Raw genomic sequence first — 55,139 nt, forward strand, 5'->3', positions numbered from 1 at the left:
CGAGTGGTGGGGCAAGAGCGTTTTGCTTACTTTTGCGCTGTTCAAAAGTGAGCCGCTGTAAGAGCGGAACCAATAGCGGCCGTTACCTAAATAACGGATATACACACCCACCCGGCTCCGCATCTTTGATAGGTGTATGTCAGGCGTGTACCCGGACCCAAACGCTGACCAAAATCGTAGCCGCCATCAACCACGCCACCGCCGCCACCGCCAGCGAAGCCTCCAGACGCATCCGGTCAACCATCACATACAACGTCGCCAGGTACACAAAGTACGGAATGATCGACCACATCCCGAACACGATGGTGGTCTTCAAATCCTCCACCGACCGACCCTTGCCGACAATGTAATGCGCAATCAACGCGAACGTCGGAAACAGCGGCACCAACCCTGCAATGTAGTAGTTCTTGGTCTTGGCCAGCGCCGCCAGAATCAACACCACCCCCGCACCCAATGCCGCCTTCAACAATAAATCCACAATGCGCTCCTAGTGGCTCAGCCCGTACTTCTTGACCTTATCGAACAACGTGGTCTTGGCCATCCCCAGTTCCTGGCTGGCCTGGGTCAGGTTGCCGCCGCTGCGTTGCAAGGCATCGTTGAGCAGGTTGCGCTCGAACGCCTCCACCGCTTCGGTAAAGGCCAGCCCATGGTTGCCGCTGCTGGCGCCGCTCTTCTTGAACGCCGGCAAACCGAGGGCAAACCGCTCGGCCACGTTGCGCAGTTCACGCACGTTGCCCGGCCAGTCATGGCTCATCAGGCTGGACAGGGTCTGGTTGTCGAGGTCCGGCGCGGTGCGGTCGAAACGCAGCGACGACTGCTGCAGGAAGTGTTCGAACAACTGCAGGATGTCTTCGCGGCGTTCACGCAGCGGCGGCAGTTCCAGGGTCACCACGTTGAGGCGGTAGTACAGGTCGCTGCGAAACTGGTTGGCGCGGCTCAGGTCGTCGAGGTCGGACTTGGTCGCGGCGATCACCCGGCAATCCACCGCCACGCTCTGGTTCGAGCCCAGGCGTTCCAGGGTGCGTTCCTGCAACACCCGCAGCAGCTTGATCTGCAGGTTCATCGGCATGCTTTCCACTTCGTCGAGGAACAGCGTGCCTTCGTGGGCGTGTTCGATCTTGCCGATGCGGCGCTTGCCGGCACCGGTGAACGCGTTGGCTTCGTGGCCGAAGATTTCGCTTTCGAACAGGTTCTCCGGCAGGCCGCCGCAGTTCAAGGCGACGAACTGGTGGGAGTGGCGCCGGCTGAAATCGTGCAGGCAGCGCGCGACCAATTCCTTGCCGGTGCCGGTCTCGCCCTCGATCAACACGTTGGCCGAGGTGTCGGCGACGTTGGCGATCAATTCCCGCAGGTTCTGCATGGCCGGGGAGCGACCGATGATCCGGCCTTCCAGCGAATCGCGCTCGGCCAGTTGCCGGCGCAGCGACCAGACTTCCCGGGCCAAACCGCGTTGTTCCAGGGCGCGGCGGGCTACGTCCACCAGGCGCTCGGGAGAGAAGGGTTTCTCCATGAAGTCATAGGCGCCGTTGCGCATCGCGCCCACGGCCATGGAGATATCGCCGTGGCCGGTGATCAGCACCACCGGCAGGCTTTTATCCAGGGCCTTGAGCCGGGTCAGCAACTCCAGGCCGTCGATGCCCGGCAGGCGAATATCGCTGATGACGATGCCGGCGAAGTTTTCACCGACGAGGGTCAAGGCTTCTTCGGCACTGCCCACGCCCACGCTGGGAATGTCTTCCAGGGCCAGGGCTTGCTGGCAGCCGAGCAATACATGGGGGTCGTCTTCGACGATCAGGACGGTCAGGTCGGTGGTTTTTTCTGCGTTCATTTCGACTCGACTTGTTGAGGGCTCGCCAGCGGCAAACTCAGGACAAAGGCAGTACCACCGCTGGCCGGATGCTCGACGGCGAGGTTGCCGCCGGTCGCCGCCGCGAGGCTGGCCGACAGCGTCAGGCCGAGGCCCAGGCCTTGTTCGCCGGGTTTGGTGGTAAAGAACGGTTCGAACAAATGCTTGCGGGTCTCGGGATCAATCCCGTGGCCGTTATCGCGCACCCGCAGGCGATATTTGCCGTCGGCGATGTCGCCTTCCAGCCACAGTTCGGGGGCCGGTTGCGCCTGCATCGCATCCAGGGCGTTGCCCATCAGGTTGACCAGGATCTGCTCCAGGCGTGTCTGGTCGATCTGCAACTGCGCGCTGCTGAAGTGGCGGTGCACCGTCAGCGGCAGGGTCTCCAGGCGACTGCCGAGGATCTGGAACGTAGCGTCCACCGCCTTGCCCAGATTGGCTTCGCCCTGGTCATCGCCACGCCGGGCAAAGGAGCGCAGGCTGGCGGTGATGCGACCCATGCGGTCGATCAGTTCGTTGATGGTCTTGAGGTTGGCACTGGCGGTGTCCAGCGCCCCACGCTCAAGGAAGCGCACGGTGTTGCCCGACAGGGTACGCAGGGCGGCCAGTGGCTGGTTCAATTCATGGGCGATGCTGGTGGACATCTGGCCGATGGCCGCGAGTTTGCCGGCCTGCACCAGTTCGTCCTGGGCCCGGCGCAAGGTTTCCTCGGCCTGGCGCCGCTCGCGAATCTGGCTCTTGAGCCGCTCGTTGCTGGCCCGCAGGTCGGTGGTGCGTTCGGCAATCCGTCGCTCCAGCTGGTTATTGGCTTCCTGCAGGGCTTCCCGGGCGGCGAGGCGGGTGGCAATCACCTTTCGGCGCTCGTTCCAGGCAATCAGCAGGAATGCCACCAGCGCAAAGGCTACGGCCACCAGTATGCCCTGGTTGATGGCGGCCCGGCGCAGGTCGTTCAGCGGGGTGAGCAGGGTGAAATTCCAGGGGGTGTCGTTCAGCGGGCGGGTCTGGGCCAGGTAGCTGACCTCATGCTCGTCGGCCACCACTTCGCTGTTGGCCGGGAAGGTCAACTTCTCGGTGCCTTCGTTGAGGCGCTCGCGGGCCAGTGGTTCCAGCTCGTTGAGCGTCGCCCAGTAGTATTGCAGGCTGTGGGCAAGGCGGTCCTTGGTGTCATCGCTCAATGGCCGCACGGACTTGAGGCGACGGGCCGGGTCGCTGGAGAGAATGATGATGCCATTCTCGTCACTGACGAAGGCCTCCAGGCGCGCCCGCTGCCAGCGCTCTTCCAGCGCTTCCAGACGTACCTTGACCACGGCGACGCCGATGATCTTGCCGTGCTCTTCCAGACCATGGGCCAGGTAATAGCCGGGTTCGCCGTTGGTGCTGCCGATGCCGTAGAACCGGCCGGGCTGGCCGCGCACGGCATTCTGGAAATAGGCACGGAAGGACAGGTCTTCACCCTGGTAACTGTCGGCATCGCGCCAGTTGCTGGTCGCCAGCACACGGCCGGTGGTGTCCATCACGTAGATCGCCCGGCTGCGACTGCGCCGGTTCAGGCCTTCGAGGTAGTCGTTGACGGTTTTGCGGGTTTCTTGATTCGGGTCGGCCAACAGCCTGGAGACGCTGGATTCCAGCTCCAGGAGACTGGGCAGGTAGGTGTATTTGCTGAGTTCGCTCTCGACGGTGCGGGCGTGCAATTCCAGTTGGCGTTCGCCGGTATCGCTGAGGGTGCGGATCCCATAGAACTCGCTGATCCAGAAGCCGACGTAACCCAGTCCGATCATCAGGGCGATGATCAGCGGCGGCAGGAACAATTGGCGAATCAGACGAGGCTTCACGGCAAGTGATGGCGGCGCGGCGCGAAAGAGGTTGGGGTCGCATTTCATCACAGATGCCTTGGGTCAACCAGAGCTGCCAGCTTGCGCGGTCACGTGTGGGAGCTGGCTTGCCTGCGATTGCATCACCTCGGTGTAACTGACACATCGAGGCGCCTGCATCGCGGGCAAGCCCGGCTCCCACACAAGCCAGCTCCCACACAAGCCCGGTTTTCACTGGGGAGCAGTGGTGCTTTTAGTGCTGCAGGATTTTCTCGAGGAAGTGCTGCGCACGCTCGGAGCGGGCGCTGATGTCGCCGAAGAATTCCTCTTTCGGGCAGTCTTCGATGATCTTGCCGGCGTCCATGAAGATCACCCGGTCGGCTACCTTGCGGGCGAAACCCATTTCGTGGGTCACGCACATCATGGTCATGCCTTCCTGGGCCAACTGCACCATCACGTCGAGCACTTCGTTGACCATTTCCGGGTCGAGGGCCGAGGTCGGTTCGTCGAACAGCATGACGATCGGGTCCATCGCCAGCGCACGGGCAATCGCCACACGCTGTTGCTGGCCGCCGGAAAGCTGGCCCGGGTGCTTGTGGGCGTGAGCCGACAGGCCGACGCGCTCCAGCAGTTGCAGGCCCTTCTTGGTGGCTTCTTCCTTGCTGCGGCCCAATACCTTGATCTGCGCGATGGTCAGGTTTTCGGTGATGGTCAGGTGCGGAAACAGCTCGAAGTGCTGGAACACCATGCCAACGCGCGAGCGCAGTTTCGGCAGGTTGGTCTTCGGGTCGGCAATGGAGGTGCCATCGACCACCACGTCGCCTTTCTGGAACGGTTCCAGGGCGTTGACGCACTTGATCAGGGTCGATTTGCCCGAGCCGGACGGCCCGCACACCACGATCACTTCGCCTTTTTTAACCTCGGTGCTGCAATCGGTCAGCACCTGGAAGTCGCCATACCACTTGTTGATATTCTTGATAGAGATCATACGGCAAACCTTTTTTGCAGACGCTTGACCAGCAGCGAGGCGGAAAAGCTGATGATGAAGTAGACGACACCGGCGAAGATCAGGAACTCATTGGAGCGGCCGATGATGTCGCCGTTGGAGCGGGCGGAGTTGAGGAAATCCACCAGGCCCACGGTGTAGACCAGCGAGGTGTCCTGGAACAGGATGATCGACTGTTGCAGCAGCAACGGGGTCATCTTGCGGAACGCCTGGGGCAGGATGATCAGGCGCATGGTCTGGCCGTAGGTCATGCCCATCGCTTGCGCCGCGGCCATCTGGCCCTTGGGGATCGACTGCACGCCGGCCCGCACGATTTCGCAGAAGTACGCCGCCTCGAACATCATGAAGGCCACGACGCAGGAGGTGAACGCACCGATCGGGGTGTCTTCGCCGGTGATCCAGCGCAGCACGAACGGCACCGCCAGGTAGAACCAGGTGATCACCAGCAGCAGCGGGATCGAGCGGAAGTAGTTCACGTAGGCGCCGGCCAGGCGCGACAGCAGTTTGCTGGACGACAGGCGCATCAGCGCGAGGATCGTACCCAGGATGATGCCGCCGACCACGCCCATGACCATCAACTGCAAGGTCATGACCATGCCGTTCCACAGGCCCGGGATGGCGGGGATGATGCCGCTGAAATCGAAGTCCATTATTTACCCCCCACGGAGATCAGGCCGGGCACGGCGACTTTCTTCTCGACCACGCGCATCAGCAGCATCAGGCTCATGTTCAGGGTGAAATAGATCAGCGTGGCCAGGGTGAAGGCCTCGAACAGGTTGGCCGAGAACTCGGCGGTCTGTTTGGTTTGCGCCAGCAGTTCCATCAAGCCGATCAGGGACGCCACGGAGGAGTTCTTGAAGACGTTGAGGAATTCCGAGGTAAGCGGCGGAATGATGATTCGGTAGGCCTGGGGCAGCAGCACGTTCCAGTAGATCTGCGGCAGCTTGAAGCCCATGGCGCGTGCGGCGGATTCCTGGCCCCGTGGCAGCGCCTGGATGCCGGTACGCACTTGTTCGCACACACGGGCGGCGGTGAACAGGCCCAGGCACACCACAACGCTCAGGTAGGCCGAGGTGGTCGGGTTGAGGTCTTGTTTGTACCAGTCCTGCAGGTTCTGCGGCAGCAGGTCGGGTATCAGGAAATACCAGATGAACAGCTGAACCAGCAGCGGTACGTTGCGAAACAGTTCCACGTAGCAGGTCGCGATGCCCGATACGATGCGGTTTGGCACGGTGCGCATGACGCCCAGAATGGACCCCAGCAGCAAGGCGATGATCCATGCCACGACGGCGATGGCAATGGTCCAGCCCAAGCCGGCGATGTACCAGTCGAGATAAGTCTCGCTGCCCACGCCGGTGGACTTGAAGAACACGCCCCAGTCCCAGTTGTAATTCATTAGGGTCTCCCCTCGAGATCGATCGATGTACAAGCACCCGCTTGGGGAAGATCCTTTCCCGCCCGACGGTGAACGCCAGGCACACGCGATCGGCTCGAAAACCGCCAGGTCGAGTGTTCCAAAATTAAAGCCAGCAGGTAGCAACAGACGCCTGAGGGAGGGTTGGCTCCCTCAGGACATAAGCTTAGTCAGGTATCAGATTTTTACGTCAGGCGCTGGCTTGTCGCTTGGGTTGGCGATCAGATCCTTGACCTTGTCGCTCATCGGGAAGTTGAGGTTCAGGCCTTTTGGTGGAATCGGGCTCTCGAACCACTTGCTGTAGATCTTGTTGATCTCGCCGGACTTGTACAGGCCGACGATCGCATCATCCACGGCCTTCTTGAAGGCTGGGTCGTCTTTGCGAACCATGCAGGCGTAGGCTTCGAAGGACTGTGGAGTACCGGTGATGACCCAGTCGTCCGGCTTCTTGGCCTTGGCTTCTTCACCGGCCAGCAGGGCGTCGTCCATCATGAAGGCAACGGCGCGGCCGCTTTCCAGCATCTGGAAGGATTCGCCGTGGTCCTTGGCGGAGATGACGTTCATGCCCATCTGCTTGTCGGCGTTCATCGCCTTGATGATGCGCTCGGACGTGGTGCCGGCGGTGGTCACGACGTTCTTGCCTTTCAGGTCGGCGAAATCGCTGTAGGACGGCTTGCCTTCCTTGTCTTTCTTGACCAGCAGGCGGGTGCCGATTTCGAAGATATTGACGGTGAAGTCAACCTGCTGGGCGCGTTCGGCGTTGTTGGTGGTGGAGCCGCACTCGATATCCGCGGTGCCGTTCTGGATCAGCGGGATACGGGTTTGCGAGGTGACCAGGTTGTACTTGGTCTTCAGGTCGGGTTTGTTCAGGTCTTTTTTCAGGGCTTCAACGATAGCCAGCTGAATGTCGTGGGAGTAGCCCACGGGTTTGCCCGAACCATCCGCGATATAGGAAAACGGAATGGAGCTGTCGCGGTGAGCGAGAGTGATCGTGCCGGAGTCGTTGATTTTCTTCAGTGTGCCGGTGAGTTCGGCGGCGAAAACTGGAGTGCTGATCAGAGCAGCAGCGATAGCTGCGCCCAGGATATGGGGAACGATGCGCATCAATACTTCCTCGACATTTGTTTTTTTTATGAGACCGGTTGGGACGGCCACGTTTTTATATAAACAGTACTGCGAAAGCCTATGACGGCTCCTGAGGCGCCTCAGGCAATCGCCTACGAGTGTAGAGCATGAGTCGTGCCAGACCAGAAATAAAAGGTTAACCATATGATTTATATAGAGATTAACTTTGTATTACGGGTTTTTTCTCCTGTTTGGGTCCGGCAAACCGAATAGGTTGAGCTATGGCGTTCGGAAAACCGAATGGCGGCGTGGGCCTGTATCGCCCATGAAAAAGCCCCGGGAGTGTGGCTCCCGGGGCTTTTGGGTGTGGCTCTGTCAGAACGTGTAGTCGGCCGACACCACTGCCGCGCGGCCATCGCCGGGCACTGCCCAACCGTTGTTGCGGATACGGGTGAGGTACTCCTTGTCGAACAGGTTGTTGATGTTCAGCTGCAGGTTCAACTGTTTGTTGACCTTGTAACCGAGCATCGCACGCTGCACCGCATAGCCGGGCGAAGTCGGCGAGTTGGCGGCGCTGACCAGGTACTGCTTGGTTTGCGCCGTAATGCCGTAGCCCACCTGGAAGTCGTAGGGCAGGTCGTACACCGTCCAGATGCTGGCTGCATGTTTGGGGGTGAAGGTCAGCGGCTCGCCTTTCTGCACGTCGATGCCGGTGGTCGCCAGGGTGTAATCGCTGGCGCTGCGCAGCACACGAGTGTTCAGGTAGGTGTAGTTGGCGAAGACCTTCCAGCGGTCAGTCAGCTGACCGCTCAGGCCCAGCGCCACACCGTCTGCACGTGCCTTGCCGTCGAGGGTCTGGGTGCCGCTCAGGTTGCTCGGGTCATTGTCGGCGACTTTATAGTTGGTGCGGTCATTGCGGAAGATCGCGCCCGTCAGCGAGAGGGCATTGTCGAGCAGGTCCCATTTGGTGCCGATCTCATAGCTGACGGCGGTTTCCGGGGAAACATCGCAGTTGTTGGTGGCGATGCTTGAGCTTTTGGCCGGGGTGTAGCAACCCCCATTGACGCTGGCCTGGGACGGCGTCTTGCTGTTGCCGTAGGCGATATAGAAGCTGCCGTTTTCCACCGGTTTGTAGACCAGCGCCAGGCGGTAGGAGGTCAGGTCATCCGCCTGGCCGTAGCGAGTGCCGGGCGTTTCCACGCCAGTGCTGGAATAGGCATTGGTCACCGAGCTGCCGGCGTTGTGCTCGTAACGCAGGCCGCCGTTGATTTCCCACTGTGGGTTGAGCTTGAGCGTGTCGAAGGCATAGGCGGCGCGGTTGTTCAGCGCGCCGTCAATGTGGGCGGCCCGGGTGAAGTTGACGGGGCCGGACCATTCGGAGTTCGGGTCGCTGTAGCTGACCGGTGGTGGGACGATGGTGCTGCCGTTGGCGTTGGTCAGCCATTTACCGGTATCCGCCTCGTATTCCTCGCGGCTGATGGCGATGCCGGTCACCAGCGTGTGGTCGATGAACCCGGTGCTGAAGTGGCTGGTGACGTCGGTCTGGTTGGTGAACATCTTGTTCTGGGTGTTGCGCTCGTTACCCAGTGAGCCGCCGCTTGGCTGGAAGTAGCCTGGCTGCAGGCCTGCGGCGCAAGGGGCGCCGGTGATCTGGGTGCCGCTGGCCAGGCAGCCGGTCAATGCACCTTCGGGGCCGGAAGCGCGCAGGTCCTGGCGAACGCGCTCGACGCGGGTGAAGTTGCGCACCGAGACGGCGTCGTTGAAGTCGTGTTCGAGCTTCAGGCTGAACGAGTCCGAGGTGATTTGCTGGTCATTGATGTTGTGGTAGCCGTAGTAGTCACTCCAACCCACGCCCGGCATGGGCTTGCCGTTGTAGATCGGGATGCCGTACTGCGGCGTGTTGTTGTCTTTCTGGTGCTCGTAACTGACGGTGACGCGTGTCGGCGTGCCCAGGCCAAACGCGATGGAGGGCGCGATGCCCCAGCGTTCGTAATCTTCATAATCGCGGCCAGGCACGTCGTTACCATGGGCCATCAGGTTCAGGCGGAACGCGGTGGTGTCGTTCAGCGTCTGGTTGGTGTCCAGGGTTGTGCGCTTGTAGTTATCGGTGCCGATGCCCGCACTGATGGTGGTTTTATCGCGTAATTCCGGCTGTTTGCTCACCAGGTTGATGGTGCCACCGACCGCGCCGGAGCCGGAATACACCGAACTTGCGCCGCTGACGACTTCGACCTGCTCCAGGTTGAACGGGTCGGTGCGGCTGTACTGCGCGCTGTCGCGCACGCCGTCCACGTAGATGTCGCCGCTGGCGGAGAAGCCGCGCAGGTTGATGCTGTCGCCATACCCGCTGCCGCCTTCGCCGGCCCCGAAGGTGATCCCCGGCACGGTGCTGAGCACGTCGCGCAGGGTCAGCAGGTTCTGGTCATGAATGACTTCCTTGGGCACCACCGTGATGGTCTGCGGCGTGTCGCGCAGGGCCTCGGTGTACTTGGGGGAAGAAGGCGCCGCAGGGTTGTAGACGCTCTGGCTCGGGGCCTGGCCTTCGATGCTGGTCGCGCCGAGTTGGATGACCCCTGTGTTGTCTTCTGGTGCGGGCTCCGCCGCGTAACTGAATCCTCCTTGCGCAGCCACTGCCAGGCCCACTGCCGACGCGAGCAAATGCCGCGATGAGAGGGGGGCAGAACTGATGCCGGTAGCCATTGAGTAATCTCTTGTTGGTGTTAGTGAGATGCGATCGTAATTGATAAGCGATCTCAAATGTAATACTTTGTAACCAAATAAATCATGAAACTTTTTGCGGTCCTTGATCGCTACTCGGGGCAGGAATGCAGAGCGCACAGCCAGGCAGCGAGCCCTCGGATATCGGTGATAACCCGCGTGCCTATGTGCGCTGGGTGATGCATGCGGCACAGCTGGGAGATGCCGACGCACAGGCGACCCTGGCCCAGCTGCTGCTCGACGGTCGTGGCGTGCAGAAGGATGAGGCGCTGGGGTTGAGCTGGTTTCGCATCGCTGCGCGGCAGCGTCACCCCATGGCGATCAACATGATCGGGCGCTGCCTGGAGAATGGCTGGGGCTGCGAGGTCGACTTGGAAGACAGTGCGCGGCATTACCGCAAGGCCGCCGATCTGGGGCTGGATTGGGGTTTGTATAACTACGGCCAGTTGCTGACGCGTGGCCGTGGTGTGGAGCGTGACCTTGTCGCGGCATATGAACTGTTCCGCCAGGCTGCGGCCAAGGGGCACGCCAAGTCGATGAACCTGTTGGGTCGGTTCCACCATGAAGGCGTGGTGGTGCCCAAGGATGTTCAACTGGCGCGCCAGTGGTATCAGCGCTCAGCCGAGGCCGGGGATTTCCGCGGGCAATACAACCATGCTGCGGAGCTGGCTCACGACGGCGACGAAGTGCAGGCCTGCCTATGGTTGGAGCGGGCCCTCGCGACGGCCACACCGGGCTTTTTGCAGGCGGCTTATCCCGTGTTGCTGGGCTCAGCCTTCAGCGGGATTCGTGAAATGGGCCTGCACTATCAGCGTCATCTGCAGGCATGAAAAAGCCCCTGGACCTTTCGGTGCAGGGGCTTTTTTACGTCGGGCTGATCAGGCCGCTTCGATCTTGCCGCGGTTGTGTTCAACCTTGGACAGGTAACGCTGCACGTTCTCCTGCTCCTGCGGCGTGGTGAACAGGCCCAGCTTGCTGCGGCGCCACAGGATGTCCTGGGGCTGAGTGGCCCATTCTTCAGCGCACAGGTAATCGACTTCGCGGGTGTACAGGCCGCCACCGAGGTGGTCACCCATGTCCGCCAGCGATTGCACGCCTTCCAGCAGGCGCCAGGTGCGGCTGCCGTAAGTGGTGGACCAGCGACGGGCAATCTCGCTCGGCACCCAGTCGTATTTGCTACGGATTGCATCGGCCAGGGCTTCTGGCGTGCTCATGTTTTCGCCGCCGGGCAGGGTGGCTGTAGCCGTCCAGCTTGGGCGCATCTGCGTGAAGTAAGGCGCCAGTTGTGCCATCGCCGATTCGGCCAGCTTGCGGTAGGTGGTCAGCTTGCCGCCGAACACCGACAGCAACGGCGCCTCGCCCGAGGTGCCGGACAGCGCCAGGGTGTAGTCGCGGGTCACGGCCGACGGGTTGTCGGACTCGTCGTTGCACAGCGGGCGCACGCCGGAATAGGTGTGCACGATGTCATCGCGGCTCAGCTGCTTCTTGAAGTGCGCGTTGACCACGTTGAGCATGTAGTCGGTTTCACCTTCGGTAATCGCCACTTTCGCCGGGTCGCCGGTGTATTCGCGGTCGGTGGTGCCGATGATGGTCAGGTGGTTCAGGTACGGAATGGTGAAGACGATACGCTGGTCTTCGTTCTGCAGGATGTGCGCGTGGGCGCCTTCATACAGCTTCGGTACGATCAGGTGGCTGCCCTGGATCAGACGGATGCCGTAGGGCGAATCCAGCTTCAAGTCATCCTTGATGAACTTGGCCACCCACGGGCCGGCGGCGTTCACCAGCGCTCGGGCGCGGATCGAGAACAGGCTGCCGTCGGCACGTTCCATGTTCATTTCCCACAGGCCTTTGCTGCGGTGTGCGCTGACGCAACGGGTCTGGGTGTGGATGTGCGCACCCTTTTCCCGCGCAGCCATGGCGTTGAGTACTACAAGGCGGGCGTCGTCGACCCAGCAATCGGAGTATTCGAAGCCTTTGGTGATTTCGCTTTTCAGCGGGCTGTCGGGGCCGAACTTGAGGCTCTTGGAGCCTTCGAGTTTTTCCCGCTTGCCCAGATGGTCATACAGGAACAGGCCGGCGCGAATCATCCATGCCGGACGCAGGTGCGGGCGGTGAGGCAATACAAAGCGCATCTGCTTGACGATGTGCGGGGCCTTGGCCAACAGCACCTCACGTTCAGCCAGGGCCTCGCGCACCAGGCGGAATTCGTAATGCTCCAGGTAACGCAGGCCACCGTGGATCAGCTTGCTGCTCGCGGAGGAAGTGTGGCTGGCCAGGTCGTCCTTTTCGCAAAGGAATACCGACAAACCGCGACCGGCTGCGTCTGCTGCAATCCCGACGCCATTGATCCCGCCACCGATAACGGCGACGTCATAGACTTCGGCAAGCGGTGGGGCAGGCAAGGTAGAAGGGTTCATCGGCTGGCCTCGCAATCTTTTTCGTATTGGAATTCGAACATAAATGTTCATTTGCGAAAATGGTAGCTTATAAACGCAGGTACAGCCAGCCCGCTTCGATTGAAAATACTGATCGAAGGGCGAACAAAGGAAAATTTGTGAACATCAGGGGGCAGGACACCCCCTGTATAGGCTTACACCACTTCCAGTCGAATCTTGTGCTGATTCAACAGTTGCACCAGTGCCGGGACCGGCTGCTGATCGGTGACTAAACAATCAATCAAACTGATGGGTCCCAGGCGAATCATGGCGTTGCGCCCGAATTTGCTGGAGTCCGCCGCCAGGATCACCTTGCGCGCATTGGCAATGATCGCCTGGGAAACCCGTACTTCCTGATAATCGAAGTCCAGAAGGCTGCCGTCTTCATCGATACCGCTGATGCCCACCAAGGCGAAATCGACCTTGAACTGGTTGATGAAATCAACGCTGGCCTGGCCTACCACACCGCCATCCCGGCGCACGTTGCCGCCGGTCAGGAGTACGTCGAAGTCGTCTTTGGCACTCAGCATCATGGCGACGTTGAGGTTATTGGTGATGATTTTCAGGTGGCTGTGGTTAAGCAGCGCACGCGCGATCGATTCGGTGGTGGTACCGATGTTGATAAACAGCGAGGCGTGATCGGGGATTTGCGCGGCGATGGCTTCGCCGATGCGCTGTTTTTCGTCGCGCATCTGGTCGGCACGCATGGCGTACGCGGTGTTTTCAACGCTGGAATCATAGGCTGCGCCGCCATGGTAGCGGCGCAACAGATTGGCTTCCGCCAGTTGATTGATATCGCGGCGGATGGTTTGCGGGGTGACAACGAAGAGCTGCGCCATTTCCTCGATACTCACATAGCCGCGTTCGCGAACCAGTTCGAGGATTTGTTGCTGGCGGGGAGGCAGATTCATGGTGCGTCCTTTGGGCTGCCGTAAAAAGTGGCCCATGATGACGCAGGAATCTGCTCCCTGCCAGTTACAACCCTATGCGCGTCCGGCGCTTGGCTTATTCAGCGCCTTCGTGGGGTTCCCAGTCGCGGGTGCGGCTGACTGCTTTCTGCCAGCCGGCGTAGAGTTTTTCCTTCGCTGCTTCTTCCAACTGAGGTTCGAATTGACGCTCGATTACCGCCTTGCCACGCAGTTCGTCCAGGCTGCCCCAGAAACCGCACGCCAGGCCGGCCAGGTAGGCGGCGCCCAACGCGGTGGTTTCGCGCATTTGTGGGCGTTCAACCTGGGTACCGAGGATGTCGGCCTGGAACTGCATCAGGAAGTTGTTGGCGACCGCGCCACCGTCTACCCGCAGGGATTTGAGGCGTTCGCCGGAATCCTGCTGCATGGCATCGAGTACGTCACGGGTCTGGTAGGCAATCGACTCCAGGGCTGCACGGATGATGTGATCCACGCGTACGCCACGGGTCAGTCCGAACAGCGCGCCACGGGCATACGGGTCCCAGTACGGAGCGCCCAGGCCGGTGAAGGCTGGCACCAGGTACACGCCGTTGCTGTCCTTGACCTTGCCGGCGAAGTATTCGGTGTCGGTGGCATCGGCGATGATCTTCAACTCATCACGCAGCCATTGCACGGTGGAACCGCCGTTGAACACGGCGCCTTCCAGGGCGTAGGCCACTTCGCCACGCGGGCCGCAGGCGATGGTGGTGAGCATGCCGTGCTTGGATTTCACCGCCTTGTCGCCGGTGTTCATCAGCAGGAAGCAGCCGGTGCCGTAGGTGTTTTTCGCCTGGCCCGGTTCTACGCACATTTGGCCAAACAGCGCCGCCTGCTGGTCACCGGCGATACCGCCGATGGCGATACCGCTTTTGGTGCGACCATAGATTTCCGAGGAAGACTTCACTTCCGGCAGCATTTCGCGCGGCACGTCGAGAATCTCCAGCATCTTGGCATCCCACTCCAGCGTGTGGATGTTGAAGAGCATGGTGCGCGAGGCGTTGGTGTAGTCGGTGACGTGGGTCTTGCCGCCGGTAAATTTCCAGATCAGCCAGCTGTCGATGGTGCCGAACAGCAGCTCGCCGTTACGCGCACGTTCGCGACTGCCTTCGACGTTGTCGAGGATCCACTTGAGCTTGGTGCCGGAGAAGTACGGATCGGTGACCAGGCCGGTGGTGTCGTTGATGTATTGTTCGTGGCCGTCGCGCTTGAGCTGCTGGCAGATCTCGGTGCTGCGGCGGCATTGCCAGACGATCGCGTTGTAGATCGGGCGGCCGGTGATTTTGTCCCAGACCACGGTGGTTTCACGCTGGTTGGTGATACCGATGGCCGCGACCTGGTCATGGTGCAGGCCGGCTTGTGCCAGGGCCTCGACCATCACCGCGCTCTGGGTAGCGAAAATCTCCATCGGGTCATGTTCGACCCAGCCGGCTTGCGGGTAATGCTGAGTGAATTCACGCTGGGCGGTGCAGACCACGTTGGCGTCACGATCGAAGATGATCGCCCGGGAACTGGTGGTGCCCTGATCGAGGGCAATGATGTAGTTCTTATTCTGAATGTCGGTCATGTCGATTGCCTTGGACGGAGAATAGGGAAGTCAGTAAACAGCCTGGGCCGCAAAAGGGCAGTACGGCCCAGGCTATCGCATCAGGAAGTACGGGTTTTGGCGGTGGCAGCCGCTTCGGTTGCATCAGTTGTAGCAGGTGCGGCGCTGGGCAGGTGACGGGCAATCAGCCCGCGATAGGCGGCAGCACCGAGGCAGGCGCCGACAATCGGCGCAAAGATCGGAATCAGGAAGTAAGGAATGTCGCGCCCGCCAGTGAAAGCCATTTCACCCCAACCGGCGAAAAAGGTCATCAGCTTGGGGCCGAAGTCACGGGCCGGGTTCATCGCGAAGCCGGTCAGCGGGCCCATGGCACTGCCGATCACGGCAATCAGCAAACCAATCAGCAGCGGCGCCAACGGGCCGCGGGGCAGGCCGTTGTTGTCATCGGTCAGGGCCATGATCACGCCCATCAGGATCGCGGTGATGACCATTTCCACCAGGAACGCCTGGGCCGTGCCCAGCAGCGGATGCGGGTAGGTGGAGAACACCGACGCCAGTTCCAGGCTGGCCTGGGTGCCGCGAATCATGTGGTGGGTTTGTTCGTAATCGAAAAACAGGTTGCTGTAGAGCGTGTAAACCAACGCGGCCGAACAGAAGGCCCCGGCGACCTGGGCGATGATGTAGAACGGCAGTTTGCGCTTGTCGAAATCGGCAAAGATACACAGCGCGATACTGACCGCCGGATTGAGGTGAGCCCCGGAAATACCGGCGCTCAGGTAGATCGCCATGCTGACGCCGATCCCCCAGATGATACTGATTTCCCACAACCCAAAGCTGGCACCCGCGACCTTGAGCGCAGCAACACATCCGGTACCGAAGAAGATCAGCAACGCAGTGCCCAGGAATTCGGCCATGCATTGACTTGAAAGTGAAGGCTGTTGAAGAGCAGTTGTCATGGAAAACCTCTGTTTTTGTTGTTGTCTGGCGTTTTGCCGCAACGGGCAATCGGCGATTTTCACCGTGGCGAGGATCCCCATCCTGTTCGCGGCTTACTGCTGTGAATCCGTAGGTGCATTCCTACAGTATTCGTAAACGAAAAAATATAGACAAGAATGACGGCTGTCAAAGGTCGAAAGTGAACGATCGGTCATTTTGTAATTATTGGTGTGATGAATGATCGTGCCGTGGGCGCGGGAAGCGGCAGGGAAGGTGCGCGTGAGGGCGTGGCAGAGGGCTTCGGACTAGAGCCTTTTGCTTGTTGTTGGCCTAGAATTGGCTGTCTGTTTTTTCACCTGTTTGCCAAGCCTGGAGCCCACATGACGCCCGCATTGGACCTGTTGAAAAAAGTTCGCGCCGAACATCGAATTCACAGTTACGAACATGACCCAAAGGCAGCGTCCTATGGTCTGGAGGCCGCGGAAAAATTGGGCCTGGACCCGGCGCAGGTGTTCAAGACCCTGCTGGCCAGCAGTGAAAAAGCCGAGCTGCTGGTGGCGGTTGTGCCGGTCGTCGGAAGTTTGGATTTAAAGGCGTTGGCGCAGGCGGCGGGGGTAAAAAAGGTCGAGATGGCAGACCCGGCAGCGGCGCAACGGGCCACCGGTTACTTACTAGGCGGCATCAGCCCGCTGGGGCAGAAGAAACGCCTGCGCACCTTCATCGATGTGACGGCGCAGTCGTTTCCGACAATTTTTATCAGTGCGGGGAGAAGGGGGCTTGAGGTTGAGTTGGCAGCGACAGTGCTGGCCGAACACACCCAGGCCAAGTTCGCGGAAATTGGCCGGGCGTGATGCGTTGACGTCAGGAGGCGGTGTTGTAGCGTCGAACGCCTGACTCAACCTGAGGGATTTGTGCTGCGGTGCTGCCTGAGGCCTGGAACAACACCAGGTGCTCGGCTGCCACGCGAATGCCCACGTCGGCACCGACCAAGTGATCGGCGTGGCTGGGAAAGATCGACTCCAGCTGAGCGCCTGTCGGCAGCTGCAAGCGATACAGGGTCGACGCGCCGAGGAACGTCTTGCCGACAATCCGCGCCTTCAAGGCGCTGTCCGGTGCATAAACGATGTCGTCCGGGCGCAGCAACACATCCACCGCGCCGCCGGTTGGCCAGGTGTAGGCACGATTGCCGCGCAACTCCCCCAGTTCGGTGGTAACCGATTCCGGCGTGTTCAACTGCCCGCGAATGAAGTAACCCTGGCCAATGAAGCTGGCGACAAAGGGTGTCAGCGGTTCGTGATAGAGGTTGTAGGGCGTATCCCACTGCTCCAGGCGACCCTCCTTGAACACGCCGACATGGTCACTCACTGCGAAGGCTTCTTCCTGGTCGTGGGTCACCAGAATCGCACTGGTGCCCCGCGCCTTGAGGATATCGCGTACTTCGTGGCTGAGTTTGCGCCGCAGTTCGCCGTCGAGGTTGGAGAAGGGTTCGTCCAGCAGCAACAATTGCGGTTCCGGCGCCAGGGCGCGAGCCAGGGCGACGCGTTGCTGCTGGCCGCCCGAGAGTTCGTGGGGGAAGCGCTTGCCGAGGTTTTTCAGGTTCACCAGTTCCAGCAATTCAGCGACCACACGCTCTTTTTGCGGGTGCTTGCGAATGCCGAAGGCGATGTTGTCAGCCACGCTGAGGTGTGGAAACAGCGCGTAGTCCTGGAACACCATGCCGATCCGACGTTTCTCCGGGGCCAGTGTGAAACCGGCGCTGGAAATGACTTCGCCTGCCAGGCTGATCTCGCCTTCATGCACCGGCTCAAACCCGGCAATCGCTCGCAGGGTGGTGGTCTTGCCGCAGCCCGAGGAGCCCAGCAGGCAACCGATGTCGCCGGCGTTGAGGTGCAGATTGAGGTTCTGCACCACCCGTTGGTCTTGATAGCCGCATGCCAGATTGCGCAGGTTCAGCAGTAGTGGCTGGCTCATGCAGGACGGTACGCCGGCGCAACCAGAAACTCGAGCAGGGCTTTTTGTGCGTGCAGGCGGTTTTCCGCCTGGGCCCAGGCTACTGAACGTTGATCGTCCAGCAGGTCGAGACTGATTTCTTCGCCACGGTGGGCGGGCAGGCAGTGCATGAACAGCACGTCCGGCGCGGCCAGGTCGAGCAGGGCGCGGGTGACCTGGAACGGGGCGAAGAGCTTGAGGCGCTTGGCGGTTTCCTCTTCCTGGCCCATGGAGGTCCACACGTCGGTGCTCACCAGGTGTGCGCCGATGACCGCCTCACGCGGGTCGCGGACGATGGTCACGCGGTCGCCGGCCTGGGCCAGGAAACGTGCATCCGGCTCGTAGCCTTCAGGGCAGGCAACGCGCAATTTGAAGTCGAACTGGATCGCCGCTTCTATATAGCTGTTGCACATGTTGTTGCCGTCGCCGATCCAGGCCACGGTCTTGCCCTGGATCGAGCCGCGCTGTTCGAGGAAGGTTTGCATGTCGGCCAGCAACTGGCAGGGGTGCAGGTCATCGGACAGGCCGTTGATCACGGGCACTCGGGAGTTGGCGGCAAATTCGGTCAGGGTGCTGTGGGCGAAGGTACGGATCATCACCGCATCCAGCATGCTCGACATCACGATCGCGCAATCGCTGATCGGCTCGCCACGGCCCAGTTGGGTATCGCGAGGTGACAGGAAGATAGCCTGGCCGCCGAGCTGAATCATGCCGGCTTCGAAAGACACGCGGGTGCGGGTGGACGACTTCTCGAAAATCATCCCGAGCACGCGGTTTTTCAAAGGCTCGAACAATACGCCGCGGTTACGCAGGTCTTTAAGCTCAATGCCTCGACGGAGCACGCTGACCAGCTCTTCGGGCGTGCAATCCATCAGGGAGAGAAAGTGCCTTGCGCTCATCATTAACTACCTTTTTGCAACAGACCGCAGATACTCAAAGCCTGGTTTATTTTGAAAACGGGCGAGACCTGCGGCGAAAGCCGCACGGGGCGACGAAATAGGGGAAGGCGCGATCTTATAATTAAATGTCGCGTCTTACCAATAGGGCTACAGTTTTTAGGGGAGTTCAAGGACGCGGGGAGGGCGCTTTTGAAGCCTGTTTCCTGACAGCAGCGGGTCATTTGTACACTGGCGCTGCGCCACATTGCAATGCGTGAGGGCGGGCTGAGGCCGGGCTGCGTCGGTTTCAGCGGGCTGCCCAAGGCTTCTGAAACATTTCCTGATGTTTCCTCATGGCCTGGCCTGATGCCCCTGGATTCACACGACGAACGTTGCTGGCGCTGCTGCCCCGGGCGGGCCATAGTTTTCGTCCGAAGCGCCTAGCCCACAATAAAAGAGACTGGCCATGACCAAGACTCTCCACCACCGTGCCTGCCATCTGTGCGAAGCCATCTGCGGCCTCACACTGGAAACTACCCAGGGCGAAGACGGAAGCCTGGCGATCACCTCGATCAAGGGCGACCCCCTGGATACGTTCAGCCGTGGCCATATCTGCCCCAAGGCCGTGGCCCTGCAAGACATCCAGAATGACCCGGACCGCCTGCACCAGCCCATGTTGCGGGTGGGCAGCGAATGGCAGCCGATCCCGTGGGAAGACGCCTTTGTACTTGTAGCCGAGCGCCTGGCCGCGATTCAGGCGCGTCACGGGCAGAACGCGGTGGCGGTGTACCAGGGCAATCCGAGCGTGCACAACTATGGGCTGATGACCCACAGCAACTACTTCCTTGGCCAGCTGAAGACCCGCAATCGTTTTTCCGCCACCTCGGTGGACCAGTTACCCCACCACCTCACCAGCCACCTGATGTACGGCCACGGCCTGTTGCTGCCGATCCCGGACATCGACCATACCGATTTCATGCTGATCCTCGGCGGCAACCCGTTGGCGTCCAACGGCAGCATCATGACCGTGCCGGATGTGGAGAAACGCCTGAAGGCCATCCAGGCTCGCGGCGGCAAAGTCGTGGTGGTTGATCCGCGCCGCAGCGAGACGGCGGCGATGGCCGACCAGCATCTGTTCGTGCGCCCGGGCGGTGATGCGGCGTTGTTGTTCGGATTGCTCAATACACTGTTTGCCGAGAACCTGACCCGTGACAGCCACCTGCCGGTGGACGGCCTGGATGACGTGCGCCACGCCGTGGCCGGATTCACCGCCGAGGCCATGAGCCGTCAATGTGCGGTGCCCGCCGAGCAGATCCGCCAGTTGGCCCGGGACTTCGCTGCGGCCGACACAGCGGTGTGTTATGGCCGCATGGGCGTTTCGACCCAGGCGTTCGGCACGCTGTGCCATTGGCTGGTGCAGTTGATCAACCTGGTGACCGGTAATCTGGATCGAGTCGGCGGGGCCTTGTGCACTACGCCGGCCGTCGACCTGGTGGCCTCGACTTCCGGCGGGCATTTCAATCGCTGGCAAAGCCGGGTTTCCGGGCGACCCGAGTACGGGGGCGAGCTGCCGGTATCGGCACTGGCTGAAGAAATGCTCACTGAGGGTGAAGGGCAAATCCGTGCGCTGGTGACGGTGGCGGGCAATCCGGTGCTCTCCACGCCCAACGGCCGGCAACTGGAGCAGGCGCTGGATGGCCTGGAGTTCATGGTCAGCATCGACCTGTATATCAACGAGACCACGCGTTACGCCGACCTGATCCTGCCGTCCACCTCGGCCCTGGAAAACGATCACTACGACACCACCTTCAATATGTTCGCGGTGCGCAACGTCACCCGTTTCAATCGCGCCATCCTGCCGAAGCCCGAGGGTGCGTTGCATGATTGGGAAATCTTCGTCGGCCTGGCCCGGGCGTTTGCCGAGAAGACGGGTAATACACTCAAACCGACGATGCCGCCTGCGCAGATGATCGACTTCGGGCTGCGGGCCGGGCCTTATGGTGACAGGTTGTCCATTGCCGCGCTGGCCGATCACCCTCATGGCCTGGACCTCGGGCCGCTGAAACCCAACCTCGCAGGCCGCCTGAAAACCGCCAATGGCCATCTGCAGGCCGCACCATCGGTAATCCTCGCCGACCTGGCGCGCTTTGCCGCGCAGCCGGTGCCCGAGGTGAATGAGTTGCTGCTGATCGGCCGCCGGCATGTGCGCAGCAACAACTCCTGGATGCATAACTACCACCGGCTGGTGAAGGGCAAGCCTCGCCATCAACTGCTGATGCATCCGGATGACCTTGCCCATCGCCAGTTGACTGACGGGCAGCGGGTACGGGTCAGCTCGCGGATCGGCATGATCGAGGTGGAAGTGTTGGCCAGTCTCGACATGATGCCCGGCGTGGTCAGCCTGCCTCACGGTTGGGGCCACGGCCGCCCTGGCGTGCAGATGACCATCGCCAGCGGGCAGCCGGGGGCGAGCGCGAATGACCTGACGGATGAGCGGCAACTGGATGAGCTGTCGGGCAACGCAGCGTTGAACGGCGTGCCGGTGCAGGTGGCGGCGGCGTAAGGATTGTCTGTCGGGGAGTCCGAGCGTCACGCTGGGGTTTGCGTTACAATGCGCCACCGTGCCGACCCATGAGTCGGAAAGTTCCAGCCGAGGTGTTCCATGGATATCATCGAAACGATCAAAGAGCAGATTGCCAACAACACTATTCTGCTTTACATGAAGGGCGCCCCTAACGCTCCCCAGTGTGGCTTCTCCGCAAAGGCTTCCCAGGCAATCATGCAATGTGGCGAGAAGTTCGCCTACGTGGATATCCTGCAGAACCCGGAAATCCGCGCCAACCTGCCGAAGTACGCCAACTGGCCAACCTTCCCGCAGCTGTGGGTTGCCGGTGAGCTGGTCGGCGGTAGCGACATCATCACCGAAATGGCGGCTGATGGTTCGTTGCAGGCACTGATCAAAGACGCAGCGGCCAAAGCAGCTGCGAAGACCGAAGCCTGATTTGTTTTAGGCCGCGGCAATAAAAAGCCCCGCTTCTCGAAAGAGAGCGGGGCTTTTTAGTGGCCGGGAATTGAAGGGTTATTCACCCATCTGCGATTGCAGGTAATTCTCGATAGTCACTTTGTCGATCAGGCCGATTTGGGTTTCCAGCCAGTCGATGTGTTCTTCCTGGTCTTCAAGGATATCTTCCAGCAGTTCACGGCTGCCGAAGTCGCCCTTGGATTCGCAATGAGCAATGGCGGCCTTCAGGTCGGTGTGGCTCTTGCGCTCGAAGTTCAGGTCGCAGTTGATCATTTCCTGGGTGTGCTCGCCGATGTTCAGCTTGCCCAGGTCCTGCACGTTCGGCAGGCCTTCCAGGAACAGGATGCGCTTGATCAGCGCGTCAGCGTCCTTCATGGCCTTGATGGATTCTTTGTATTCACGCTTGCCCAGCTTTTCCAGGCCCCAATCGTCATACATGCGCGCATGCAGGAAGTACTGATTGATCGCGACCAGTTCATTGGCAAGGATTTTGTTGAGTTGCTGGATGACTGTGATGTCGCCTTTCATGATTGGGGTCCTGCCCTGTATTCGCTGTATATAAGGCGGAGTTTGAGCTGCGCATTTACTACTGTCAAACCTAAGTTATTGAATAATAAATGAAAATTAATCGGAATAAGAATGTTTGTGTTCCGCGTCTTGGCGCTAACTGTTTGAATTTCGGGCATAAAAAAACCGGACACTAAGTCCGGTTCTTTAAAACACGCTGATTAAGCGTGTGTAAATTCTGCTGAGTAGGGGATCGCAGCCTGGGCAGTTTGCAGTTGCGTCAGGGTTTCCCGTACCACTTGCTTGGCGAGGCAGGCGCATTTGCCGCATTGGCTGGCAACGCCGGTGGTTTCACGTACTTCCTTGTAGCTGCAGCAACCTTCGTAGATTGCTTCGCGGATTTGTCCGTCGGTAACGCCAGTGCAAAGGCAGACATACATAAGGGAGAACCATCGCGGTTTAAGGCTTAAGTGCGACGGATCTTAATGTTAACGAGAATGATTGTCAAAGTAGTTTCTCAAGCCTTGGTGTTTGCACGCGGCTTCACTGACGAACGGCTTTTTTCCGGTATGATGGTCGGTCTTCACGAAGCGTGATCACGTCACAGGCCTGTCGTTTAGCTGCGGCACACTGGGACGGATCCTTTTACTTCAGTCACCACCATCAGGAGATACCCAATGAGCGTACTCGTCGGCAAACAAGCCCCGGATTTCGACGTACCCGCCGTCCTCGGCAATGGCGAAATCGTAGACAGCTTCAAACTGTCTGAAGCCATCAAAGGCAAATACGGCCTGGTGTTCTTCTACCCGCTGGACTTCACCTTCGTCTGCCCATCGGAGCTGATCGCCCTGGATCACCGCATGGACGATTTCAAGGCGCGTAACGTTGAAGTGGTTGCCGTTTCCATCGACTCCCATTTCACCCACAACGCCTGGCGCAACACCGCCATCAATGATGGCGGCATCGGCAAAGTCAAATACACCATGGCTGCCGACATGAAGCACGACATCGCCAAGGCCTACGACGTTGAGTCCGAAGGCGGCGTGGCATTCCGTGGCGCGTTCCTGATCGACGACAAGGGCGTTGTACGCTCGCAGATCATCAACGACCTGCCGCTGGGCCGTAACATGGAAGAGCTGATCCGTCTGGTCGACGCCCTGCAATTCCACGAAGAGCACGGCGAAGTCTGCCCTGCCAACTGGAAAAAAGGCGACAAGGGCATGAACGCTTCGCCAGAAGGCGTTGCGGCTTACCTGACCGAGAACGCTGGCAAGCTGTAAGCCACGTTCGAAGCAAAAAAAACCGGCCTGAGAGGGCCGGTTTTTTTATGCGCGGGATTTGGCTTCAGTCGCCGAAGTCTTCCCAGCCGCCCATCTGTTTCCAACGGTTGACGATGCCGCAGAACAGCTCGGCGGTCTTCTCGGTGTCGTAGCGGGCCGAGTGGGCCTCACGACCGTCGAAGTCGATACCGGCAGCCTGGCAGGCCTTCGCCAGCACGGTCTGGCCATAGGCCAAACCGGCCAGGGTCGCAGTGTCGAAGCTGGAGAACGGGTGAAACGGGTTGCGCTTCATGTCCAGGCGGGCCACGGCGGCATTGAGGAAGCCCAGGTCGAAGCTGCTGTTGTGGCCCACCAGGATCGCGCGTTTGCAGCCATTGGCCTTCAGGGCCTTGCGTACGCCACGGAAGATGTCGGTCAGCGCCGCTTCTTCACTGACGGCCATGCGCAGTGGGTGATCAAGCTTGATCCCGGTGAATTCCAGGGCCGCCGCTTCGATGTTGGCGCCTTCGAACGGCTCGACGCGGAAGAAGTGGGTGTGTTCCGGGAACACGAAACCCTGTTCATCCATGCCGATGGTCGTGGCGGCGATTTCCAGCAGCGCGTCAGTGGCGCAATTGAAGCCGCCGGTTTCTACGTCGATGACAACCGGCAGGTAGCCACGGAAACGCTCGGCCATCGGGTGACGGGAACCGCCACCACCGCCGCCGTGTTCCTGGTCGTCGTCGTAATGGTCTTCACTCACGGGTGTTCCTCCAGCAGGCGCCAGCGCAGTGTTTCACCGGCGCGCAGCGGGATAACGGTCAGCTCGCCAAACGGCAGGCTGGTGGGGGCGGTCCAGTCTTCACGGACCAGGGTAATGCGGTCGGTATTCGCCGGCAGGCCATAGAAACGTGGGCCGTTGAGGCTGGCGAACCCTTCAAGCTTGTCCAGGGCGTTGCGTTGTTCGAACGCTTCGGCATACAACTCGATCGCCGCATAGGCGGTATAGCAACCGGCACAACCACACGCGGCTTCCTTGGCGTGTTGGGCGTGAGGTGCAGAGTCGGTACCGAGGAAAAATTTCTCGCTGCCACTGGTGGCGGCATCGAGCAGCGCTACCTGGTGCGTGTTGCGCTTGAGAATCGGCAGGCAATAGAAGTGCGGCCGAATCCCGCCCACCAGCATGTGGTTGCGGTTGTACAGCAGGTGATGCGCGGTGATGGTCGCGCCGACGTTGGCCGAAGCCTCGGTGACGAACTGCACGGCATCGGCGGTGGTGATGTGCTCGAACACCACCTTGAGGGTCGGGAACAGCTCGACAACTCGGCGCATGTGCTCGTCGATGAAGATCTTTTCACGATCGAACACATCGACATCGCCACGGGTGACTTCACCGTGGATCAGCAACGGCATGCCCACTTCGGCCATGGCTTCGATGGCCGGCAGGATCTTGTCGATACTGGTGACGCCGGAATCGGAGTTGGTGGTCGCGCCGGCCGGGTACAGCTTGGCGGCGTGCACGAAACCACTGGCCTTGGCCTGGCGGATTTCTTCGGGCTGGGTGCGGTCGGTCAGGTACAGCACCATCAACGGTTCGAAGCGGCTGCCGGCCGGTCGTGCAGCGAGAATGCGCTGGCGATAGGCGTCGGCTTCCGCGGCGTTACGCACCGGAGGTACCAGGTTAGGCATGATGATGGCGCGGCCAAACGTGCGCGCTACATCGGCCACGGTTTGGGGCAACGCAGCACCATCGCGAAGATGAATATGCCAGTCGTCGGGACGCAGCAGGGTCAGGCGGTCGGACATTGGGGATTCCAGGCGGGTCAATCTGGTGGGAATGCTACCGGAAAAGACTCTTGCAGGCACTCGCTATCAAGTTTTGCAGGATGCGACCGATATCCCTGGGTATGCCTTAACGATGTATGACGCCTTGATGTGTTGTAGAAACCAGTGGAGCCTCCCGTGCGCCAGCATTATCTAGCCCTGCTCAGTGTGTTCGCCAGCCTGCCCGCGATGGCCCTCACGTTCCAGACACGTCTGGAGAATATTGAGTGGAAAGTGGAGGGCGATAAATTCGAGTGCCGCTTGACCCAGCCGATCACCGATTTCGGCTCGGGCGAGTTCGTGCGCCGGGCCGGCGAGCAGGCGACGTTTCGCCTGAAAGCCTTTAACGGCTCGTTGGGTGCCGGTTCCGCAACCCTGTTGGCGGCGGCTGCGCCGTGGCAGCCGGGGCGTGGCGATATCAACCTGGGGGCGGTGCGTGTCGGCAGTGGCGATGTGCTGTTCAACAGCTCCCAGGCCCAGGCCGGGCGTTTGTTTACCGGCCTGCTCGAAGGGCGCAGCCCGACGGTGCGCCACTATAGCCGCGACGGCGGTTACTCCGAGATCCGCCTGCTGCCGGCGAAATTCAGCAAGGCCTACAACGACTACCAACTCTGCACCACCAAGCTGCTGCCGATGAATTTCGAGCAGGTCAAACAGACCGAGGTGGGTTTCCCGGGTGGCGGCATCGAACTGGACGCGGCGGCCAGGAAAAAGCTCTCGGTGATTCTCGAATTCATGAAAGCCGACCCGACGGTTAACCACGTCGAGTTGAATGGCCACTCCGACAACAGCGGCAATCGCCTGACCAATCGCGACGTTTCGCGGCGTCGTGCATTGGCGGTGATGGACTACTTCAAGGCCAATGGCATCCAGGAATCGCAGATTACCCTGCGCTTTCATGGCGAAAGCTATCCGCTGGCGCCGAACACCAACGCGGCCAACCGGGCGAAAAACCGCCGGGTGAATATTCAGCTCGAACGGGTGGCAGCCCCCGAGAAACCGGCGCCCCAGGCCAAGGCGCCAGGCAACGCTGCCGCCACCTCATAAGGTGCGGCGTTTCGTCGCCCGCTCGACATAATCTGTCGCTTTATCTTCATTTGCTGTCGCGCCTCTGTAATTTCACGGTTTTGGTCGGTAGAATCGACGCCTTTCCGTACAACCCCGTGGAGTGATGGCATGGCCGACGTAAACAAGGTCGTTCTCGCGTATTCCGGCGGCCTGGACACTTCGGTGATCCTCAAGTGGCTGCAGGATACTTATAACTGTGAAGTGGTGACCTTCACCGCTGACCTGGGTCAGGGCGAAGAGGTCGAACCTGCACGTGCCAAGGCGCAAGCCATGGGCGTGAAAGAGATCTACATTGACGACCTGCGCGAAGAGTTCGTCCGCGATTTCGTTTTCCCGATGTTTCGCGCCAACACTGTCTACGAAGGCGAGTACCTGCTGGGTACTTCCATCGCACGTCCGCTGATCGCCAAGCGCCTGATCGAAATCGCCAACGAAACCGGCGCCGACGCCATTTCCCATGGCGCCACCGGCAAGGGCAACGACCAGGTGCGTTTCGAACTGGGCGCCTACGCCTTGAAGCCAGGCGTAAAAGTGATTGCTCCGTGGCGTGAATGGGACCTGCTGTCCCGTGAAAAGCTGATGGACTACGCCGAAAAGCACGCGATCCCGATCGAGCGTCATGGCAAGAAGAAGTCCCCGTACTCGATGGACGCCAACTTGCTGCACATCTCCTATGAAGGCGGCGTGCTGGAAGACACCTGGACCGAGCACGAAGAAGACATGTGGAAATGGACCGTCTCCCCGGAGAACGCTCCTGACAAGGCCCAGTACCTGGAACTGACCTACCGCAACGGCGACATCGTCGCGCTGGACGGCGTCGAAATGACCCCGGCCACCGTACTGGCGACCTTGAACCGTATCGGTGGCGAACACGGTATCGGCCGCCTCGACATCGTCGAGAACCGTTACGTGGGCATGAAGTCCCGTGGTTGCTACGAAACCCCGGGCGGCACCATCATGCTGCGCGCTCACCGCGCCATTGAGTCCATCACCCTGGACCGTGAAGTGGCTCACCTCAAAGACGAGTTGATGCCCAAGTACGCCAGCCTGATCTACACCGGCTACTGGTGGAGCCCTGAGCGTCTGATGCTGCAACAGATGATCGACGCTTCCCAGGTCCACGTGAACGGCGTTGTGCGCCTGAAGCTGTACAAGGGCAACGTGATCGTGACCGGTCGCAAGTCCGATGAGTCGTTGTTCGACGCCAACATCGCCACTTTTGAAGAAGATGGCGGCGCCTACAACCAGGCAGACGCGGCAGGCTTCATCAAGCTGAACGCGTTGCGCATGCGCATTGCGGCCAACAAAGGTCGCAAGTTGTTCTGAGTGTTGTAAGTTGCAATGAAAAATGGCCCCTCAAGGGGCCATTTTTTTTGGTTGAAAATACATCCGGAATCATCGGGCGCGCGCCTGTGTTTATTGTTCGCTTCGAAAAAGTTCAGGTACTCCAGGAGATGATCTGGAGTGTTTATATTTTTACGGGGGCAATGTTTATTAATTTCGCTCGATAAGTGATGCATTGTTGAGAGTGAGATTTTTTCTTGTAGGCAGGAACTATGTACTACAGAAAATTCACTCAGAAATGTACCGCGAATATGTCAGATGCTGACATGCCTGTAGGATTTATGGAGCGTTAGTAATTATGTCGAATGGAACTTTTAAAAACCCGGTTTCCCTCCGGGTTCACAGGTCTTCTGACAGCGCACAAGGGGCATTTCCTGAAACTTGTGTACGGCGCGTTTACCCGGGCCCGCGTAATCCTGGGAATTTTCACTCAAAATATGTTTGTGCTCGGAAAGTTCTGAAAGCCCCAACAAAACTGAATAGCTCCGATCTGGCGTTTTTTTGTAGGTTAAATCCTATGTCTTTGTGGGTTAGGTCTCTGCTTGCTGTTGCTTGGGGGGGAGCGCTATGCCAAGCGAGAAACGACTAGGCTATTGTGCTTACTCTTAATAATTCGAACAGCGAAATTGGACTTGCCCATGAATAAAGTGCTGATCGTGGATGATCATCCCGTCATTCGTCTTGCTGTGCGTATGCTAATGGAACGTCATAGTTATGAGGTCGTTGCCGAGACCGATAACGGTGTCGATGCCTTGCAACTTGCGCGCGAGCATATGCCGGACATTGTCATACTGGATATTGGAATTCCCAAACTCGATGGCCTGGAAGTTATATGCCGGCTGTCATCAACCAAACAGGCACATCCCTTCAAGGTGCTGGTGCTGACGTCCCAGGCGCCCGGGCATTTCTCGATGCGGTGCATGCAGGCGGGTGCTGCCGGCTACGTGTGCAAGCAACAGGATCTCACCGAGCTGTTGAGCGCGGTCAAGGCGGTGCTGTGCGGGTACAGCTACTTCCCCAACCAGGCGTTGAACTCGGTGCGCTCCACAATGGGTAACGCCAGCGAAGCGGACATGGTCGAGCGCCTGTCCGGCCGGGAGATGATGGTGTTGCAGCAGTTGGCCCGCGGCAAGACCAACAAGGAGATCGCCGATGGCATGTTCCTGAGCAACAAGACTGTGAGCACCTACAAGACCCGCTTGCTGCTCAAGCTCAACGCCCGCTCGCTGGTGGACTTGATCGAGCTGGCCCAGCGAAACGGCCTGGTGTAGGCCGGCCTCACATTTACATCCAGTCAGAAAAAAGCCTCCGCAAGGGAGGCTTCTGTTTATCGTTGGATCGATTAGAGATCGAAGTCGTAATCGGCCAACTGTTTTTGCAAGCGCCGCTCTTCCAGAAGGTTGTCGATGGTGCGGCGTTTGCTCAAATTGGTCTTGGCCACCTCTACCGGTGCTTCTGCTGCATCATCGTCGGATTCAGCGCCAACAACGTCGTCTTCTACATCCAGTTGTTCTTTGCCAGTGCTCATAAGGTTAACTCCAGGCTAAGACTGCCGTTGGCGCTCCTTATAACGATAATCTCGGGCCTGGTAAAAAAGATTTTTTCAATCGACTCATCGATAAAAGCAATGATGGCTCAATCGTCGGAAGTCTTTTCCTTGTATTCGCACAGGTCTTCGATGCGGCAGCTGCCACAGCGCGGCTTGCGGGCCTGGCAGACATAGCGTCCGTGAAGGATCAACCAGTGATGCGAGTCCAGCAGATACGGCTTGGGCACGAACTTCATCAGCTGTTTTTCCACCTCCACCACATTTTTTCCGCGGGCAATACCGGTTCGGTTGCTGACCCGAAAGATGTGCGTGTCCACCGCCATGGTCAACTGGCGAAATGCTGTATTGAGCACCACATTGGCGGTTTTTCGGCCAACACCCGGAAGGGCTTCCAGGGCTTCGCGCGTTTGCGGTACTTCGCTGCCGTGCAGTTCCACCAGCAGCCGGCATGTCTCGATGACATTCTTCGCCTTGCTGTTGTACAGGCCGATGGTCTTGATGTATTCGGACAACCCCTCAACCCCCAGCGCGTAGATCGCCTCCGGGGTGTTCGCCACCGGATACAACTTGGCGGTGGCCTTGTTGACGCCGACGTCTGTGGACTGGGCCGAGAGAATCACGGCGATCAGCAACTCGAACGGCGAGGAATAGGCCAGTTCGGTTTTCGGTTCCGGGTTGTCTTCGTGAAGCCGGCGGAAAATTTCCAGGCGTTTTGCGGCGTTCATGGGGCGAGCGGTTCCTTGCGGACAGTCAGTGTGGTTACGAAAAACGGGCCCAATAACCCAAGCAGGATAAACGCGGCGTGCACCGGCAGTACACGCTTCATCACGTGGGGCCGGTGCTCAAGGGGTTCAGGTGCGGGCATCAGCCACCACCAGTGCTGCAAGCGCCTGCTCTGCCGTTTCGAAGTGCTGTTGCAGAATGATCAACTGCGACTGCTGTTCAAAGGTCGGCGGGTGGCCGAAAGCTTTCAGGGATTTGTGCAATTGGGCGCGGCTCATGGCCAGGTTGATCTTGGCCTTCTTCAAGGCGGCGTCCATGGCCGCGGCTTTTTGTGCACGAACCCGCTCAATGGCCGCCTGGACCGGGTTGACCGTGGCCGCAGCTACCGGGGCGGCGCGCTTGGAGCGTGCCTGGCGTTCGGCAAGTTTCTGTTCCTCTTCGCGTTGCAGCCGCGCGTTGCGCTGTTCAAACCGTCGCCGGGCCCGGTCGCGCTTGAGGCTGCGTGCCTCGCGTTCATGATCATTGGAGGCCAGCCCGCCGACAATCGGTACCACGGTGCTCAACGGACGCATTTCGATGCAATCAACCGGGCAAGGTGCCACACACAGGTCGCAGCCCGTGCACTCGTCGATAATCACCGTATGCATCAATTTGGCAGCACCGACGATAGCGTCCACCGGGCAGGCCTGGATGCATTTGGTACAGCCGATGCACTCCGCTTCACGGATAAACGCGATCTGTGCGGGCGCCTCGCCTCGGGACGTGTCCAGTTCCAGCACCGGGAGCTTCAGCAGTTGCGCCAGGCCGGCAATGGTTTCCTGGCCGCCCGGTGGGCACTTGTTGATCGCCTCGCCCTGGGCAATGCCTTCTGCGTAGGGCTTGCAGCCAGGATGCCCACATTTGCCACACTGGGTTTGCGGCAGCAGGGCGTCGATACGTTGAATCAGGCTCATGGTTTGATCATTGCGTTGGAACCCGGAAAAGCCACAGCCAACAGCGGGCCGACAGCAAACAGAATCCGATTATCCGGCAAGCGAGGAGGGGGTACTAGCTGAAACCGCCCCATGGCCGAGACCATGAGGCAGTTAGCCATTGTTACTTGATGCGCTGACCCGGCTTGGCGCCGCTGTCCGGGCTCAACAGGTAGATCTCTTCACCGCCAGGGCCGGCCGCCATCACCATGCCTTCGGAGATACCGAACTTCATTTTCCGCGGCTTGAGGTTGGCGATCATCATGGTCAGGCGACCATCGAGCTTGGATGGGTCCGGATAGGCGCTCTTGATCCCCGAGAACACGTTGCGTTGTTCATCACCGATGTCCAGGGTCAGGCGCAGCAGCTTGTCGGCGCCTTCCACGGCTTCGGCCTTGAGGATCAGGGCCACCCGCAAGTCCACCGCAGCGAAGGCGTCGAAGTCGATTTCCGGCGACAACGGATCTTTCGCCAGTTCGCCATTGCCCGCAGGTGCAGCGTCGCCGGTATCGGTCTTGCTGGCCTCGAGGTCTTCTTTCGATGCGTCGGTCATGGCCTGCACTTTTACCGGGTCGATACGGGTCATCAGCGGCTTGAACTCATTCAACTGATGGTTGCCGAGCAGTGTCGCGTGGTCATTCCAGGTCAGCGGCGGCACATTGAGGAACGCCTCGGCGTCGGCTGCCAGCAATGGCAATACCGGCTTGAGGAAGATCACCAACTGACGGAACAGGTTGACGCCTGTGGCGCAGATCGCCTGGACTTCAGCCTGCTTGCCTTCCTGCTTGTTCAGCGACCACGGCGCCTTGTCGGCGATCCAGGCGTTGGCGCGGTCGGCCAGGCCCATGATTTCGCGCATGGCCCGGGCAAAGTCGCGGGCTTCATAGGCATCGGCGATGCTTGGCGCCGCCGCCAGGAACGCATCGGTCAGCTCAGGTGCGGCATTTTCAGCCACCAGCACCCCGGCGTTGCCCTTGTGGATAAACCCGGCGCAACGGCTGGCGATGTTGACGACCTTGCCCACCAGGTCCGAGTTGACCTTCTGTACGAAGTCTTCCAGGTTCAGGTCCAGGTCGTCGACACCACGGCCCAGCTTGGAGGCGTAGTAGTAGCGCAGGTATTCCGGCGACAGGTGGTCCAGGTAGGTGCGCGCCTTGATAAAGGTGCCACGGGACTTGGACATCTTCTGGCCGTTGACCGTCAGGTAACCGTGCACGGCAATGCCGGTTGGCTTGCGATAGCCCGAACCTTCAAGCATTGCAGGCCAGAACAGCGCGTGGAAGTTGACGATGTCCTTGCCGATGAAGTGGTACAGCTCGGCCGTGGAGTCCTTGTTCCAGAACGCGTCGAAGTCCAGCTCCGGCGTGCGGTCGCACAGGTTCTTGAAGCTGGCCATGTAGCCGATCGGCGCGTCCAGCCACACGTAGAAGTACTTGCCTGGCTCGCCCGGGATCTCAAAGCCGAAGTACGGCGCATCGCGGGAGATGTCCCACTGTTGCAGGCCGGCGTCCAGCCATTCGGCGATCTTGTTCGCCACGGCGTCCTGCAGGGTGCCGCTGCGGGTCCAGGTTTGCAGCATCTGCTGGAAATCCGGGAGCTTGAAGAAGAAGTGCTGGGAATCCTTGAGTACCGGGGTGGCGCCGGAGATGGCCGACTTCGGATCCTTCAGGTCGGTGGGCGCGTAAGTGGCGCCGCATTTCTCGCAGTTGTCGCCGTACTGGTCCTCAGTGCCGCATTTCGGGCAGGTGCCCTTGATGAAGCGGTCGGCCAGGAACATTTTCTTTTCCGGGTCGAAATACTGGGTGATCGAACGCGTGGCAATGTGCCCGGCGTCCTTGAGGCGCAGGTAGATCTGGCTCGACAGCTCGCGGTTTTCGTCGGAGTGGGTCGAGTGGAAGTTATCGAAATCCACCAGGAACTCGGCAAAGTCGGCGCTGTGTTCAGCCTGGACATTGGCGATCAGTTGTTCCGGGGTGATCCCTTCCTTCTCGGCGCGCAACATGATGGCCGAACCGTGGGCGTCGTCCGCGCAGACATAAATGCATTGATTGCCGCGATGCTTCTGGAAGCGCACCCACATATCGGTCTGGATGTACTCAAGCATATGGCCAAGGTGGATAGAACCATTGGCATAGGGCAGGGCGCTGGTGACGAGGATCTTGCGTGGCTCGGACATGGGGCTCGGCTACTTGATGAAACGGAGGTCGGCCACTATAAAGCGCCGGGAAATTTATTTCACCCCGTGCGGCTGTTTCCGGATTTTCCCGCAGGCCGAAAGCGTGCCGCTGGGGCGCTGGAACGGTTAGGATAGCCGCCTGTTTTAGTCAGTCTTTTTTCGGGAGTAGCCCATGAGCGCCGTCAATCGCGCAGCGGTGGAAGCCGTTCTTCGCCAGTACACCGACCCCTACCTGAACCAGGACCCGGTCAGCGCCGGGTGCGTACGCGCCATCGACGTGCAGGGTGACAAGGTTTCGGTCCAGCTTGAGCTGGGCTACGCCGCAGGCCTGTTCAAGAGCGGCTGGGCGCAGATGCTGCAAATGGCCATCGAAGGCCTGGACGGCGTCAGCGCGGCCAGGATCGACATCCAGTGCGTGATCGCCCCGCACAAGGCCCAGGCGCAGATTCCGGGCCTGGCCAACGTCAAGAACGTGGTGGCCGTGGCTTCCGGCAAGGGCGGCGTGGGCAAATCCACCACCGCCGCCAACCTGGCCCTGGCCCTGGCCCGAGAAGGCGCGCGGGTCGGGATTCTCGACGCCGACATCTATGGCCCGAGCCAGGGCGTGATGTTTGGCATCCCGGAAGGCACCCGGCCGAAGATCAAGGACCAGAAATGGTTCGTGCCGATCGAGTCCCATGGCGTGGAAGTCATGTCCATGGCGTTCCTGACCGACGACAACACACCGATGGTCTGGCGCGGCCCGATGGTATCCGGTGCGTTGCTGCAACTGGTCACCCAGACCGACTGGGGCAACCTGGACTACCTGGTGATCGATATGCCGCCCGGCACCGGCGATATCCAGCTGACCCTGGCGCAGAAAGTGCCGGTGGCCGGCGCGGTGATCGTCACCACACCGCAGGACCTGGCGCTGCTGGATGCCCGCAAGGGTGTGGAGATGTTCCGCAAGGTCAACATCCCGGTGCTGGGCGTCGTGGAAAACATGGCGGTGCACATCTGCTCCAACTGCGGCCACGCCGAGCATCTGTTCGGTGAAGGCGGCGGCGAGAAGCTCGCGACCCAGTACGGCGTTGAACTGCTGGCGTCGTTGCCGCTGTCCATGGGGATTCGAGAGCAGGCTGATGGCGGCAAGCCGACGGTGGTTGCCGAGCCCGATGGCCAGATTGCCATGGTCTACCAGGAGCTGGCGCGCCACGTAGGCGCGCGAATCGTCCTGCAGGAAGCAGAGGCCCAGGCAATGCCGACGATTACTGTCAGCGACGACTGATCCACCGGATGGGAAAAAAGCCTCGACCTTGTCGGGGCTTTTTCTTGCCTGGTGAACACCAACGAGGCGTTTTTTACTCTTTTACGTAATTGCTGGTGTAAGCATTCACTTACTTTTTCGTAAGCGTTTGGGTTTTTTCATCGGCGGGGGCGTCTTGAATTGATTGCCTATATTTCTATCTTATTGAAATATAAAGATTATTTATTCGCGTTTGAGCGCGTGAATCGAAAACCCGGCGGGTTGGATCCCGTTGAACTTCCCCGTGAACTCTCTAAGATCAGCCCTGTGTCCACGGATTGACACAGTCATCAAGGAACGATGATTCAGGGAACCTCGCAGGGTGCGATTCATCAGGACGATGAAAAGGAACACAGGGACTAGGGAAAAAATGTGGGCGGGTCATACCGCCCCTTTTTTTTGCCTGTAGAAAAGTGAAACCCGCCCCGCAGAAATGCAAAAAGGCCCGCAAGGGGCCTTTTGGAGGGCATCGACGCTATCAGCGTTCGAGGTCGGCAATCTTGCCTTTTTTGCCATCCCACTCTGCCGCATCCGGCATCGGGTCTTTGCGCTCAGTGATATTCGGCCAGATTTCCGCCAGCTCAACGTTCAACTGAATAAATTCCTGCATCTCTGCCGGGACTTCGTCCTCGGAGAAAATAGCGACGGCCGGGCATTCTGGTTCACACAGGGCGCAGTCAATGCACTCGTCCGGGTGGATGACCAGGAAATTCGGGCCTTCGTAGAAGCAGTCCACCGGACACACTTCTACGCAGTCGGTGTACTTGCACTTGATGCAGTTGTCGGTGACGACGAAGGTCATTTCTAATTTTCTCCTCAGGCGGCGGCAGCGAAACCCTTTGTGGCAGGGCTCGCGAGGTTCGGGAGCGATAGTCTGCAGGCCAGGCTAAAAGCCCGCAGCATCCCAAACCGCGCGAGAGTCTACCAGCTTGCAAGCGTCTGCGTTATATCCGAGTCTTCAGTGCATATAACATTTCGAGCGCTTTTCGCGGCGTCACGTCATCCAGGTCAAGCTTAGCCAACTCATCCAGTACCGGATGAGGCAGGCTGGCGAACATGTCGCTCTGGTGCGGCGCGCTGGGTTTGTTGCTGGCCTTGGCCGGGCTGGCCACGGGAATCTCATGGGGCAGCGCGGTTTCTTCCAGGCGGCTCAGGTGCTCGCGAGCACGGGTAATCACCTCGGCCGGCACCCCCGCCAGTTGCGCCACGGCCAGGCCGTAACTCTGGCTTGCCGGGCCGGGCAGCACGTGGTGCAGGAACACGATGCGCTCGTTGTGCTCGGTGGCATTGAGGTGCACGTTGGCTACCAACGGCTCGTTTTCCGGCAGCACGGTCAGTTCGAAGTAGTGCGTCGCGAACAGCGTATATGCCCGCAGGTGCGCCAAACGCTCGGCCGCCGCCCACGCCAGGGACAGCCCGTCGAAGGTGCTGGTGCCGCGGCCCACTTCGTCCATCAGCACCAGGCTGCGTTCGGTGGCGTTGTGCAGGATGTTGGCGGTTTCGCTCATTTCCACCATAAAGGTCGAACGGCCGCCGGCCAGGTCATCGCTGGAACCGATCCGGGTGAAGATGCGGTCCACCAGTGACAATTCGCAGCTTGCCGCCGGCACGAAGCTGCCGATATGCGCCAGCAGCACGATCAACGCGGTCTGACGCATGTAGGTGGATTTACCGCCCATGTTCGGACCGGTGATCACCAGCATGCGGGTGTCGTCGTCCAGCGACAGGTCGTTGGCGACGAACGGCGTGGTCAACACCTGCTCAACCACCGGGTGGCGACCTTGCACGATGCGCATGCACGGCTCGCTGACAAAGCGCGGGCAGTTCAGGTCAAGGTTCAGGGCACGCTCGGCCAGGTTGCTCAGTACATCCAGCTCGGCCAGGGCGGCGGCGGTGTCCTGCAACGGCGCAAGCTTGTCGATCAGGCTTTCGAGCAAGGCTTCGTAGAGCATTTTCTCCCGGGCCAGGGCGCGGCTTTTGGCCGACAGCGCCTTGTCTTCGAATTCTTTAAGCTCCGGAGTGATAAAGCGCTCGGCACCCTTGAGGGTCTGGCGGCGCTGGTAATCGATCGGCGCCTGCTCGGCCTGCTTGCTTGGCAACTCGATAAAGTAGCCGTGCACGCGGTTGTAGCCGACTTTCAGGTTGGCCAGGCCGGTGCGGGCTTTTTCACGGGCTTCCAGGTCAATCAGGAACTGCCCGGCGTTCTCGCTCAGGGATTGCAGCTCATCCAGCTCGGTGTCGTAACCGGTCTTCAACACGCCACCGTCACGGATGATCGCGGGCGGGTTGTCGATGATGGCTTTTTCCAGCAGCGCCGCCAGCTCCGGGTAGGTGCCGGTGGTGACTGCCAGCTGCTGCAGGTGCGGTGCTTCCAGTTCGGTCATCGCCGCTTGCAGTTGCGGCAGGGCGCCGAGGGCATCGCGCAGGCGTGCCAGGTCGCGGGGCCGCGCATTACGCAGGCCGATCCGCGCCAGAATCCGCTCGATATCGCCGATTTCCTTGAGCTGCGGTTGCAGCTTTTCAAAGCGGTAGCGGTCGAGCAGGCAGGTAATAGAGGTCTGGCGGGCTTGCAGCACGGTCAAATCCCGCAGCGGGCGGTTCAACCAGCGGGTGAGCAAGCGGCTGCCCATGGCGGTCTGGCAACGGTCGACCACCGATTGCAGGGTGTTGTCGCGCCCGCCGGCCAGGTTGGTGTCCAGTTCCAGGTTGCGACGGCTGGCGCCATCCAGCACCACGGTGTCGTCCAGGCGTTCATGACGCAGGCTGCGCAAATGCGGCAGGGCAGTGCGCTGGGTTTCCTTGGCATAGCTGAGCAGGCAACCGGCGGCGCCGATGGCCAGGGTCAGGGTTTCGCAACCGAAGCCCTTGAGGTCTTGCACGGAGAATTGCTGGCACAGGCTTTTCAGCGCCGAATCACGCTCGAAATCCCACGGCGCACGACGCTTGGTCCCACGGCGACGTTCCGCCGGCAGGTCCTTTGGCCAGTCGTCCGGGATCATCAACTCCACCGGATTGACGCGCTCAAGCTCCGCCAGCAGATTCTCCCAGCCCTTGATCTCCAGCACCGTGAAGTTGCCACTGGTGATATCCAGGACTGCCAGGCCGAACAGGCGTTCGTCCCCCAGTACTGCCGCGATCAGGTTGTCGCGACGCTCATCCAGCAGCGCCTCATCACTCACCGTACCCGGCGTGATGATGCGCACCACCTGGCGTTCCACCGGGCCCTTGCTGGTGGCCGGGTCGCCGATCTGCTCACAGATCACCACCGACTCGCCCAGCTTCACCAGCTTGACCAGGTAACCTTCCAACGAATGATATGGAATCCCGCACATCGGAATTGACTGCCCGGCCGACTGCCCGCGCGCGGTCAGGGTGATGTCCAGCAACTTGGCCGCCTTCTTCGCGTCTTCATAGAAGATCTCGTAGAAATCGCCCATGCGGTAGAACATCAACTGATCAGGGTGCTGGTTTTTCAGGCGCCAGTACTGCTGCATCATCGGGGTGTGGGAGGACAGATCGGAAGTGTTTTTACTCATTGGATAGTTGGCAAATTCGTTGAAAGTGATGGGGCAAAGGGGGCGCTTGGCCCAGCATTTTTTGCAATGGGCGCAAGGTTAACACGCGCGGTCCGGGCTTCGCAGTGCACAAACGGTCAGGTCAAATTCGCTGCTCCATGCATTAAATATGCAAATTAGCATTTGCCAAGCATCAAAACTGCCTGCACTATCCGCGTTATGCAAAAACGCAACGTTTCTATCGTCTTAAGAGAGCTGCTGGACCGCGACCGGATCTCCCCCACGGAGCTTCACCGGCGTACCGGCGTGCCTCAATCCACACTGTCCCGGATCCTCAGCGGCAAGATCGTGGATCCGTCGGACAAGCACATCTCGCGCATCGCCGATTATTTTCAGGTCAGCACCGATCAGCTGCGCGGGCGCGCAGGGCTGGTGCCGGTGCGGTCGGACGAGCGTGACCCGATGCATTCGGAACTCAAGGACATAAGCCTGTGGGACGACGAAACACCCGTTAATGATGACGAGGTGTCGATCCCCTTTCTGCGCGAGGTTGAATTGGCTGCTGGATCAGGAAGATTCGTCATCGAGGAAAGCGAGAAGGCCAGCCTGCGGTTCGGCAAGCGCAGCCTGCGGCATAACGGTGTGCAGTTCGACCAGGCCAAGTGCGTGACGGTGCGCGGCAACAGTATGTTGCCGGTGCTGCGCGACGGCGCCACCGTAGGTGTCAATGCGGGCAAATGCGGGATTGGTGACATCGTCGATGGCGATCTTTACGCCATCAATCACAACGGCCAGCTACGGGTGAAACAGCTCTATCGCCTGCCTTCCGGGATTCGCCTGCGTAGCTTCAACCGCGATGAACATCCGGACGAGGACTACAGCTTCCAGGAAATCCAGGATGAACAGATCAGCATCCTTGGTCACGTTTTCTGGTGGGGCATGTACGCCCGCTAACCCTTCTGTGTAAGACAAAGCCCGCCAGTGAGCGGGCTTTTTTTCGTCTGCGTAAAACCACCAAACCCTTTGCCTGCGGGGCTATAAATGCACCTGTGCATTTATTGCGCAAAAATAAATGCATTTGTGCATTGACTGTATATGCATACATGCATATTCTTCATCTCAAGCCAGCCAAGAAGGCCTGGTGGAGGCGGCAAGGATGCTGCCAAGGAAGACAAGGACGTTACGCAACACCGGCAAGGACGCCATCGAAGCGATGGCAAGGATGCCAGGCAATACCGGCAAGGATGCCGACGCTCTTTAGTTTCAAACCGCTTCAAGAACAGGCAGCGATGAACCGGCCTTAACGGTTCAGAGGGTTGGCAACTGGCCCGGGTGTGCAGCGTAAAGCACCAGAAGCAGTTATCCGGCAGACAGGGATCGTGGTCGGAAAAACATTGAGGAAAGAACCGTACCGCGCCAGTAGCGCCGAAAGTTCGAGGACATCATTACTGAAAAGCCCGGGCAGCCGGGCTTTTTGGAATGCCTACCTAGAGAACCCATTCAAATTGAAACAAACACCTACAACCGGCGACCTGCCGGTATCACTCATTCCAGGAGGCGTGACATGACAAACGAGCAGCAAGCGTTGGCGGAAATGCCTATCTGGCTGGTCATCGTATTGGCGGTGATTGGCGGGGTTTCCGGAGAAATGTGGCGCGCCGACAAGGAAGGCGCCCGCGGTTGGTCGCTTATGCGGCGCCTGGCCCTGCGTTCGGGGGCCTGCATGGTGTGCGGGGTATCAGCCCTGATGCTGTGCTACGCCGCCGGCATGTCGATCTGGACGGCCGGCGCCATTGGGTGCCTGACCGCCATGGCCGGCGCCGACGTGGCCATCGGCCTTTATGAACGCTGGGCGGCCAAGCGCATCGGCGTCAACGAAGGCCCTGGCCGGGACCCGCAGTAACCGTTGCAAGGACGCTACTTAAATGACACTTATCGAAAAACCCTCCCAATTGCCCCAGGCCATCAGCGAGGCACTGCGCAGGGCGTTTCCGGAACTTAAGGTCGGCACTCATCAGGACTTTCAGGGCGCCGCGAACGACACCGGCGTGTTGATCACGGTCGAAGGCAATGGGCCGGGCCTTCGCTCCCGCGAGGGGCGCAAGGCCCATGCCCTGGGGATTTCACTCAAGGCCATGGTGGCCCCGGGTGCCTTGCCCTTTGATGCCTGCGACCTGGCCAACCAACTGATGGACCTGGTGCTGGATAACCGCTGGAACCTACCGCAGGCGCAGTGCGACCTGCCGACCAGCATTGTCGCTGCGCCTTCAATACGCACCAGCGCGGAGACGGACTACGACACCTGGACCGTCACCTTCACCCAAACCCTCTATATCGGGCCGCCGTTGCTCAACGATCCCACAGGCAAGCCGCTTTTTGCCTGCACCTGGGAAGTTTCGAACATCGACGACCCCGACCAATACAAGCCGCTGGCGGAGTAGCCCATGTTCGACGCGCTGTTACGCATGCAGCTGGGGCCGATCGTGGAGCGCCTGGCGGAAATGGAAAGCCAGCTCGAAGACCTGTATCGACGCGCCGAAAGTTTCTGCCGAATCGGCGTGTGCCAGGAGGTCGACGCCGCCAGCAATACCTGCAAGGTCAGCCACGGCGAACTGCTCACCCCGGCGATCCGCTTTTTCAACCCCAGCGCCGGGGCACAGACGGAAACCCGCATCCCGTCAGTAGGCGAGCAATGTTTGCTGCTCAACTACGGCGCCGGGGAGGGCGGGGCGCAATCGGTGGCCTTGTTCGGCTTGAACAGCGACCGCTTTCCACCGGTCTCCAGCGCTTCGACACTGACCCGGCGCCGCCATCAGGACGGTACCCAGAGCGACTACGACGACGCCAGCCATACCTTCAACTGGGTCAATGGCCCCACCACGTTCACAGGTTCCCGCGAACAGGTCGACATCAAGGTCGGCGCCGCCAGCCTCACGATGAGCGCCCAGGGCATCACGCTGCAAGTCGGCGGCAGCAGCCTGTTGCTGGACGCCGGCGGCGCGCACTTCAGCGGCCCGGTGGTGGACCACCAGGGTCGAGTCATCAGCCCCTGACAAGGACATCCCATGATCGGAATCGATAGAAACACCGGGGCGGCGGTCGATGACTGGCTGCAATTTGTGCAGCGCGCTACCCGAGTGCTGACCACGCCCTTGGGCACTCGCCAGAAGCGCCCGCTGTACGGCTCGATGATCCCGCAGCTGCTCGGGCAAAACCTCGGCGATGACCTGCTGATTCTCGCCCAGAGCCATGCCGCCCAGGCGTTCTACAACCCGCAGAACGGCATCGCCGACTTCGAACCGCAAGTCATCGTCGCCAACCGCCAGGGCGCCGGCCTGTTGCTGCGCTTCGCCGGCACCTGGAAAAACCGCAAGCAATCCTTCGAGGTGGTGACATGAGCATGCTGATACCCGGCCAGAACCAGCTGGCTGAGCCAGCGATCATTGCCGTCGATGAGTTCGAACCGTTGCTGGCGGAGTTCAAGGCGTTTGTCGTTGATTACGTCGCTACTCGTGCACCAGAAAATGCCGCCAAGCTGAAGGTCAGCCTGGAGAACGAGAGCGAGTTGCTGACGTTGGCGCTGGAAGCTTTTTGCGTTCGCCTGCAAACCCACGAGCGCAAATACAACGCCCGCATCAAGCAGATGCTGGCGTGGTGGGCTACCGGCAGCAACCTCGATGCGCGCCTGGCGGACATGGGCCTTGAGCGCCAGGTGCTCGACCCTGGTGACCCGGCGGCTTTCCCGCCGGTACCGCCAACATTGGAGAGCGACGATGACGCCCGGTTGCGTTATTACCTCGCGCCTCACGCTCCGGCGGCGGGCTCGCGGATGCAGTATCGGCGGGAGGTTTTCACCCTCGGTGAGCGTCCATCGGTGAAAGTGCAAAGTGCTACGCCGGGTGTGGTGACGGTCACTTATACCTTCGACCCGGACGGCTACGCGGCACGGGTCAAGGATGGCAACGGCCGTCGAACCGCGCCCGGCGAAGTGATGGTCACGGTCCTGTCCCGAGACGGGGATGGTACACCTTCTGCGGATCTACTCGACGGTGTACGCCGGCATTTCGCCCGGCCTGACGTGCGACCGGAAACGGATCTCGTCACGGTGCAGGGGGCGCAGATCCTGCGCTACAAAATTCGGGTGGTGGCCAAGATCAACGCCGGTCCGGATTCCGGATTGACCCAGGTAGCCGCGCAGCGACTGCTGCAAACCTACGCCGAGTCTTGTCATCGCCTGGAAGGGCGGGTGGACCCGAGCTGGATCGACTACGCCATACACTCGGCAGGCGCTGCGCAACTGCAGATCCTTGAGCCGCTGGAGCCGATCGTCACCACGGCGTTTCAGGCTCCGTATTGCACGGGTGTCGAGGTGGAGGTGCACACGTTATGAGTGAGCCAAAAGGCAGTTTGCTGCCCGCCAACAGTTCGCCGTTGGAGAAGGCGCTGGACCTGGGTTTCGGGCAATTGCTCGATCGGGTCACTCCGCCATTCCCGGCCTTGATGAACCCGCTGCAGACGCCGGCTGAATTCCTTCCCTACCTGGCCGCTGATCGCGGCGTCAGTGAATGGGACGCCGCTGCCAGCGAGTCGGAGAAGCGCCTCACCGTGGCCTTGTCCTGGCAAATCCAGCGTCAGGCCGGTACGCCCAAGGCGCTGAGCTACGCCGTCGAATCCCTGGGATTCACCCCCAATATCAGTGCCTGGTATCAACAGCGGCCAACCGGCCTGCCTTACAACTTTGATGTGCAGGCAATCATCGGTCGCAGTTGGTCCAGTGGCGATCACAACCGTTTGATCCGCCGCATCAACGCGGCCAAGAGCGAGCGGGACCTGGCCACCATCACCATCGTGCACGAGACGGTGGGTGGGCTGGCGCTGAGCGGTGTTGCTCATGCTGCACTTTGCGACAGCGAGCTTTCTCTCATGGGGGCGCTGCCTGAACTCGTGCTTGGCGCCCGACTTCCCAGCACCGGGGTCGCCCGGTACTACACCATTAACGATTACGACCTCAGGGCGCAGCCATGACAGAAGACATTACGCGCCTGGTGCGCTTCACCTCCAAGGGTTTGGGTGAAGTGTTGCAGGCAAAGAACCAGGGTTTGAAAGGTGAAATTACCCATATTGGCGCAGGGACTGGCCGTTACAACCCCGACGGCAGTGAAGTTGCTTTGCGGGATGAACGCCAGCGAGTCGCAATTGCCGATTACGAAGACCTCGGTAATCAACAACTCAGAATGGCCGCGCTGTTTGATGGCGAGGCTGAGTATGAGATTGGAGAGTTTGGGTTTTACCTGGCTAGCGGGACCTTGCTGGCAGTTTATTCTGTTGCCGGGAAATTACTCACCTACAAGGCGGCCGCGGCCCGTGTGTTGCAGAAGTTTACGCTGGACATGACGCCACTGCCGGTCGATAGCGTGACGGTAGTAGTGGGCATGGAAAATCTTAATATTTTAATTGCAGAGGAACTGGCTGCAGTGGCGACAGCCAATATCGACAATATGGCTCGCCATCTGGGGGTTTTGTTTCGTGTGATGAAATTGGAAGATACTCGAGTTGTAATTTAGACAGTGGGCTGGCCTATTTAGTTATGGTTGTTTGCCGGTACTAAGTGGCCTGAGAATGGCAAAGTAAAGGAGTTACTATTTTGAGTACGGAAACGCAAATAGCCAACCTGGTTCAGGCTTCCAACAATCTGACCAGTGCCGTGAATGGCAAGATTGGCGATATTGACAAACGAATGGATCAAGCCCGTGCGGAATTTGATCAGTTTCGTGCACTTAAGGATGTAGTTGGAGAACCCGGCGCACCCGGGACGTTGTTGATGAGTGTCTTCCAAGGGCTTGTTTGGGGTACGGGAGCCCCCTATAACGTTGACGCTTCTGGTGGCATGGTAGCGACGGACCTTGGATCCTCAATGGAGGTTTACGCCCATTTCAAGTTGCCGTTTTCTATTAATACCGATGATCAGATGTTCTGGCTGAATATTCGCGGTTATAGTTACGGTAGTTCTTTGGTGCTGGATGAAACATTTGCCGGGTATGTTTATTCGCCTCAGCGCGCAGTTATAAATCAATCTTGCTTTGGGAAGTTTGCGCCGGCCATCTATGCTGATACGGCTGGTAATGCGATCTGCCGAATTAAAATACCCAATGTGTATGTTACATCGTTGCGAATTGACACTATGCAGATTGGTCGCTATCGCGCGATCAAAGTCGGTGAGATCAAGTCGAAACTTTCCCTTTCCCCAACGGTGGTTTTCTAAATGGCTGAAGTATTTGTCTCGCCTACTCAATCTCATATCCCCAGCAAAGAAGGTCTTGAATGTTTGGAATGGTCCTCCATTCGCGTCCGTCGCGATCAACTTTTGCGAGAAACAGACCATACCCAAGTCCAGGACAGCCCTCTGAGTGAAGTTCAGCGTGCGGAAGTCGCTGCTTACCGCAAACTGTTGCGGGATGTCCCGCAAGATGTAGGCGATCCTTTCACTGTTGTATGGCCAGAAAAACCTGGTTTCCTTAAATAACGATAGCCACCGCGAAAGCGGTTTTTTTTCGCCCGCCAAAGCCCCTCTCGCAGGGGCTTTGGCGTTTTCCACCCGGAGAATTCCACTCATGTTTAACCGCCAAACCTACACCGTCCTCATTCCATTCCCCACCGGCAACGGCCACTGGTCTACCGCCGGCGAGGAACTGGAACTGCTGGACGTCGAAGCATCCGCCCTGCGCACCGCTGGCCGCCTGGAACTCACCAGCGTCCTCAACTCCACCCCGAAGAAGGCTGACTGATCATGGCTGAGGTTTTGAACTTCGAACATAACGGCATCACCGTGAATGCCACTGAATCCCCCGAGGCCATGGGTGGCCTGGGCGATAACGTCATCGGCCTGGTGGGCACCGCCCCCAACGCCCATGCGTCGATTCCGAAAAACGCCCCGTTCCGCATCAACAGCTTCACCACCCAGGCGCTGCTGGACCCCACCGGCGCTGAAACCGGCACGCTGTTCCACGCCGTGTACCAGATCCTCAAAGTGGTCAAGGTGCCGGTCTACGTAGTGATCGTCGACGAGGGCACCACCCCGGCCGACACCATCAATAACGTAATCGGCGGTGAAGAGCCGGTCACCGGCCGCAAACTGGGCCTCGCCGCCCTGGCCAGCGTCCCCGAAGACCTGACCATCATCGGCGCCCCGGGTTTCACCGGCACCAAGGCCGTGGCCGGCGAATTCGCCTCCTTCGGCAAGCGCATCACGGCCCGTGTGGTGCTGGACGGCAAGGACGCAACCGTCGCCGACCAGGTGACCTACAGCGGCGAACTGGGCGGTGCCGATCTCGGTTTCGACCGTTGCCTGCTGGTGCACAACATGCCGTCGGTGTACTCCAAGGCCGCGAAGAAAAACGTGTTCCTGGCGCCGTCGTCCCTGGCCATCGCCGCGCTGGCCAAGGTCAAGCAATGGGAAAGCCCGGGCAATCAGGTGACCTTCGCCGAAGACGTGTCCCGCGTGGTTGAGTACAACATCCTCGACACCTCCACCGAAGGCGACCTGCTCAACCGCTACGGCGTGAGCTACTACGCCCGCACCATCCTCGGCGGCTTCTCGCTGCTGGGTAACCGCTCCATCACCGGCAAGTTCATCAGCTACGTGGGCCTGGAAGATGCGATCAGCCGCAAGCTGGTCAAGGCCGGCCAGAAAGCCATGGCCAAGAACCTCACCAAGTCGTTCATGGACCAGGAGGTCAAGCGCATCAACGACTGGCTGCAAACCCTGGTGGCCGACGAGACCATTCCAGGCGGCAGCGTGTACCTGCACCCTGAACTGAACAGTGTCGAGAAGTACAAGAACGGCACCTGGTTCATCGTCATCGACTACGGCCGCTACGCGCCGAACGAACACATGATTTATCAACTCAACGCCCGCGATGAAATCATCGAGCAGTTCCTGGAGGACGTTCTCTAATGTTTACCAACCGAATCAGACAGGCCATGGCGGCCACCCTTCAAGGCCTGCCGTTGTCGGCGACGGTCACCTCGTTCGCACCGCCGAAGATCGACTTCGACATGGAACAGATGACCGGCGGACGTTTCATCGCCGAAGAAATGGCCAAGAGCGCCAAAGTGCTCAACGCCACATTGGAGCTGCAAGGTGCGGGTCCGGAAATCATGCTTGCCCTGGGGGTGCGCCTGGGCGATGACATTTTGTTGAACGTGCGTGAAGCCGGCCAGGACCAGGACGGCAAGACTTACTTCACCTACCACACCATCGGCGGCAAGCTGAAAACCCTGACCGAGACAACCCTGAAGATGGGCGATAAACCCGCCCTCACCCTGGAGTTCTCCTGCCGCACCTACAACCGCCTGGAAAACGGCATCCCGGTGATCGACATCGACGTGCGTACCCAGAAGTTTGTGCTCAACGGCGTCGACATCCTTGGCGATGCCCGCCGCGCGGTACTGATGCCTTAAGCCCCCGGGAGCGGGTTTTCCCGCTCCCATACTTCACCAAGGAATTGATTCATGGCCTGGATGCCTCCGCTGCACATCCTGCTGTCGCCGATCACCGCTGATACCGGCGCGCTGATCGAGCAGATTCAACTCAAGCCGTTGTTCTACGCCGCGCAAAAAGACGCGCTGGCCCGGGCCGGTGATGACGAGGACGATCAGTTCTTCGAACTGGCCAAACTCGCCACCGGCCTGTCGGAAAAAGAACTCGACCAACTCAAGCGTCCGGACTATGTGAGCATCGCCCAGTACGTGCACGACATGTCGACCCGGCCTGCCTCGTACTTCCTCGACGCCGACGAGCAGCCCCGCGAATCGGCGACCAGTGAGCACGTCTCGCTGCTGTTGCCGCTTGACACCGGCGGCCGCCGTCTCACCAGCCTGATCCTGGAAATGCCCGCCCTGCGTGCCACCAAGGCGATGAAAAAACTCGCCACCAACAAAGAGCGCGCCGAGTTCATCACTGCCCACTGCACCGGCCTGATGATCCCGGATCTCGCCGACCTCAGCGTGCCCGACTGGACCGAACTGCAGGGGCGCATCGACGATTTTTTAAACAAACCGGCGGACTTCTTTCGGAGCGCGACATCGAAGTAATTCTCGACATCGTGCCGCTCATTTACTCGGTAAATGAAGCGGAAATCCTGGACTGGGACGCCGGAAAAGCATTGCGCCGCTACGACATCGCGATCACTCGCCTTGGCGTCAAACAGGAGTAGAGCGGATGGCAGACAGTAAATTTGGATTGAGGTCGCTCATCGCCAGGGACGGCGAGGCGATTTACGGCTCGCTTGAAACGGCCGGGGCAGGCGCCAGCATCCAGCCGATTGCGCCGATGCTTGCCGGCCCGTCCTTGCTTGATACCGTACCCAAGGCCGTGCCGGGCCAGGAACTGGCGAATGTCGGTGCGCAACTGACGCAACTGGTCACGGGGCAGACCCGGCTCATCGACACGCTGGAGAGGTTCAACGGCTCATTGCTCGATGTGATGGGTGCCCTGAAAACCGGCAAGGGCAATAGCAAGGGCGGCGCCTCATCCGATACCGTCAAACCCTCGCAGACGCTGGAAACGGCGATGACCGACCTGCATGAAGTGGTGGGGTTTGCCGGGCATGAGCGCACACAACTGCGCGAAGCCAACCTGGCCTTGGCGTCAGACCCGATGGTTGCCGCAAGTGGCGCAGATGCTGTCGACCTGGCAAGGGTGGAGCAGGTGGGGGCCCGGTCCGGCGTAGGCAAGGACCTTGAAACTCGCCAGGCTGATTTGCTGCAGTTCGCCCGCGATAGCGCGCTCATCGCCGCGGCCTTTCAGACCGATATCAAGACGGCCGGCGAGATGATGGGCGGCTGGCGTGGGTCGATGAAGCTGGATCGCCCGCAGGCGCTGGATCTGGCTGACGCCACCAACGTGCTGGGTTCCCACGCTTCGCTCAAGGCCGATGCTGTGGATATTGGTTCGATTGTGCGCCAGAGCACTGCCGCGAGAACGTCGGGCATGAGCCCCGAGCAGGTAGCGGCGTTTTCGGCGGCGTTGCTGACGGTTGGTAACAACCGGGCGTCTGCCGGGCTTGCGGTGGAAAAAGTCGGCGCCGCGCTGGCCAAGGGTGACGGTGCCTCCGAGGGGCAGCGTGCTGCCTGGGCAGAGCTCAAGCTTGACCCGAAGGTGCTTGCGGCAGGCATGAAGCAGGACGCACCGCAAACAGTGCTGACGGTCCTCGAGGCGCTCAAGGCGCAGCCCCAGGAAAGGCAGGCGGCACTGGCCACGCAGTTGTTCGACGGTAACCGCTCGATTCTGAGCCTGGTGCCGGTAATCGACACGCTGAAGCAGGCCTTTTCGGCGGTGGCCGACAAGTCGACTTACGCGACTTCGGTCCTGGGAGACCAGGGCTCGGTCATGCGTTCGGCGACCGGGCGGGCAGACTCCACGCAAGCTCATGAACAAGCCTTCCAGGCCAGTACCACCCGCCTGGAGACAGCTTCCGATACGGCGATTGCACCCCTGAAAAACGGCGCACTGACGGTGCTGACCTCAGTGGTCAATGGCTTGGGCTGGCTGGCTGAATCGCTGCCCAAAGCCACGGCCGCCCTCACATTGGCCGCGGTGGTGATGGTGCCGCTGGCGAAGAAGCTCGGCGGCACTGTCGTGGACAAAGTCTTCGACAAGGTCGCCGGGAAAGTCCTGGGCGAGGGTGACGCGCCCCGCGATGCCGGTGGCAACAAGTCCGACCCGTCCGGCAGCAAAGGGAAGTCACAAGGTAGCGACACACGCCAGGGCGAGCGCACGCCAGGCAAAAACTCAGGCCCTGATGCGCCCACGAAAACCAACAGAGCCAGCCGAATCGCGAAGCGCGGTTCGTTGGCGTTGGTGGTGGCAGACGCGGGTATCAATCTCATCAAGGGCGCGAGCAATGGCACCCTGAAAGAGTCCGTTGGCGCCAGTGTGGGGTCGATAGGCGGTGGCGTCGCGGGTGGTGTGGCCGGCGAGGTTGCAGGGCTGGCCATTGGGCGAGCCGTTGGCACGCTCGCCGGGGCGGCGCTGGGTTCGATTATTCCGGGCGCCGGCACAGTGTTGGGCGGTGTGATCGGCGGCTTTGCCGGCGGTGCAATCGGTAAGGTGGTGGGCGGCGTCGTCGGCACGTTCGTCGGCAGCGACGTCGGGGCGAGCCTGGGCGAGAAAGTCATGAGCAGTGACGACCGTCTCCCGCCACCCGAACAGGTCAGCCAAAGCCTTCCCAACGCTCAAACAGACAACCGGCAAATCAACTTCGCCCCGCAGATCAACATTACCGCACCCGAGCAGACCAGTTACCAGGCGCTGGCGGCGCTCGTCGTGCAACAGATCGAGGCGCAGTTCACGCCGCTGTCGATGGACAACCTGCTGGCGACGCGACGCGACGCGGCACTCACCGATGGAGCGGTTTAATGCGACAACAAATGGTGTTGGGCAGCTTTATTTTCGGGCTGTCGCGCGGGTTTGCCTACGCGACCCTCGACCGTAACAGTAGCGGTGGCTGGGTCGCGCTGGACATCATTGCCGGCAAACCCAAGTCCAGCCAGACCGGCCAGGCCCTCGAAACATTGACCTTTGCCGGCAAGGCGGCGCGTGGCATTGGCATGGCCAGGCTCGACGAACTGCGCGACTTGCAGGCCTTGCGTACACCGCTGCCGTTGGTGGACGGGATTGGCCGTAACTGGGGGCTGTGGACGATCAAATCGGTGGACGAGAAACAAGCCAACGTGATCGACGACGGCACCGCCATGCTGATCAATTGGACGTTGATACTGGAGGAGTTCGTCAATGCGTAGAGTCCGAAGTATTGCCGGTGACTCCGTCAACCTGCTGCTCTACCGCGAACTGGGTCGCAGCGACGACGCTGCCGAGGAAGCACTGTGGCATCTCAACCCGGACCTCGCGGAACACGGGGCGGTATTGCCGGCCGGCATCGGTGTAATCGTACCGGAGCTGGACGCGCGGCCCGCCGCAAAAAAACCGGTTTCGGTTTGGGATTAAGGAGGAACCATGGCACTTGGATTCACACCGGCGGTGGAAATTTACGGGACCAATGCCGCGCTGCTCAACGAGCGATTACTGGAGTGGGAACACACCGATGCCGCAGGCTTCGTCTCCGACCAACTCAAGCTGACCCTCGACATCGAAGGGCTTGAGGGATTGCCCAGCCTGGGTGGGAGGATCGGCCTGCGGGTCGGTTACCTGGAGACCGGCCTGGAGGACAAGGGGCTCTTCAAGATTACCCAGCGCACCCCGTACCTGTTCCCCCTGCGCCTGGTGCTGGTGGCCACGGCGGCGCCGTTCGACCAGGACGAATTCAAACAGCGCCGCACAGCCAGCCATGGGCCAACCACCCTGGGCGCACTGTTCCGCCAACTGACCACGCATTATGGATTCTCACCCAGGGTCGCGCCGGATCTGGACGCTGAAAAGATCGCTCACATCGACCAGACCAACGAAAGCGACATGAGCTTCCTGACCCGGCTTGCCAAGCGTTTTGATGCGGTGGCCAAGCCTGTCGACGAGCTGTATGTGCTGGGCCGTAAAGGCCAGATCACCTCGCTGTCGGGCAAGCCGCTGCAAGAAGTGCGGCTGTCGGTCACCCGTGATAACCGTCCGGGCGACCGCGCGTTTATCAGCGCCAGTTTTACCGAGACCAGCCGGGCCAAGTTCGAAGGGGCCAAGGCGTCCTGGTGGGATGTCGCTACCTGCAAGAAACGTGAGGTGGAGGTGGGCGGTGCGCCGTTCAAGGTCCTTGCCCAGCGCTACCAGAGCGAAGACGAAGCCAGGACGGCGGCCGAAGGCGAGATGCGCCGGGTTAGCCGTGAAGGCCTGCAGATCAATGTGGTATGCCCCGGCAACCCGGCGTTCCAGGCCGAAGGGCTGCTGGTGCTGGATGAAACCTGGCCCGGCTTCATGCAGGGGCGCTGGTCCATCGACACGCTGAGGGCCGTCGGCAAACGCAAGGAAAGCTACCGATGCACGATCAAGGCGAACGGATTGTCGTCACCGCAATGACGTGCTCGATCGGTTCCTTCTACCCTATCCCCTCGATAGCCAAACGGCCCGCTGGATGGCCTTGGTTGGACGCTGTTGCTCAGTAAATATCTGGGCGTGTGAGAGTAAAAAACGATGCTGATAACACTCCCTCAACTTATCCAGGTAATGCCTGGAGCCCGCCTTAGAGCGGGCATTTTTTTAGCTCCTTTAAACGAGGCTACTGCACGTCACCAAATCACCACACCCAAACGCATCGCCGCCTTCCTCGCCCAAATCGGCCACGAATCAGGCGAACTGCGCTACGTACGTGAACTGGGCAGCGATCAATACCTGAGTAAGTACGACACCGGCACCCTGGCCGCCCGCCTGGGCAACTCCCCGGAAGCTGATGGCGATGGCCAGAAGTATCGCGGCCGCGGCCTGATCCAGATCACCGGCCGGCGCAACTACCTGGCGTGCAGTCAGGCACTGTTCGGCGATGAGCGTTTGTTGCACCAACCGGAGTTGCTGGAGACGCCGCAATGGGCGTGCGAATCTGCCGCGTGGTTCTGGCAGCGCAATGGCTTGAACGAGCTGGCTGACCAGGACCAGTTCACCACCATCACCCGGCGCATCAATGGTGGCCTCAACGGTCTGGAGAACCGTATGCAACTGTGGGCGCGGGCGAAGGCGGTGTCATGGGCTTCCTGACGTCGTGTCGCCTGCTTGGGTTTTGCCTGTTGTTCGCAGTTTCGGCGGGTGTTGCCTGGCAGGTACAGGCTTGGCGATATGGCGCACAACTCGAGCACCTGCAGGCTCTGCATGCCGCAGCACTCAGCCAGCAACAACAGGCCGAACAGGACAAACGGCTGGCACTGGAGCAACAACTCAGCGCCAGCGACCAACAACACACCCGGGAGCTTTCCGATGCACAACGCGCTCAGGCTCACCTGCGGGATCGCCTGGCCACTGCTGATGTGCGGTTGTCAGTCCTTCTCGACGCCAGCGATTCAGGCAACGGCTGCCCAATGCCAGCCACCGCCACCCCCGGCAGCCTGGTTCATGGCGCCCCGCGAGCCCGACTTGACCCGGCGCATGCTCAACGAATTATCGGCATCACCGACGACGGCGACAACGCAATGATCGCCTTGCGCGCCTGCCAGGCGTATGTCCGGGCCGTCGCGCGTTAGTCTCTTGTAACTTGCATGGCCCATTGGCTCCTGTAGGGTAGGCGAACGCCCGTCCACTCCAGGAGATGACCGTGAAGGAAATTACTCAACTCGCCGCTGAACTTGGCCGACGCTTGCAGGTTCTCAATGCCCACGTCACAACGGCCGAGTCGTGCACCGGCGGCGGTATCGCCGAGGCAATCACGCGGATTCCCGGGAGTTCGGCCTGGTTCGAGGCGGGCTATGTCACGTATTCCAATCGCCAGAAGACGCGGCAACTGAATGTGCCGGAAGCTCTGTTCCCCAAGGTCGGTGCCGTCAGCCGCGAAGTGGTGGAGGCGATGGTGCGGGGTGCCCAGGAGAAAAGCCTGGCGCGTTTTGCCGTGGCAGTCAGCGGCGTGGCCGGGCCCGATGGCGGTTCGCCGGACAAGCCGGTGGGCACCGTATGGCTGGCCTGGGGCGTGGGCGATGAGGTTACCGCCGAGCTCGAACACTTCCCCGGCAACCGCGACGAGGTCCGCCGACAAACGGTAAAGGCCGCGCTAGAGGGCTTGTTGCGACGAGCTGCAGCAGAAATAGAAAATCAGGGGTAGGCGATCACGGATCTTTGTGGAACAATACTGTCTACTTATACAGGTGTTGGCCGCCAGGCCTTATTGATTACGTGAGGACTTTAATGGACGACAACAAGAAGAAAGCCTTGGCTGCGGCCCTGGGTCAGATCGAACGTCAATTCGGCAAGGGTGCCGTAATGCGTATGGGCGATCACGACCGTCAGGCGATCCCGGCTATCTCCACTGGCTCTCTGGGTCTGGACATCGCGCTCGGCATTGGCGGCCTGCCAAAAGGCCGTATCGTTGAGATCTACGGTCCTGAATCTTCCGGTAAAACCACCCTGACCCTGTCGGTGATTGCCCAGGCACAAAAAATGGGCGCCACCTGTGCGTTCGTCGATGCCGAGCACGCCCTGGATCCTGAATACGCCGGCAAGCTGGGCGTCAACGTTGACGACCTGCTGGTTTCGCAACCGGACACCGGTGAGCAAGCGCTGGAAATCACCGACATGCTGGTGCGCTCCAACGCCATCGACGTGATCGTGGTCGACTCCGTGGCAGCCCTGGTACCCAAGGCTGAAATCGAAGGCGAAATGGGCGACATGCACGTGGGCCTTCAAGCCCGCTTGATGTCCCAGGCCCTGCGTAAAATCACCGGTAACATCAAGAACGCCAACTGCCTGGTGATCTTCATCAACCAAATCCGGATGAAGATCGGCGTGATGTTCGGCAGCCCGGAAACCACCACCGGTGGTAACGCGCTGAAGTTCTACGCTTCGGTCCGTCTGGACATCCGTCGTACTGGCGCGGTGAAGGAAGGTGACGAGGTTGTCGGTAGCGAAACCCGCGTTAAAGTCGTGAAGAACAAGGTGGCCCCGCCGTTCCGTCAGGCCGAGTTCCAGATTCTCTACGGCAAGGGTATCTACCTGAACGGCGAGATGATCGACCTGGGCGTGCTGCACGGTTTCGTCGAGAAATCCGGTGCCTGGTATGCCTACAACGGCAGCAAGATCGGCCAGGGCAAGGCCAACTCGGCCAAGTTCCTTGCGGATAACCCGGATGTTGCCGCTACGCTCGAGAAGCAGATCCGCGACAAGTTGCTGACCCCGGCACCTGACGTCAAGGCTGCCGCCAACCGCGAGCCGGTTGAAGAAGTAGAAGAAGTCGACACTGACATCTGAAGCAAACGATGAGCGTTGTCCTGGATACACCCGTCGCCGTAAGGCGCACTGCAATGGACCTGCTCGCACGGCGCGAGCATGGTCGAGTCGAGCTGACGCGTAAGCTGCGTCAGCGTGGCGCAGATCCCGAGATGATCGACGCAGCCCTTGACCGTTTGACGGAAGAAGGGCTGCTGTCGGAGTCCCGTTACCTCGAAAGTTTCGTCTCCTACCGAGCCCGATCCGGCTATGGCCCTGCACGAATTCGTGAAGAGCTGAGCCAGCGTGGCCTGCAGCGGGCTGATATCGAACTCGCGTTGCGTGAGTGCGGCATCAGTTGGCAGGCACAACTGGAAGAAACCTGGCGGCGCAAGTTTGCCGGTCATCTGCCTATTGATGCGCGTGAGCGGGCCAAGCAAGGTCGCTTCCTGAGTTATCGCGGGTTTTCGATGGAGATGATCAGTCGCCTGTTGAGCGGTCGGGATATGGATGACTGAAGGCTGCGCCTGGTAAAGGTTGCTCTGATCATTGCGGGGCTTGGTGTGGCGAGGGAGCTTGCTCCCGCTGGGCTGCGCAGCGGCCCCAGCCTGCGCATCGTTCTACCTGACACAACCCAAAAGGCCCGCTATGAAAATAGCGGGCCTTTTTTCGATTCAGTGTCAGGTCACGCCGTCTCCGTCACCCGCTGCTGCGTTTTCCCCTGAGCCTGTGCCCAGTTTTCCGGCAAGTTGATGTAATCCACCAATTCCCGCAACCGTCCCTGATCACGCCCGTTGAAGTTGAACACCAGCCGCGTCAGATGGCTGAAGCTTGGCTCGTCATGCTCTTCGCCGGTGTACGCGATTTGTTGGAAGTCGTCACTGAGGCGAAGACTGGCAAATGCCTCCTGCAGATGGGCCAGTGCGCGGTCACTCAACGGATGATTCATGCGAATCACAAACTGGCGCTTCAGCCAGCGGGTGGAGTGGAAGTTGGCGTAGAACTGGTTGATTTCGTCCACCGCCTCTTCGGCGCTGTACACCAGGCGGACCAGCTTGAGGTCGGTGGGCAGGATGTAGCGATTGGCCTCAAGCTGGCTGCGGATAAAGTCCAGTGCGCCTTGCCAGAAGCTACCGCCCGGTGCATCCAGCAGTACCACCGGTACCAGCGGGCTTTTGCCGGTCTGGATCAGGGTCAGCACCTCCAGCGCTTCATCCAGGGTACCGAAACCGCCCGGGCACAGGATCAAGGCGTCGGCTTCCTTGACGAAGAACAGCTTGCGGGTAAAGAAGAAGTGGAAGGACAGCAGGTTCTCGGTGCCATCGATGGTCGGGTTGGCGTGCTGTTCAAAGGGCAGGGTGATGTTGAACCCCAGGCTGTGCTCCAGGCCGGCACCCTCATGGGCCGCCGCCATGATGCCGCCGCCGCCGCCGGTGATCACCATCAGGTCCGAACGGGCCA

56 protein-coding genes and 1 pseudogene (1 of these 57 running past the window's edge) are annotated in these 55,139 nt (G+C 60.1%); 32 read left to right on the forward strand and 25 right to left on the reverse strand.

Features of this window, described 5'->3' with window-relative positions; all coding sequences use genetic code 11:
• Positions 1–139 precede the first annotated feature (139 nt).
• From AC3WKX_RS14410 to AC3WKX_RS14445, 8 genes are all read right to left on the reverse strand, one after another.
• Positions 140–469 carry a GlpM family protein gene (locus AC3WKX_RS14410; RefSeq protein ID WP_172834602.1) on the reverse strand — a complete coding sequence of 110 codons (330 nt, stop codon included), beginning with the start codon at positions 467–469 and terminating at the stop codon, positions 140–142.
• Positions 470–487: 18 nt separating this feature from the next.
• Positions 488–1,828, reverse strand: a complete 1,341-nt coding sequence (gene aauR, locus AC3WKX_RS14415; RefSeq protein WP_003208736.1) for a two-component response regulator AauR — start codon at positions 1,826–1,828, stop codon at positions 488–490.
• Positions 1,825–3,726, reverse strand: a complete 1,902-nt coding sequence (gene aauS / locus AC3WKX_RS14420; protein ID WP_003208735.1) for a two-component sensor histidine kinase AauS — start codon at positions 3,724–3,726, stop codon at positions 1,825–1,827. Before aauS ends, aauR begins: the two co-directional genes overlap by 4 nt.
• Positions 3,727–3,910: 184 nt before the next feature.
• A complete protein-coding gene (locus AC3WKX_RS14425) occupies positions 3,911–4,645 on the reverse strand; it encodes an amino acid ABC transporter ATP-binding protein (RefSeq protein ID WP_003208734.1) in 735 nt (244 codons plus the stop codon).
• The gene (locus AC3WKX_RS14430; protein ID WP_003208733.1) at positions 4,642–5,313 is read right to left on the reverse strand and encodes an amino acid ABC transporter permease; all 672 of its coding nucleotides are present in this window, start codon (positions 5,311–5,313) and stop codon (positions 4,642–4,644) included. The genes AC3WKX_RS14425 and AC3WKX_RS14430 overlap by 4 nt, the downstream gene beginning before the upstream one ends.
• Positions 5,313–6,059: an amino acid ABC transporter permease gene (locus AC3WKX_RS14435; protein WP_003208731.1), complete on the reverse strand. Its 747-nt coding sequence runs from the start codon at positions 6,057–6,059 to the stop codon at positions 5,313–5,315. Before AC3WKX_RS14435 ends, AC3WKX_RS14430 begins: the two co-directional genes overlap by 1 nt.
• A 195-nt stretch (positions 6,060–6,254) precedes the next feature.
• Positions 6,255–7,181, reverse strand: a complete 927-nt coding sequence (locus AC3WKX_RS14440) for a glutamate/aspartate ABC transporter substrate-binding protein (RefSeq protein WP_008433481.1) — start codon at positions 7,179–7,181, stop codon at positions 6,255–6,257.
• Between the two features lie 336 nt (positions 7,182–7,517).
• Positions 7,518–9,842, reverse strand: a complete 2,325-nt coding sequence (locus AC3WKX_RS14445; protein WP_102604895.1) for a TonB-dependent receptor — start codon at positions 9,840–9,842, stop codon at positions 7,518–7,520.
• 125 nt (positions 9,843–9,967) lie between these two features.
• Here AC3WKX_RS14445 and AC3WKX_RS14450 point away from each other — a divergent pair, with 125 nt between their 5' ends.
• The gene (locus AC3WKX_RS14450) at positions 9,968–10,690 is read left to right on the forward strand and encodes a tetratricopeptide repeat protein (protein WP_102604894.1); all 723 of its coding nucleotides are present in this window, start codon (positions 9,968–9,970) and stop codon (positions 10,688–10,690) included.
• Positions 10,691–10,738: 48 nt separating this feature from the next.
• Here the strand turns inward: AC3WKX_RS14450 and glpD are convergent, their stop codons facing one another.
• The 4 genes from glpD to AC3WKX_RS14470 all read right to left on the reverse strand — a co-directional run bounded on the left by glpD (position 10,739) and on the right by AC3WKX_RS14470 (position 15,741).
• On the reverse strand, positions 10,739–12,277 hold the full coding sequence (glpD, locus tag AC3WKX_RS14455) for a glycerol-3-phosphate dehydrogenase (RefSeq protein WP_008433488.1): 1,539 nt from the start codon (positions 12,275–12,277) through the stop codon (positions 10,739–10,741).
• Positions 12,278–12,450: 173 nt separating this feature from the next.
• Positions 12,451–13,206: a DeoR/GlpR family transcriptional regulator gene (locus AC3WKX_RS14460; protein ID WP_003208723.1), complete on the reverse strand. Its 756-nt coding sequence runs from the start codon at positions 13,204–13,206 to the stop codon at positions 12,451–12,453.
• A gap of 94 nt (positions 13,207–13,300) precedes the next feature.
• The gene (gene glpK / locus AC3WKX_RS14465; RefSeq protein WP_003208721.1) at positions 13,301–14,806 is read right to left on the reverse strand and encodes a glycerol kinase GlpK; all 1,506 of its coding nucleotides are present in this window, start codon (positions 14,804–14,806) and stop codon (positions 13,301–13,303) included.
• A gap of 80 nt (positions 14,807–14,886) precedes the next feature.
• Entirely contained in the window at positions 14,887–15,741 is an 855-nt protein-coding gene (locus AC3WKX_RS14470; protein WP_008433490.1) for an MIP/aquaporin family protein, read from the reverse strand.
• 360 nt (positions 15,742–16,101) lie between these two features.
• Here AC3WKX_RS14470 and ybaK point away from each other — a divergent pair, with 360 nt between their 5' ends.
• Positions 16,102–16,572 carry a Cys-tRNA(Pro) deacylase gene (gene ybaK, locus AC3WKX_RS14475; RefSeq protein ID WP_003208718.1) on the forward strand — a complete coding sequence of 157 codons (471 nt, stop codon included), beginning with the start codon at positions 16,102–16,104 and terminating at the stop codon, positions 16,570–16,572.
• A 10-nt stretch (positions 16,573–16,582) separates the two neighbouring features.
• Here ybaK and AC3WKX_RS14480 read toward each other — a convergent pair whose 3' ends face one another.
• Entirely contained in the window at positions 16,583–17,692 is a 1,110-nt protein-coding gene (locus tag AC3WKX_RS14480; RefSeq protein WP_102604893.1) for an ABC transporter ATP-binding protein, read from the reverse strand.
• The gene (gene argF, locus AC3WKX_RS14485) at positions 17,689–18,609 is read right to left on the reverse strand and encodes an ornithine carbamoyltransferase (RefSeq protein WP_003208712.1); all 921 of its coding nucleotides are present in this window, start codon (positions 18,607–18,609) and stop codon (positions 17,689–17,691) included. Before argF ends, AC3WKX_RS14480 begins: the two co-directional genes overlap by 4 nt.
• A 445-nt stretch (positions 18,610–19,054) precedes the next feature.
• On the opposite strand from argF, the gene AC3WKX_RS14490 reads away from it, so the two are divergent.
• A complete protein-coding gene (locus AC3WKX_RS14490; RefSeq protein WP_102604892.1) occupies positions 19,055–21,151 on the forward strand; it encodes a molybdopterin oxidoreductase family protein in 2,097 nt (698 codons plus the stop codon).
• Positions 21,152–21,250: 99 nt separating this feature from the next.
• Positions 21,251–21,589 carry a Grx4 family monothiol glutaredoxin gene (gene grxD, locus AC3WKX_RS14495; protein ID WP_003208710.1) on the forward strand — a complete coding sequence of 113 codons (339 nt, stop codon included), beginning with the start codon at positions 21,251–21,253 and terminating at the stop codon, positions 21,587–21,589.
• Between the two features lie 78 nt (positions 21,590–21,667).
• Here the strand turns inward: grxD and bfr are convergent, their stop codons facing one another.
• Both bfr and AC3WKX_RS14505 read right to left on the reverse strand, forming a co-directional pair.
• Complete coding sequence (gene bfr, locus AC3WKX_RS14500; protein WP_008433502.1) at positions 21,668–22,138, reverse strand: bacterioferritin; 471 nt, start codon at positions 22,136–22,138, stop codon at positions 21,668–21,670.
• Positions 22,139–22,338: 200 nt separating this feature from the next.
• Entirely contained in the window at positions 22,339–22,557 is a 219-nt protein-coding gene (locus AC3WKX_RS14505; RefSeq protein ID WP_003208706.1) for a bacterioferritin-associated ferredoxin, read from the reverse strand.
• Between the two features lie 237 nt (positions 22,558–22,794).
• Between AC3WKX_RS14505 and AC3WKX_RS14510 the strand changes: the two genes are divergently transcribed.
• Entirely contained in the window at positions 22,795–23,397 is a 603-nt protein-coding gene (locus tag AC3WKX_RS14510; RefSeq protein WP_003172097.1) for a peroxiredoxin, read from the forward strand.
• A 64-nt stretch (positions 23,398–23,461) separates the two neighbouring features.
• Here AC3WKX_RS14510 and rnt read toward each other — a convergent pair whose 3' ends face one another.
• Complete coding sequence (rnt, locus tag AC3WKX_RS14515) at positions 23,462–24,139, reverse strand: ribonuclease T (RefSeq protein ID WP_003208704.1); 678 nt, start codon at positions 24,137–24,139, stop codon at positions 23,462–23,464.
• Positions 24,136–25,182, reverse strand: a complete 1,047-nt coding sequence (pyrC, locus tag AC3WKX_RS14520; protein ID WP_003208703.1) for a dihydroorotase — start codon at positions 25,180–25,182, stop codon at positions 24,136–24,138. The genes rnt and pyrC overlap by 4 nt, the downstream gene beginning before the upstream one ends.
• Before the next feature lie 156 nt (positions 25,183–25,338).
• On the opposite strand from pyrC, the gene AC3WKX_RS14525 reads away from it, so the two are divergent.
• From AC3WKX_RS14525 to AC3WKX_RS14535, 3 genes are all read left to right on the forward strand, one after another.
• Positions 25,339–26,247: a flagellar protein MotY gene (locus AC3WKX_RS14525; protein WP_087695280.1), complete on the forward strand. Its 909-nt coding sequence runs from the start codon at positions 25,339–25,341 to the stop codon at positions 26,245–26,247.
• A gap of 129 nt (positions 26,248–26,376) precedes the next feature.
• Positions 26,377–27,594 (forward strand): argininosuccinate synthase, encoded by a 1,218-nt coding sequence (locus AC3WKX_RS14530; RefSeq protein WP_003208700.1) that lies wholly within the window; start codon positions 26,377–26,379, stop codon positions 27,592–27,594.
• A gap of 656 nt (positions 27,595–28,250) precedes the next feature.
• The gene (locus tag AC3WKX_RS14535; RefSeq protein WP_003208698.1) at positions 28,251–28,883 is read left to right on the forward strand and encodes a response regulator transcription factor; all 633 of its coding nucleotides are present in this window, start codon (positions 28,251–28,253) and stop codon (positions 28,881–28,883) included.
• Positions 28,884–28,954: 71 nt separating this feature from the next.
• On the opposite strand, the gene AC3WKX_RS14540 is transcribed toward AC3WKX_RS14535, so the two are convergent.
• The 4 genes and pseudogenes from AC3WKX_RS14540 to metG form a co-directional block, all read right to left on the reverse strand.
• The gene (locus AC3WKX_RS14540; protein WP_003208696.1) at positions 28,955–29,140 is read right to left on the reverse strand and encodes a PA3496 family putative envelope integrity protein; all 186 of its coding nucleotides are present in this window, start codon (positions 29,138–29,140) and stop codon (positions 28,955–28,957) included.
• Positions 29,141–29,247: 107 nt separating this feature from the next.
• Positions 29,248–29,886 (reverse strand): endonuclease III, encoded by a 639-nt coding sequence (gene nth / locus AC3WKX_RS14545; RefSeq protein WP_010170146.1) that lies wholly within the window; start codon positions 29,884–29,886, stop codon positions 29,248–29,250.
• A gap of 150 nt (positions 29,887–30,036) precedes the next feature.
• Positions 30,037–30,858, reverse strand: a pseudogene (rsxB, locus tag AC3WKX_RS14550) (electron transport complex subunit RsxB); the annotation flags it as partial.
• A gap of 121 nt (positions 30,859–30,979) precedes the next feature.
• The gene (gene metG / locus AC3WKX_RS14555; protein ID WP_003208690.1) at positions 30,980–33,031 is read right to left on the reverse strand and encodes a methionine--tRNA ligase; all 2,052 of its coding nucleotides are present in this window, start codon (positions 33,029–33,031) and stop codon (positions 30,980–30,982) included.
• 172 nt (positions 33,032–33,203) lie between these two features.
• On the opposite strand from metG, the gene apbC reads away from it, so the two are divergent.
• Positions 33,204–34,298, forward strand: coding sequence for an iron-sulfur cluster carrier protein ApbC (gene apbC / locus AC3WKX_RS14560; protein ID WP_102604890.1), 1,095 nt, complete (start codon positions 33,204–33,206; stop codon positions 34,296–34,298).
• A gap of 496 nt (positions 34,299–34,794) precedes the next feature.
• Here apbC and fdxA read toward each other — a convergent pair whose 3' ends face one another.
• Positions 34,795–35,118 carry a ferredoxin FdxA gene (gene fdxA / locus AC3WKX_RS14565; protein ID WP_003208688.1) on the reverse strand — a complete coding sequence of 108 codons (324 nt, stop codon included), beginning with the start codon at positions 35,116–35,118 and terminating at the stop codon, positions 34,795–34,797.
• Between the two features lie 142 nt (positions 35,119–35,260).
• The gene (gene mutS / locus AC3WKX_RS14570) at positions 35,261–37,852 is read right to left on the reverse strand and encodes a DNA mismatch repair protein MutS (RefSeq protein ID WP_008433521.1); all 2,592 of its coding nucleotides are present in this window, start codon (positions 37,850–37,852) and stop codon (positions 35,261–35,263) included.
• Between the two features lie 198 nt (positions 37,853–38,050).
• On the opposite strand from mutS, the gene AC3WKX_RS14575 reads away from it, so the two are divergent.
• From AC3WKX_RS14575 to recX, 23 genes are all read left to right on the forward strand, one after another.
• Positions 38,051–38,785: a LexA family transcriptional regulator gene (locus AC3WKX_RS14575; protein ID WP_032899152.1), complete on the forward strand. Its 735-nt coding sequence runs from the start codon at positions 38,051–38,053 to the stop codon at positions 38,783–38,785.
• 610 nt (positions 38,786–39,395) lie between these two features.
• Positions 39,396–39,734 (forward strand): phage holin family protein, encoded by a 339-nt coding sequence (locus AC3WKX_RS14580; RefSeq protein WP_003208680.1) that lies wholly within the window; start codon positions 39,396–39,398, stop codon positions 39,732–39,734.
• Positions 39,735–39,756: 22 nt separating this feature from the next.
• The gene (locus AC3WKX_RS14585) at positions 39,757–40,272 is read left to right on the forward strand and encodes a hypothetical protein (protein WP_102604889.1); all 516 of its coding nucleotides are present in this window, start codon (positions 39,757–39,759) and stop codon (positions 40,270–40,272) included.
• 3 nt (positions 40,273–40,275) lie between these two features.
• Complete coding sequence (locus AC3WKX_RS14590; protein ID WP_102604888.1) at positions 40,276–40,884, forward strand: phage baseplate assembly protein V; 609 nt, start codon at positions 40,276–40,278, stop codon at positions 40,882–40,884.
• A 12-nt stretch (positions 40,885–40,896) separates the two neighbouring features.
• The gene (locus AC3WKX_RS14595; RefSeq protein WP_102604887.1) at positions 40,897–41,229 is read left to right on the forward strand and encodes a phage baseplate protein; all 333 of its coding nucleotides are present in this window, start codon (positions 40,897–40,899) and stop codon (positions 41,227–41,229) included.
• Entirely contained in the window at positions 41,226–42,221 is a 996-nt protein-coding gene (locus tag AC3WKX_RS14600) for a baseplate J/gp47 family protein (RefSeq protein WP_102604886.1), read from the forward strand. Before AC3WKX_RS14595 ends, AC3WKX_RS14600 begins: the two co-directional genes overlap by 4 nt.
• Positions 42,218–42,856 (forward strand): phage tail protein I, encoded by a 639-nt coding sequence (locus AC3WKX_RS14605; protein ID WP_102604885.1) that lies wholly within the window; start codon positions 42,218–42,220, stop codon positions 42,854–42,856. Before AC3WKX_RS14600 ends, AC3WKX_RS14605 begins: the two co-directional genes overlap by 4 nt.
• Positions 42,853–43,395 carry a hypothetical protein gene (locus tag AC3WKX_RS14610; RefSeq protein WP_102604884.1) on the forward strand — a complete coding sequence of 181 codons (543 nt, stop codon included), beginning with the start codon at positions 42,853–42,855 and terminating at the stop codon, positions 43,393–43,395. The genes AC3WKX_RS14605 and AC3WKX_RS14610 overlap by 4 nt, the downstream gene beginning before the upstream one ends.
• An 80-nt stretch (positions 43,396–43,475) precedes the next feature.
• Positions 43,476–44,093 carry a hypothetical protein gene (locus AC3WKX_RS14615; protein ID WP_102604883.1) on the forward strand — a complete coding sequence of 206 codons (618 nt, stop codon included), beginning with the start codon at positions 43,476–43,478 and terminating at the stop codon, positions 44,091–44,093.
• Positions 44,094–44,354 (forward strand): tail fiber assembly protein, encoded by a 261-nt coding sequence (locus AC3WKX_RS14620; protein WP_102604882.1) that lies wholly within the window; start codon positions 44,094–44,096, stop codon positions 44,352–44,354. It begins immediately after the preceding gene.
• Between the two features lie 88 nt (positions 44,355–44,442).
• Positions 44,443–44,616 (forward strand): hypothetical protein, encoded by a 174-nt coding sequence (locus tag AC3WKX_RS14625; protein ID WP_003208665.1) that lies wholly within the window; start codon positions 44,443–44,445, stop codon positions 44,614–44,616.
• 2 nt (positions 44,617–44,618) lie between these two features.
• Entirely contained in the window at positions 44,619–45,785 is a 1,167-nt protein-coding gene (locus tag AC3WKX_RS14630; protein WP_102604881.1) for a phage tail sheath protein, read from the forward strand.
• Positions 45,785–46,291: a phage major tail tube protein gene (locus AC3WKX_RS14635; RefSeq protein WP_102604880.1), complete on the forward strand. Its 507-nt coding sequence runs from the start codon at positions 45,785–45,787 to the stop codon at positions 46,289–46,291. Before AC3WKX_RS14630 ends, AC3WKX_RS14635 begins: the two co-directional genes overlap by 1 nt.
• A 51-nt stretch (positions 46,292–46,342) precedes the next feature.
• Positions 46,343–46,924: a phage tail assembly protein gene (locus AC3WKX_RS14640; RefSeq protein WP_003208660.1), complete on the forward strand. Its 582-nt coding sequence runs from the start codon at positions 46,343–46,345 to the stop codon at positions 46,922–46,924.
• Between the two features lie 127 nt (positions 46,925–47,051).
• The gene (locus tag AC3WKX_RS14645) at positions 47,052–49,250 is read left to right on the forward strand and encodes a phage tail tape measure protein (RefSeq protein ID WP_102604879.1); all 2,199 of its coding nucleotides are present in this window, start codon (positions 47,052–47,054) and stop codon (positions 49,248–49,250) included.
• Positions 49,250–49,633 carry a phage tail protein gene (locus AC3WKX_RS14650; RefSeq protein WP_003208656.1) on the forward strand — a complete coding sequence of 128 codons (384 nt, stop codon included), beginning with the start codon at positions 49,250–49,252 and terminating at the stop codon, positions 49,631–49,633. Before AC3WKX_RS14645 ends, AC3WKX_RS14650 begins: the two co-directional genes overlap by 1 nt.
• Positions 49,626–49,838: a tail protein X gene (locus tag AC3WKX_RS14655; protein WP_003208655.1), complete on the forward strand. Its 213-nt coding sequence runs from the start codon at positions 49,626–49,628 to the stop codon at positions 49,836–49,838. The genes AC3WKX_RS14650 and AC3WKX_RS14655 overlap by 8 nt, the downstream gene beginning before the upstream one ends.
• Before the next feature lie 9 nt (positions 49,839–49,847).
• On the forward strand, positions 49,848–50,855 hold the full coding sequence (locus AC3WKX_RS14660; protein ID WP_102604878.1) for a phage tail protein: 1,008 nt from the start codon (positions 49,848–49,850) through the stop codon (positions 50,853–50,855).
• A 114-nt stretch (positions 50,856–50,969) separates the two neighbouring features.
• A complete protein-coding gene (locus AC3WKX_RS14665; RefSeq protein ID WP_023659218.1) occupies positions 50,970–51,527 on the forward strand; it encodes a glycoside hydrolase family 19 protein in 558 nt (185 codons plus the stop codon).
• Positions 51,515–52,006: a lysis system i-spanin subunit Rz gene (locus AC3WKX_RS14670; RefSeq protein ID WP_102604877.1), complete on the forward strand. Its 492-nt coding sequence runs from the start codon at positions 51,515–51,517 to the stop codon at positions 52,004–52,006. Before AC3WKX_RS14665 ends, AC3WKX_RS14670 begins: the two co-directional genes overlap by 13 nt.
• 71 nt (positions 52,007–52,077) lie before the next feature.
• The gene (locus AC3WKX_RS14675; protein WP_003208648.1) at positions 52,078–52,578 is read left to right on the forward strand and encodes a CinA family protein; all 501 of its coding nucleotides are present in this window, start codon (positions 52,078–52,080) and stop codon (positions 52,576–52,578) included.
• A gap of 83 nt (positions 52,579–52,661) precedes the next feature.
• The gene (recA, locus tag AC3WKX_RS14680) at positions 52,662–53,720 is read left to right on the forward strand and encodes a recombinase RecA (RefSeq protein WP_003208645.1); all 1,059 of its coding nucleotides are present in this window, start codon (positions 52,662–52,664) and stop codon (positions 53,718–53,720) included.
• A gap of 8 nt (positions 53,721–53,728) precedes the next feature.
• Positions 53,729–54,196 (forward strand): recombination regulator RecX, encoded by a 468-nt coding sequence (recX, locus tag AC3WKX_RS14685; protein ID WP_003208644.1) that lies wholly within the window; start codon positions 53,729–53,731, stop codon positions 54,194–54,196.
• A 167-nt stretch (positions 54,197–54,363) separates the two neighbouring features.
• Here the strand turns inward: recX and AC3WKX_RS14690 are convergent, their stop codons facing one another.
• On the reverse strand, positions 54,364–55,139 hold the 3' portion of the coding sequence (locus AC3WKX_RS14690) for an LOG family protein (RefSeq protein WP_087695311.1). It continues 334 nt past the right edge of the window; 776 of the gene's 1,110 nt are visible here — the last part of the coding sequence; the start codon falls outside the window, past its right edge — the gene reads right to left on this strand; the stop codon is at positions 54,364–54,366.

Source organism: Pseudomonas sp. GP01-A4 (assembly GCF_058780865.1).

What these genes read in the sequence shown, in the direction of transcription:
- AC3WKX_RS14655 (WP_003208655.1), top strand. Translation starts at nt 49,626, where the DNA reads ATGCGTAGAGTCCGAAGTATTGCCGGTGACTCCGTCAACCTGCTGCTC.
- AC3WKX_RS14425 (WP_003208734.1), bottom strand. Translation starts at nt 4,645, where the DNA reads ATGATCTCTATCAAGAATATCAACAAGTGGTATGGCGACTTCCAGGTG.
- glpD (WP_008433488.1), bottom strand. Translation starts at nt 12,277, where the DNA reads ATGAACCCTTCTACCTTGCCTGCCCCACCGCTTGCCGAAGTCTATGAC.
- AC3WKX_RS14630 (WP_102604881.1), top strand. Translation starts at nt 44,619, where the DNA reads ATGGCTGAGGTTTTGAACTTCGAACATAACGGCATCACCGTGAATGCC.
- AC3WKX_RS14530 (WP_003208700.1), top strand. Translation starts at nt 26,377, where the DNA reads ATGGCCGACGTAAACAAGGTCGTTCTCGCGTATTCCGGCGGCCTGGAC.
- pyrC (WP_003208703.1), bottom strand. Translation starts at nt 25,182, where the DNA reads ATGTCCGACCGCCTGACCCTGCTGCGTCCCGACGACTGGCATATTCAT.
- AC3WKX_RS14635 (WP_102604880.1), top strand. Translation starts at nt 45,785, where the DNA reads ATGTTTACCAACCGAATCAGACAGGCCATGGCGGCCACCCTTCAAGGC.
- AC3WKX_RS14575 (WP_032899152.1), top strand. Translation starts at nt 38,051, where the DNA reads ATGCAAAAACGCAACGTTTCTATCGTCTTAAGAGAGCTGCTGGACCGC.
- AC3WKX_RS14650 (WP_003208656.1), top strand. Translation starts at nt 49,250, where the DNA reads ATGCGACAACAAATGGTGTTGGGCAGCTTTATTTTCGGGCTGTCGCGC.
- metG (WP_003208690.1), bottom strand. Translation starts at nt 33,031, where the DNA reads ATGTCCGAGCCACGCAAGATCCTCGTCACCAGCGCCCTGCCCTATGCC.
- AC3WKX_RS14540 (WP_003208696.1), bottom strand. Translation starts at nt 29,140, where the DNA reads ATGAGCACTGGCAAAGAACAACTGGATGTAGAAGACGACGTTGTTGGC.
- AC3WKX_RS14580 (WP_003208680.1), top strand. Translation starts at nt 39,396, where the DNA reads ATGACAAACGAGCAGCAAGCGTTGGCGGAAATGCCTATCTGGCTGGTC.
- AC3WKX_RS14640 (WP_003208660.1), top strand. Translation starts at nt 46,343, where the DNA reads ATGGCCTGGATGCCTCCGCTGCACATCCTGCTGTCGCCGATCACCGCT.
- AC3WKX_RS14585 (WP_102604889.1), top strand. Translation starts at nt 39,757, where the DNA reads ATGACACTTATCGAAAAACCCTCCCAATTGCCCCAGGCCATCAGCGAG.
- AC3WKX_RS14590 (WP_102604888.1), top strand. Translation starts at nt 40,276, where the DNA reads ATGTTCGACGCGCTGTTACGCATGCAGCTGGGGCCGATCGTGGAGCGC.
- AC3WKX_RS14670 (WP_102604877.1), top strand. Translation starts at nt 51,515, where the DNA reads ATGGGCTTCCTGACGTCGTGTCGCCTGCTTGGGTTTTGCCTGTTGTTC.
- grxD (WP_003208710.1), top strand. Translation starts at nt 21,251, where the DNA reads ATGGATATCATCGAAACGATCAAAGAGCAGATTGCCAACAACACTATT.
- fdxA (WP_003208688.1), bottom strand. Translation starts at nt 35,118, where the DNA reads ATGACCTTCGTCGTCACCGACAACTGCATCAAGTGCAAGTACACCGAC.
- recX (WP_003208644.1), top strand. Translation starts at nt 53,729, where the DNA reads ATGAGCGTTGTCCTGGATACACCCGTCGCCGTAAGGCGCACTGCAATG.
- AC3WKX_RS14435 (WP_003208731.1), bottom strand. Translation starts at nt 6,059, where the DNA reads ATGAATTACAACTGGGACTGGGGCGTGTTCTTCAAGTCCACCGGCGTG.
- AC3WKX_RS14430 (WP_003208733.1), bottom strand. Translation starts at nt 5,313, where the DNA reads ATGGACTTCGATTTCAGCGGCATCATCCCCGCCATCCCGGGCCTGTGG.
- AC3WKX_RS14505 (WP_003208706.1), bottom strand. Translation starts at nt 22,557, where the DNA reads ATGTATGTCTGCCTTTGCACTGGCGTTACCGACGGACAAATCCGCGAA.
- AC3WKX_RS14645 (WP_102604879.1), top strand. Translation starts at nt 47,052, where the DNA reads ATGGCAGACAGTAAATTTGGATTGAGGTCGCTCATCGCCAGGGACGGC.
- apbC (WP_102604890.1), top strand. Translation starts at nt 33,204, where the DNA reads ATGAGCGCCGTCAATCGCGCAGCGGTGGAAGCCGTTCTTCGCCAGTAC.
- AC3WKX_RS14665 (WP_023659218.1), top strand. Translation starts at nt 50,970, where the DNA reads ATGCTGATAACACTCCCTCAACTTATCCAGGTAATGCCTGGAGCCCGC.
- AC3WKX_RS14510 (WP_003172097.1), top strand. Translation starts at nt 22,795, where the DNA reads ATGAGCGTACTCGTCGGCAAACAAGCCCCGGATTTCGACGTACCCGCC.
- glpK (WP_003208721.1), bottom strand. Translation starts at nt 14,806, where the DNA reads ATGACCGACATTCAGAATAAGAACTACATCATTGCCCTCGATCAGGGC.
- nth (WP_010170146.1), bottom strand. Translation starts at nt 29,886, where the DNA reads ATGAACGCCGCAAAACGCCTGGAAATTTTCCGCCGGCTTCACGAAGAC.
- AC3WKX_RS14535 (WP_003208698.1), top strand. Translation starts at nt 28,251, where the DNA reads ATGAATAAAGTGCTGATCGTGGATGATCATCCCGTCATTCGTCTTGCT.
- AC3WKX_RS14605 (WP_102604885.1), top strand. Translation starts at nt 42,218, where the DNA reads ATGAGTGAGCCAAAAGGCAGTTTGCTGCCCGCCAACAGTTCGCCGTTG.
- AC3WKX_RS14470 (WP_008433490.1), bottom strand. Translation starts at nt 15,741, where the DNA reads ATGACAACTGCTCTTCAACAGCCTTCACTTTCAAGTCAATGCATGGCC.
- AC3WKX_RS14660 (WP_102604878.1), top strand. Translation starts at nt 49,848, where the DNA reads ATGGCACTTGGATTCACACCGGCGGTGGAAATTTACGGGACCAATGCC.
- AC3WKX_RS14620 (WP_102604882.1), top strand. Translation starts at nt 44,094, where the DNA reads ATGGCTGAAGTATTTGTCTCGCCTACTCAATCTCATATCCCCAGCAAA.
- mutS (WP_008433521.1), bottom strand. Translation starts at nt 37,852, where the DNA reads ATGAGTAAAAACACTTCCGATCTGTCCTCCCACACCCCGATGATGCAG.
- AC3WKX_RS14445 (WP_102604895.1), bottom strand. Translation starts at nt 9,842, where the DNA reads ATGGCTACCGGCATCAGTTCTGCCCCCCTCTCATCGCGGCATTTGCTC.
- AC3WKX_RS14480 (WP_102604893.1), bottom strand. Translation starts at nt 17,692, where the DNA reads ATGAGCCAGCCACTACTGCTGAACCTGCGCAATCTGGCATGCGGCTAT.
- AC3WKX_RS14595 (WP_102604887.1), top strand. Translation starts at nt 40,897, where the DNA reads ATGATCGGAATCGATAGAAACACCGGGGCGGCGGTCGATGACTGGCTG.
- AC3WKX_RS14460 (WP_003208723.1), bottom strand. Translation starts at nt 13,206, where the DNA reads ATGAATCTGCCTCCCCGCCAGCAACAAATCCTCGAACTGGTTCGCGAA.
- AC3WKX_RS14610 (WP_102604884.1), top strand. Translation starts at nt 42,853, where the DNA reads ATGACAGAAGACATTACGCGCCTGGTGCGCTTCACCTCCAAGGGTTTG.
- ybaK (WP_003208718.1), top strand. Translation starts at nt 16,102, where the DNA reads ATGACGCCCGCATTGGACCTGTTGAAAAAAGTTCGCGCCGAACATCGA.
- AC3WKX_RS14490 (WP_102604892.1), top strand. Translation starts at nt 19,055, where the DNA reads ATGACCAAGACTCTCCACCACCGTGCCTGCCATCTGTGCGAAGCCATC.
- bfr (WP_008433502.1), bottom strand. Translation starts at nt 22,138, where the DNA reads ATGAAAGGCGACATCACAGTCATCCAGCAACTCAACAAAATCCTTGCC.
- recA (WP_003208645.1), top strand. Translation starts at nt 52,662, where the DNA reads ATGGACGACAACAAGAAGAAAGCCTTGGCTGCGGCCCTGGGTCAGATC.
- AC3WKX_RS14440 (WP_008433481.1), bottom strand. Translation starts at nt 7,181, where the DNA reads ATGCGCATCGTTCCCCATATCCTGGGCGCAGCTATCGCTGCTGCTCTG.
- argF (WP_003208712.1), bottom strand. Translation starts at nt 18,609, where the DNA reads ATGAGCGCAAGGCACTTTCTCTCCCTGATGGATTGCACGCCCGAAGAG.
- AC3WKX_RS14450 (WP_102604894.1), top strand. Translation starts at nt 9,968, where the DNA reads ATGCAGAGCGCACAGCCAGGCAGCGAGCCCTCGGATATCGGTGATAAC.
- AC3WKX_RS14625 (WP_003208665.1), top strand. Translation starts at nt 44,443, where the DNA reads ATGTTTAACCGCCAAACCTACACCGTCCTCATTCCATTCCCCACCGGC.
- aauS (WP_003208735.1), bottom strand. Translation starts at nt 3,726, where the DNA reads ATGAAATGCGACCCCAACCTCTTTCGCGCCGCGCCGCCATCACTTGCC.
- AC3WKX_RS14600 (WP_102604886.1), top strand. Translation starts at nt 41,226, where the DNA reads ATGAGCATGCTGATACCCGGCCAGAACCAGCTGGCTGAGCCAGCGATC.
- aauR (WP_003208736.1), bottom strand. Translation starts at nt 1,828, where the DNA reads ATGAACGCAGAAAAAACCACCGACCTGACCGTCCTGATCGTCGAAGAC.